This is a genomic window from Arthrobacter sp. UYEF20, from assembly GCF_040546335.1.
GTDB lineage: Bacteria > Actinomycetota > Actinomycetes > Actinomycetales > Micrococcaceae > Arthrobacter.
The window spans coordinates 282,891-340,561 of the sequence record NZ_JBEPNP010000001.1; the positions used below are offsets into that span (position 1 = coordinate 282,891).

A 57,671-nucleotide genomic window follows, 5' to 3' on the forward strand; every position below is an offset into this window, starting at 1 on the left:
TCCCTGCCGAACGCGAACACACCACCGGGCAGAAGTTCCGCCGTCGGACCTGGATCGCCACCCTGCTGGTCCTTACCGCGCTGGTGCTGGCCGGCGGTGGCCTGTGGCTCTATAACGTGATGAACGAGGCACCGCCGGCTGTCGTCAAGGTCGATGTTCCCCCGGTGGCGTCGCTGACGGAATCCGAGGCGCTCCAGAAGCTCTACGACGCGGGCTTCAAGCCCCGGATCAGCCGGGTCCAGCACGAAACAGTCGCCAAGGGCACTGCCATTGGTACCGTCCCGGCGCCGGGCACTTCCCTAGAGCCGAATTCGGAGATCACGCTCAATATCTCCGAGGGGCCCAGCGTCGTCATCATCCCCGCGGACCTGCCCGGCCGGACCGAGGCAGCCGCCCGGGACGTCCTGCGGCAGAAGGGCCTGACCGGCGCGCCGGCCACCATCATGGACAACAGCCCCACCGTGCCGGCCGGCCTCGTCATCACCACCAAACCCGCTCCCGGCCAGCCGGTGGCGGTCGGCAGCGTGGTCGAACTCGTCGTCTCCACCGGCAAGGTCGCGGTGCCCCAGCTCATCGGGATCCCGCGGGCCGAGGCTGAGGCGGCCCTCAAAGCCCTCGGGCTGAGCCTCAGCGTGACCGAGGTCGAGAACTCCCAGGTGGAACCGGGCAAGGTCACGGCGCAGAGTGATGCGGCGAACTCCTTGGTGGAGCCGGGCAAAGTCATCTCCGTCACCGTGGCGAAGGCTCCGACGCCCCCGCCGGAACCCACACCCACCCCCACGCCGACCTCCACGAAGGGTTCCAAGGAAAACGGGATCGCGGCTCTGGGCGGAATCTTCCCGTAGCCCGGCCGGGAGCCGCGTCCGCGGTGGTCAGTGCTTGATGAGCGGGCTCAGCGTGGCAGCCTTCTGGGCCGCGCCTGCCATGCCGAGTGACTCCAGCCAGTTTCCCAGCATCTGGTACCCGCCTTCCGTCAGCACGGACTCCGGATGGAACTGGACGCCGCACAGCGGGGCATCGCGGTGCTGCAGCCCCATGACGACGCCGGTTCCGGTCTCCGCGGTAATCTCCAGCACCTCCGGGATGCTCTCGCGGACCGCTGCCAGGGAATGGTAGCGGGTCGCGGTGAACGGGGACGGGATTCCGGCAAACACACTGGTCCCGTGATGCTCCACTAGGGAGGTCTTGCCGTGCATCAGTTCCGGCGCGTGCGTGACGGTCCCGCCGTAGGCCTCGGCCAGGGCCTGGTGTCCCAGGCACACCCCCAGCATCGGCTTGGTGTGGCTGCCGCACCACCTGATCAGCTCGATGCACACCCCCGCAGCCGCAGGGGTTCCCGGCCCCGGAGAGACGAGGACGCCGTCGCGCGCTTCAGCCATCTCGATCGCCTCTGCGAGGGTGACATCGTCATTGCGGACCACTGTGGTCTCCGCGCCGAGCTCCTGAAGGTAACCGACCAGGGTGTAGACAAAGCTGTCGTAGTTGTCGACGACGAGGATCTTGGTTGTGCTCATGGGTGCCTTGCCGAACCAATCGTTGAATCAGTGAACTGGGTGAATTGTGCCATCCAGGGAAATAGGAACTGAACCATCAATACCAGCCCGCCGGCGGCAAGCACCAACGCGGCGGCAATCCGGAGCCACAGGGGGCCCGGAAGATGACGGAAAATCCATGCGTACAACGGTCAGCCCTCCTGGCTGGCGCGCTGGACCTGGGCTGCGATTTCGGCCGGCGGCCCCGCCGAGGCCGGCTGCCACCGTTCCAGCAGGGCGTAGGCCACGAAGCGTTCCTGCGAACCGAAGCGGGGGTTGCAGCTGGTCATGGTGAGGTAGCTCTCCTTGGGTACTGCTCCAGGCTGCGTCGGGACGGGCAGCAGTACATCCGTGCGGGTGGGCAGGACGATCTCGCTGTTCCGGAACACGTAGATGTAATAGCCGTCCCGGGTCTGGACATAAATCCTGTCGCCGGGTACCAGGGCATCAATGTTGTCCAGCACCGCGCCATGGGTCTGCCGGTGGCCGGCAACCGCAAAATTCCCGGCCGCACCGGGCATCGATGTGCCCTCGTAGTGCCCGATCCCCAGGGTATCCAGCACCGCCGGTCCGGTCCCCTGGATGATGGGCCGGGTGTACCCTGCACTGAACCTGGGGACGTACAAAAGACCGATCGTCGCCCCGACGGCCGGCTCTGCGGAGCTTGCTGCCGGCCCGTAGTCCGCAGAAGGGGCGAACGACGGCGCCGCGCCGGTCGCCGCGCCGGTTCCCGGCGACACTGTGCTGTTCGACTCTCGGGCACCGTTGAACTGCCGGGCAAAGTCCTGGACCGCCTCCCGCTGGTTCGCGTCGGACTCCGCGTTGGTCCACCACAGCTGCCATGCGACGAACAGCAGGAGGATGACGCCGGCGGTGACGAGCAGTTCCCCAAGAACGCCGATGCTGCGGGAGGCAAGGCCAGCGGCGCGGGCAGCCCCGGCGGCGGCCCTGTCCCGAAGCTGCAGCACCGTGGTTTCCCCTCCTGGATGTTCGCGGCGGACACCAGGGTGGCCTGAACTACAGCTAGAATTGGCTGCTAGTAAGAATTCAAACTTGACCAAGAGCGCGTTGACCGCTGGCGTTTTCCTTCTTGCAGGATACCAAGCCGGCGTGCCGCTCCTGTTCCAGCCCGCCAAGGAGGACCCGTGCCCGAGTCGAAGCCGCGAAAAAGGACCGCCAGCGCGCCGCAGCAGTCTTCTGCCGCGCAGGCCAACAAGCCCAACCCGATCTGGTTCAAACCGGTGATGTTCGGCCTGATGATCATCGGCCTGCTGTGGATCATCACCTTCTACATCAGCGAAGCGACCCTGCCGGTCGGAGCGTGGGGCTCGTGGAACATCGTTGCAGGCTTTGGCATCGCCATTGTGGGATTCCTCATGACCACCCGCTGGCGTTCCTGATACTTATGACCCCGGCTGTCACCGGCACCATCATTGGCGACGACGGATTGGCGCGCCCCCCGTGGGCGGCCGTTGACCCGATGCTGCGCGAGTACTACGACACCGAGTGGGGGATCCCGGTGCGTGATGAGCAGGGGCTGTACGAGCGGATCAGCCTTGAGGCATTCCAGGCGGGTCTGTCCTGGGCCACGATCCTGCGGAAACGGCCGGCCTTCCGGGCGGCGTTCCATGACTTCCACCCCGAGACGGTCGCCACGTTCGGACAGGCTGACATTGACCGCCTGATGCTGGACGCCGGCATTGTCCGCAACCGGCTCAAGATCCAGGCCGCGATCACCAACGCCCGGGCCACCCTCGCCCTCCGGGACGAGGGGGGACTGGTCGACTTCGTCTGGCAGTTCCAGCCGGAATCGACGCCGGTGCCCACCGCGCATGAGCAGATCCCCACCACGTCCGCGGAGTCCATTGCGCTGTCCAAGGCGCTGCGGAAGAAGGGCTTCGCCTTCGTCGGTCCCACCACCATGTACGCCCTGATGGAGGCCATTGGCATGGTGGACACCCATCTGCTCGACAGCCACCGGCGCGGCAGCTCGGGCGTCTGGCCGCACTGAGGCAATGCGCACAACTCACGCCTGAGACGTAGTCTCCACGTTCCTGCGCCATGGAGGCGGTGCGCACTACGCTTCTCGGGAGATCTCACGGCGATGTCCCGCCTGAACCACAACGATGACCGGGCACCCGTCGTCGATGCGGTAAAGCACCCGGTAGTCCCCGGTGCATACGCGCCATTCAACTCGACCGCTAAGTTTTTTCGCCCCGGGCGGCCGGGGCGTCTCAGCCAAGAGTTCAACGGCTGCCTGGATCCGGCGGCGGGCCTCGGGCGGGAGTTTGCGTAGCTGCCGGGCCGCTGCCGGCAAGACCTCAAGGCCGTAGCTCACACCAGGCCCAGATCGCGTTTGACATCCTCCCACGGAATCGGAGTCTGCGCGGTTTGTTCTACTTCCTCCCAGGCCGCGTCGACGGCGCGGATGTCGTCCAATTCCTCGGCCGCCTCGCGGAGGCGCTCAAACTCCGCCGCATCGACCAGGGCTGCGACGCGGATGCCGCGTCGGGTCAGGAAATTGGGCTCGTGCGCGCGGTGCGCGTTGTCCACGATGGCCGCCAGGTGGTTTCGTGCCTCAGAAATCGCAATATCACCCATATATACGATTTGACCACTTTGTGAAAAATCGCTCAAGACGTACAAAAAATACAAACACGCCGACAACGACGATGACAGGGGAACCGCCGGGCATAGCACCCTCTGAACTACAGTCATTTGCGTTATTAACATTGTGGATTTGCTGTGGATAAGTCCGGGAAGTGCTGTCCGTCACAGGGTGTACGCTTGCCTCCCTGGCTCGGGCCCCAGGATCCTGCAAAACACAGCCCGCGGCAACGTTATCCACTTAACAACAGGCGAGTACCCACAAGTTATCCACAACTGGGGATAACTTCAACGGTCAGTGCACCGCAGGGGCGATCTCACGGCCCGACACGTGGCCACGAGATACGGACACTCAGAGCATCTAGTTATTAACAGTGTGCATAAAGCTGTTGAAATCCGACAGGACGCTGTGGGTTGCCAGCAAGCCATTCAGGCCAGTCACTGGCCGCCTCCACGAGCGATGCGATCCGGGCCTGTAACCGGAGCCCAAGACACGGAGTTGTCCACTTAACCACAGGGCAACCAACGGGACTTATCCACAATTGTGGAGATCGATGGACAGCCCGGCGGGTAATCGCCAGCTGGCGCGGACAGATCGGTCGCTCCGCGTTGAACTACAGCCATGTAAGTTACCAACAGTGTGGATAACCCCTGTGGACAACTTCCGTGGATAACTTCCGGCCGGCCCCAGGCGCAGGGCTGTTCCGGGCCAGGCGGACCCGAGCGCCCCGCAGAAAAAGGGCGCGGACAAGCCCGGGAGGGGGTGTGGATAAATCACCAGAGGCAAGCGCCCACGCAGGGAGCGCCTGGAGGCAGGGCAGGGAGCCGCACGCAGGGAGTGCGAGGAGGCCGGATGGAAGAGACGGCTAAAGACAGGCAAAAGAATGCGCGCCTAGTGGTCTTCGCGTCGGGAGGACATGCCCATCCGTCGCGCCCGGGACCGGGCACAACCGGAATATGCCCATCCGCCGACCCCGGCGCGGGGCATGTCCGGATCCCGGGGCGTGTGCGGGTGGCTCCGCTGAGGGGACCGGCTGCTCTCCGGGAGGGACATGCCCATTCCTCGCGCCCTGGACCGGGCACAACCGGAATATGCCCATCCGCCGACCCCGGCGCGGGGCATGTCCTTAAGCCCGGCCGGCCCCGAATTAGGCGCCGGCCACCCGGAGGGCGGAGACGGCGATCAACAGGGCGAGCACCAGCACGAGGCCGCCCGCCTGCAGGAGCCCCTGCCGCGGGCCACGGGGCGTGTACGCAATGACGGCAGCACACAGGGCGCCGGTGACCACGCCACCAAGGTGAGCCTGCCAGGCGATCTGGGGGACCAGGAATCCGATGACGCCGTTGATCGCGATCAATACCCAGAGTTGCCTGGTATCGCCGCCGCGGTGTCGCTGGACCACCAGCATGGCGCCGAAGAGGCCGAAAATGGCGCCGGAAGCACCCACGACGCCGCTCAGCGGCTGGCCTGGGACGTAACCGGGCGTCAGCAGGAGGTAGCCGACGGATCCGCCGAAGGCGGAGAGCAGATAGACCGCCAGAAAGCGGATGCGGCCCAGGAGTGGCTCGAGGGCTTGACCGAAAATCCACAGCATGTACATGTTGAGCACGATGTGGAGGATGAAGCCCTGCGAGTGGAGGAAGGCGGAAGTGACCATGCGCCAGGGTTCGAACACGCCGAACTCCGGGCTGGCGTAGACGGTGGCAAACGCCAGGTTCTGATAGACCCCGTCGTTGGGGACCAGCCACTGCAGAACATAGACCAGGGCGCACAGCCCGATGATGACGATCGTTACGAGCGGCCGGCCACCGGCCACGGCGCCGCCGTAGACCGTCTTGACGTCCGGCGTCGTACGTCGTGTTTCGTTGACACAGTCAACGCATTGGAATCCGACGGCGGCCGCCCGCTGGCAGTCGGGGCACGCAGGACGCCCGCACCGCTGGCAGCGCACATAGGCGGGACGGTCCGGGTGCCGGGGGCACACCGGGATCTGCGCGGACGGCTCGGCCGCCGGAATTCCGTAGCTCATGGCTTGGGCTTAGAGCTTTTCTACATCAATGCTGTTGATGGTGACGTCCTCGACGGGGCGGTCGCCCGTGCCGGTGCGCACGGCCTCGATGGCGTCAACAACCTTCTTGGATTCCTCATCGGCCACCTCACCGAAGATGCTGTGCTTGCCCTGCAGCCAGCCGGTGGGGATGGTGGTGATGAAGAACTGCGAACCGTTGGTGCCCTTGCCCATCTGGATCCCGGCGTTTGCCATGGCCAGCTTGTACGGCTCGTTGAAAGTCAGTTCCGGGTGGATCTCATCATCGAATTTGTAGCCCGGTCCGCCGACCCCGCGGCCCAGGGGGTCGCCGGCCTGGATCATGAAGTCTTTGATGATGCGGTGGAAGATGGTGCCGTCGTACAGCGGCGTGCCCGTCTTGTCCTCGCCCGATTCGGGGTGGGTCCAGGCCTTCTCACCGGTGGCCAGCCCGACGAAGTTTTCGACGGTCTTGGGGGCGTGGTTTCCGAAGAGGTGGACGACGATGTCGCCCAGGCTCGTGTGGATGGTTGCTTTTGCAGTTGCGATGGCAGTCATGGCCCTATTCTTCCATGACAGGCCAATCCGCATAGGGCCGGTCAGCCAGTTCCGCGCTGGGTGAAATCCTCCAGAAATCGGACTGAAGAATAGCCGGTGAGGTCTGGGACACGTAGGCTAACTCCAGATACGTCACATTAATCGGGAGGCAGTTGTGAAGAAATCGGACCGTATTGCCCGTGAGCTGGAACAGTCAGTCAGCACCGGAGTAGGGAACGCCAAGGACTGGGCGGCACCGCGGGTTGAAGCAGCAGTCAACTGGGCCGTTCCGCGACTGCAGCACGGCCTGGATACCGCTTCTCCCAAAATCCAGGAGGGGCTCAAGTCGGCCGCCCACAATCTGGCCGGCGGCGTTGCCACGGTAACCCCGCGTCTCCAGGACGGCCTGGCGCAGCTCGCACCCATGATCCACGACGCCGTTGAAGGCGCCACCCCGCGGCTCCACGAGGCGCTGGACCGGGCGACGCCGGTCATCGCGAACGCACGCGACAGGGTGGTCGTGGATTACCTGCCCAGGCTCTCGGACCAGATCGGCTACGCTTCCGAGGCCGTACACCGCACGCTGGAAAGCGCCCCGGCGCACGTCGATGCTGTGGCCCAGAAGCTTGGCGATGTGGGGATCATCCACGGCGTCCAGGAGCAGGCGAAATCGGCCGGCAGTCACCTCAAGGTGGCTGCGAACGGGGCCAGCAAGGCGGTCAGCGGCAAGCTTGCCAAGCCGCAGAAGCCCAAGCACCGCGGACTGCTCATCTTCGGCGTGATCGCCGCGGCCGCCGCCGCGGGGTTTGCCGCCTGGAAGGCCTCCCAGCCGGTCGAAGATCCTTGGAAGACCCCGGCGCCGGTTACCCCTGCGCCGGTCCCGGCCACCGCAGTCAGCGCCGCCGCCGGCACTGTTGGAGCCGCCGGCACGGCAGGCGCGGCAACAACCGCCGCGGCCGACAAGGCCGCGGAGGCCTCCGACGCCGCCGCCGACTCGTCGGCGGCTGCCTCCGCGGACGCCACGGACACTGCCAAGCACGTGGCGACGGATGCGGCCGAGGATAGCCAGGATGCTGCCGCCAAGGTCGCCACCGATGCGAAGACTGCTGTGCGGAACATTGCCGCCAGCCGCAACAACGGCGCGGACAAGACCACGGGCAAGTAGCCCGAAGCTGTAGCCCCCGAGGGCCGGCTCAGGGAGGGATTCCGCCACGGGCGGGATCCCTCCCGTTGTTTCCTCGCCGAAGGGTGCCCGGCGCCGGACGGAATAAGCGGGCATGGGTGCTAAATTTGAGGGGATGTCACCCGATAGATCCTCCCTGGATGCCTTAGACGATGCTGTGCCGCCACCGGCCGTCTCCATTGTCATCCCTGCCTACAACGAGGAAAGCGTCATCAGGCAGTGCCTGATCGCGGCGGTCTACCAGTCCGTCCCGGCCCACGAGATCATCGTGGTGGACAACATGTCCACGGACCGCACGGCCGGGATCGTGCGGCAGATGCAGCTGGAATACCCGGAGAGCCCCATCATCCTGCTGAGCCAGGACCGGGAGCAGGGCCTGATTCCCACGCGCAACTTCGGCCTGGACCATGCCACCGGCGATATCCTGGGCCGGATCGACGCTGATTCAGTCCTCGAACCGGACTGGGTGGAACAGGTCCAGAAGGCGTTCGCTGAGCAGTCGGTGCACGCGGCCACGGGTCCGGTGGTCTACTACGACATGCCGATGCGCCGCTTCGGCCTCAAGGCAGACGACAAGATGCGCCAGCTGATGCTCAAGCTCGCCAAGCACCAGTACCATTTCCTGTTCGGCTCAAACATGGCCCTGCGCCGTTCCGCCTGGGAAGTCGTCCGCGGCGAGACCTGCCGGGATGAGAAGGACGAGATGCATGAAGATATCGACCTCTCGCTGCATCTGGCCGACCACGAACTCCGGATCCAGTACTGGCCCGCCATGGTTTCCGGGATGTCCGCACGCAGGCTTGAAGATTCGCCCCGCGACTACCGGTACTACGTGACGCGCTTCGACCGCACGTACAAGGCGCACAACGTCAAGAAGATGGCCCTCAAGGCGCCCATGGTGGTGTTCTTCTCGGTCTATTTCCCGGCGAAACTGCTCCGTGCCATCCACACGGTCAACACCGCCCAGCCGGCCCGCCGCGGCGGCCAGTAGCCCCGTACACCCGGCAGATCAGTCCGTCCCCAGCTCCGCGAGCCGGGCGGCATTGCGGCGCACGGCCCGCGAACCCCGCTGCCCCAGGACAACGACGGCGAGCCCCACCAGGATCATGCCCAGGCCGGCATAGGTCCCCGCGGGCAGCGTCTCGGAAAGGAACGCCGCGGCGAGCAGGGCGGCCCCCGGGATCTCCAGCAGGATGATCATGGATACCAGCAGCGGAGTCATGGTGGCCAGCAGGTGGTTGAACACCGTGTGGCCGATCAGCTGGGCGCACACGGTGACGGCCAGGATGCCGAGCCAGCCGGCGGCGTCGAATCCGGCTAGCGGCTGCCCGGATACGAGCGCCAGCCCCGCGACGACGGCGGCGCACATCCCGTAGCAGAGCGTCGTATAGACCCCGGTCCCCATGCTCTGGCGGGCCTTGCCGCCCGCCAGGGTGTAGATACCGGCCAGGGCGCCTCCCGCGACGGCGAGGAGGTCGCCCAGGAGCGCGCCCGGGGAGGTGCCCATGTCGAACCCGGTGATCGCCACAACGCCGCCCACAGCGATGCCCAGGCCAACCAGGACCTGCCAGCGGTGCCGCACACCCCGGAACAGCTGGAAGATAGCGATCCATCCGGACTGGAGGCAGACCAGGGCGGTGGCTGCCGCCACCGACGTCAGCTGCAGGGAGGTGATGAAGCAGGCGAAGTGCAGCGCCAGGGCGACGGCCGCCGCGAGGGACCAGCGGAACTCTTTTCCGGTGATCCCGGCAAACTGGCGGGGTTGCCGGACCAGTACGGGCCCCGCCATCACGGCAGCACCGATCGCATTGCGCCAGAACGCGATGGCCAGGGCGCTGACGGTGGTGGCGCCCAGGGTGGCGGCGATAAGGGGCCCGGAGGAGGCCACTCCCAGCACTCCCACAGCGGCAAGGAAGAAGTTCACGGTCCAACAGTAGTGGGGCCGGGAGGAGGCCACCTGACACACGCGCATCGACTGGCAGGGCATGGGCGACTACGCCAAGCCCAAGTAATGAGACGGTCCCTCTTTCAGCTGCCCGGATTCAGGTCATGCAAAAGGCCCCGTACCGCGTTTCCGCGGTACGGGGCCTTCCCTATGGTGGAGGCACGGGGACTCGAACCCCGAACCCCCTGCTTGCAAAGCAGGTGCGCTACCAATTGCGCCATGCCCCCATAAGAAGCAACCCGACAATCATACCCCTAGTTCGGGAAGCTGCTTCCAGCTCCCGTTCCGGGATTCCGGGCTAGTCAACCGTGTCGGTTGATTCGCTCCAGACTGTTTTCCGGGCTTCGGACTCCTGCACTTTTCTGTAGAGCAGGACGCCTGCGATCGTAGCTGCAACAACCAGCAACGTCTTCACCTGCACCCCGTTCCGGCCCCGGACAAACCCGGACCATCACCAAATCCCTACCGAACCCTGTACAGGTTCCGTGGGCGTACCAGGACTTGAACCTGGGACCTCTTCGTTATCAGCGAAGCGCTCTAACCGCCTGAGCTATACGCCCCGATGCCTCATCGGGCCGAGATATGACTTTACAGCACATCCCGGCCCGATCTCAAATCGAGGCATTTCCCGGGAAAATATCCGGGAAAAGTGCGGGCCTTAGTCGTCTGTAAGCGTGACGCCGATGCCGCCCACCAGTGTGGCGGAGATGTTGTACAGCACGGCTGAGAGCATGGACAGGGCTGTCAGCAGTACCACATTGATCACGGCGAGGATGGTGGCGAAGGACGCAACCTGGCCCAGCGAGGCCACCTTCTTCAGTTCGAAGCCGCCGCCCTCAGAGCCGGCCAGGGTGCCCAGCAGGCTGTCGACCTGATCGAAGATGCCGGTCAGGTCAAGAACCGTCCAGAGCACGATCGCAGCCACCACGGTCACGATGCCCAGGGCAACGGAGAGCAGGAAAGCCATTTTCAGCACGGACCACGGGTCCACCTTGCTGACCAGCAGGCGGGCGCGGCGGACCTTTGCCTTGGGGGCCGGCTTGATCAGGCCGGCGTCGTTCTGGCCGGGACGCTGTCCGGGCGCCGTCGGGCGGCCCTGTGCGGGGCGCTCCCCGGGCGCCGTCGGGCGCTGTGCCGTACCGGCGGCTCCGCCCTGCGCGCCGGGGCGCTGCTGGGGACGTGACGGCGCGCTCACGCGCGGTGCGGATGCGGGTTGCCGCATTCCGCCGGGACTGCCGCTGTTCGGCGTGGGATATGAGTCGGGATTACTCACTCGTTACCTCCGGTATTGTCTTCGTCCAGCTCGGCATTGCCTGATGACTCATCTGACTCCGGGGCCGGTGCTGATTCTGCCTCTGCGGACCCGTCGTGCGGTCCGGTATCTTCAGCCAACGTTACGTCATCCGGACCGGATGCCTGACTTTCCTCGTCAGTTTCGAGGCCCCGCTCGCTGTTGCGCGCGACCTCGATGATGCGGTCATTTTTGTCCGGCTTGGCAAAGATCACGCCCATCGTGTCGCGGCCCTTCGCGGGAACACCCGCCACCGAAGAACGCACCACCTTGCCGCCTTCCATGACCACCAGGACCTCATCTTCTTCCTGCACGATCAACGCGCCGACGAGGTGTCCGCGTTCCTCCTGGTACTTGCCGACCTTGATGCCGAGGCCGCCGCGGCCCTGGAGCCGGTACTCCTCCACAGCGGTGCGCTTGGCGTAGCCGCCCTCGGTGACGACGAAGACGAAGGAGCCGTCCGTGACGACGTCGGCCGCGAGCAGCTCGTCATCCTCCCGGAATTTCATGCCGGTAACGCCGGACGTGGCCCGGCCCATCGGCCGCAGGGCTTCATCCGTCGCGGTGAAGCGGATGGACTGGCCCTTGCGGGACACCAGCATCAGGTCATCGGTTTCCGAGACCAGCTGGGCGGAGACGAGCTCGTCGCCCTCGCGGAGGTTGATCGCGATGACGCCGGCGGAACGGTTGGTGTCGTAGTCCTCCAGGCGGGTCTTCTTGACCAGGCCGCGCTTGGTGGCAAGCACCAGGTACGGCGAGTGCTGGTAGTCCCGCAGATCCAGCACCTGGGCGATGTGCTCATCGGGCTGGAAGGCGAGCAGGTTCGCCACGTGCTGGCCCTTGGCGTCACGTCCCGCTTCGACGAGTTCGTAGGCCTTGGCCCGGTAGACGCGTCCCAGGTTGGTGAAGAACAGCAGCCAGTGGTGCGTGGTGGTGACGAAGAAGTGCTCTACGACGTCGTCGCCGCGCAGCTGCGCTCCCTTGATGCCCTTGCCGCCGCGCTGCTGCGAGCGGTAGTTGTCACTGCGGGTGCGCTTGACGTAGCCGCCGCGGGTGATGGTGACGACCATTTCCTCTTCCGGAATCAGGTCTTCCATCGACATGTCGCCGTCGAAGCCCAGCAGGACCTTGGTGCGCCGGTCATCGCCGTGCTTGGCGACGATTTCGCCCAGTTCGGTCCTGATGATCTCGCGTTGCCGCTCCTCGGATGCCAGGATCGAGTTGTACTCGGCGATGAGGGCTTCGAGTTCGGCGTGGCGATCCTGGATTTTCTGGCGTTCCAGGGCTGCCAGCCGGCGGAGCTGCATGTCCAGGATGGCCCGGGCCTGCAGTTCATCGATAGCCAGGAGCTGCATCAGCCCGTCGCGGGCCGCCTCGGTGGTGTTGGACGCACGGATCAAGGCGATGACCTCGTCCAGCGCGTCCAGCGCCTTGAGCAGGGCACGCAGGATGTGCGCTTCTTCCTCGGCCTTGCGGAGGCGGTAGCGGGTCCGGCGCGCAATGACGTCCATCTGGTGGGTGACCCAGTGGCGGATGAAGGCATCGAGGCTCAGCGTGCGGGGCACGCCGTCGACGATTGCCAGCATATTGGCGGCAAAGTTGTCCTGCAGCTGGGTGTGCTTGTAGAGGTTGTTCAGCACCACCTTGGCGACGGCGTCGCGCTTGAGCACGATCACGAGGCGCTGGCCGGTGCGTCCGGAGGTCTCATCGCGGAGGTCCGCGATGCCCGAGATCTTGCCGTCCTTGACGAGCTCGGCAATCTTGATCGCCAGGTTGTCCGGGTTGGCCTGGTAGGGCAGTTCGGTGACCACGAGGCAGGTGCGGCCCTGGAGTTCCTCGACGTTGACGACGGCGCGCATGGTGATGGAGCCGCGGCCCGTCCGGTAGGCATCTTCGATGCCCTTGTGCCCCAGAATCGTGGCGCCGGTCGGGAAGTCGGGACCCTTGATGCGCAGGATCAGCTCCTCGAGCAGCTCTTCGCGGCTGGCGGTCGGGTTGGCCAGGTACCACTGCACGCCGTCGGCCACTTCGCGGAGGTTGTGCGGCGGGATGTTCGTGGCCATGCCGACGGCGATACCCGAGGAGCCGTTGATCAGCAGGTTGGGGAACCGCGCCGGGAGGATCGTCGGTTCCTGGTTCTTGCCGTCATAGTTGTCCTGGAAATCGACGGTTTCCTCATCGATGTCGCGGACCATTTCCATAGCCAGCGGCGCCATCTTGGTTTCCGTGTAACGCGGTGCCGCAGCCCCGTCATTGCCGGGCGAGCCGAAGTTTCCCTGACCGAGGGCCAGCGGGTAGCGCATGGTCCAGTCCTGGATCAGGCGGACCAGCGCATCGTAGATCGCCGTGTCGCCGTGCGGGTGGTACTGGCCCATGACTTCGCCCACCACGCGGGCGCACTTGTTGAAGGAACGTTCCGGGCGGTAGCCGCCGTCGAACATTGCGTAGAGCACGCGGCGGTGGACAGGCTTGAGGCCGTCGCGGACGTCGGGGAGGGCACGGCCCACAATCACGGCCATGGCGTAGTCGAGGTAGGAGCGCTGCATTTCCGTCTGCAGGTCCACCTGTTCCACTCGGTCAGTCAGCACGTCGCTGTCCACAACGGTGCCTTCAAGTGCGGGCTCGCCGGCGGCCGAGCCGGCCGGAACCTCGGGTGTTTCGTCACTCATAGTCTATATTTTCCGTTTCAGGTATATATCAGTCCGGGAATATTTAGGCGCGGGATCCGGCGCTAGATATCGAGGAACCGAACGTCCTTGGCGTTCTGCTGAATGAAGTTCCGGCGGGATTCGACGTCCTCGCCCATCAGGGTGGAGAAGGTCTGGTCCGCGGCCAAGGCATCGTCCATGGTGACCTGCAGCAGGGTGCGGTGGTCCGGATCCATGGTGGTGTCCCAGAGCTCGGTGTAGTCCATTTCGCCGAGGCCCTTGTAACGCTGGATGCCGTTGTCCTTCGGAATGCGGCGACCGGCGGCCTGGCCGGAGAGCAGCCTGGCGTCCCGTTCCCGGTCGCTGTAAACGTAATCGTGCGGGGCGTTGGACCACTTGATCCGGTACAGCGGCGGCTGGGCAAGGTAGACGTAGCCGTTTTCGATCAGCGGGCGCATGTAGCGGAACAGCAGCGTCATCAGCAGCGTGGTGATGTGCTGGCCGTCGACGTCGGCATCGGCCATCAGGACGATCTTGTGATAGCGCAGCTTGCTCAGGTCGAAGTCCTCGCCGATGCCCGTGCCGAACGCCGTGATCATTGACTGGACTTCGGCGTTGCCGAGGGCTTTGTCCAGCCGGGCGCGCTCCACGTTCAGGATCTTTCCGCGCAGCGGAAGGATGGCCTGGGTTTCCGGGTTGCGCCCGCGCTTGGCAGAGCCCCCGGCGGAGTCGCCCTCCACGATGTAGACCTCACACTTTGCCGGGTCCTTGGAGGAGCAGTCCGAGAGCTTTCCGGGCATGCCGAAGGACTCCAGCGGGCTCTTTCGCCGGGCGTTGTCGCGTGCCTTGCGGGCGGCCATCCGGGCCTGGGCGGCGGAAATGGCCTTGCGGATCACGTCGCGGGCCGGACCGGGGTTGCGTTCCAGCCAGTCGCCAAGACCGTCGGTAACAACGCGCTGGACGAAGCCCTTGACCTCCGAGTTGCCGAGCTTGGTTTTGGTCTGGCCCTCGAACTGCGGCTCGGCCAGCTTGACCGAAATGACTGCAGTGAGGCCTTCGCGGATGTCGTCACCGGTGAGGTTGTCGTCCTTTTCCTTGATGATGCTCTTCTCCCGCGCATAGCGGTTGATGAGCGAGGTCATCGCGGCACGGAAACCCTCTTCGTGGGTACCGCCTTCATGGGTGTTGATCGTGTTGGCGTAGGTGTGGACGCTCTCGGAGTATGCGTTGGTCCACTGCATCGCCATTTCCAGCGCGATGTGACGTTCCGTGTCCTCGGTTTCGAAGGCGATGACGTCCTCGTGCACCACGTCCACCTTCTTGCCCGAGTTCAGGTGCTTCACGTAGTCCAGCAGGCCGTCGTCGTACTGGTAGACGACGGTGTGGAATTCCGCGGGGATTTCGCCTTCGGTGGGGACGGTATCCAGATCGAGGTCGCCGTCCTCGGACGGATCCTCTTGGGCGCGACGCTCGTCGGTCAGCGTGATGCGCAGTCCCTTGTTCAGGAAGGCCATCTGCTGGAAGCGGGCCCGCAGCGTCTCGAAGTCGAATTCCGTGCTGTCAAAGATGCTGGCATCCGGGTAGAACGTCTGGGTGGTACCGGTCTCGTCGGTTTTCTCGCCCTGGACCAGGCCGCCCTGCGGTTTGCCGCCGTCGGCGAAGGCCATCCGCCAGACGTGGCCCTGGCGGCGGACCTCGGTGTCGACGCGGCTGGACAACGCGTTGACCACGGAGATGCCGACGCCGTGCAGGCCGCCGGACACGGCGTAGCCGCCGCCGCCGAACTTGCCGCCCGCGTGCAGGATGGTCATGACGACTTCCACCGTGGGCTTGTGCTCGGTGGGGTGCATGTCCACCGGGATCCCGCGGCCGTCGTCGACCACCTTCACGCCGCCGTCGCCCTGCAGAACGATTTCGATGTGGGTGCAGTAGCCTGCCAACGCCTCGTCGACGGAGTTGTCCACCACTTCGTAGACCAGGTGGTGCAGTCCGCGCGGTCCGGTGGACCCGATGTACATGCCGGGACGTTTCCGGACGGCTTCCAGGCCCTCGAGGACCGTAATGTCGCTCGCGCCGTAGCCATGGGGGACCACGGTCTCCGGCGCGACTGCCATCACAACTTCCGCTTGGGGTTCCGCGGCGGGGATATCTGCATTGTCGTTAGCCACAGGCGCTCTCGACTCCTCTGTATTCGTTGAAGGCCGGCCGTTGCCACTCTCCGGAGGAAAGGGCTGTTGCCAACAGGCACGTCACTGATGACACCGGCCGTTCTACTCAAGGATCCGTCCGCCGCACGCTGGTATTTGCGTCGGAAACGGACTCAGTCAACGTTTCACCGGCGCCCAGTTATCTGCCACAATTCTACCGTGCAGGAGAGACTAATCCCGCATCCCAGAGCCCCAAACGGCAAGGAAAGGGCCGCTGGGAGGCCGCTGGCTCCGCCTGCAAGGCTCCAGGGGTCCTGGCCTAGGGTTCCTATACGCCCCCGGGGCGTCGGAGCGCCCTACACGCCGTCCCCGCATTTTTCAAGACTTTTGCAAGGAATGCTTCATATCCAGCGCGCTGGAGGCGCCGCTGCAATTACCCGTAGGTGTCGCGGGGGCCGCGTCCGTTGACCGTCCGGGCGCCTTTCCGCCAGCTCGGAGCCGCCGGTCCCAGCACCTGGATCTTGGTCACGACGCCCTCCCCGAGCTCGGTGCGGAACTTGTCCAGCAGGCTGATGCTGAGCAACCGGAGCTGCGTGGCCCAGGCGGTTGAATCGCACCGCACGTGCAGGGTGGTGTTCTCGAAACTCTCAGGAGTGCAGTGGGCCGAGATTTCGGGTCCCACCAGGGTTCCCCACTGGGCCATCACCGACCCCACCGCCACCGGTGAACTCCAGCCGCGTTCCGCGACGAGACGGCCTACGACTTTCCCCAGGCCGAGGGGGTCGCGGCCCGTGCCGTGGAATTGCCCGAAACCACGGGTTCCACCGGCACTGCGGGCAGGTTTCTGCGGGGCGGTGCCGGGCCGCGGCGGGGCTTTGCGCCGGATTTCCCCCCGCGCCGCGGCAGCGTCACGCATTCTGTTCAGCGCGGACTGGGGTGCGTCGATGTCGTCGGGGTCGCGGCCTGGCTGCAGGCCGCCGTCGGTATCCTTATTCATCGATATTCCGGCGCATCGATTCCTCCCGGGACTACCTGCACCCGCCGTCCGGCCAGTTCCGCGGGAACGTCATCCTCGACGGCGGCCGTCACCAGCACCTGCTCGGCGCCGGATACTATTGCCGCCAGTTTACGCCGCCTCTGAACGTCCAGCTCGGCGAACACGTCGTCCAGGATCAGGATGGGAGCCGAGCCACCGGTGCGGGCATCGTCCAGCATCACGTAGTACGAGGCCAGTCTGAGGGACAGGCACATGGACCAGGTTTCACCGTGCGAGGCATAGCCCTTGGCCGGGGCCTGTCCCAGCACGAGTTCGAGCTCGTCGCGATGCGGCCCGACGAGGGAGATCCCCCGTTCCAGTTCCTTGCGGCGTGACGCTGCGAAGGCCTGGACGTAGCGGTCAGTGAGTTCATCGACGGACAACACGCGCAGATCCTCCACCGCTGCTGCGCCCTCGCCTGCCGTTGCCGGATCGGCAGCCGACGGCGCGGCGCCGTCGTCCTCCAGCACATCCTGCAGCGTCGAACGGTAGATGGCGCCGGCTTCCTTGGACCCGTCCGTGAGCTGGGCATAGGCGCTCTTGAGATGTGGCCGGAGCCGTTCCACGAGTTCAAGCCGTGCGTGCAGCAGCTCGGCCCCGGCCCGCGCCATGTGCTGGTCCCAGACATCCAGCGTTGCCTCATGGCCGGAGGTGAACTTGCCGGCCCGGGAGGATTTCAGCAGCGCATTGCGCTGCTTGAGGACCCGGTCGTAATCACTGCGGGTTGCGGCATGGCGGGGAATGAGGCTGACCAGCAGTTCGTCGAGGAACCGACGCCGGCTGGACGGATCGCCCTTCACCAGGGCCAGGTCCTCCGGTGCGAAGAGCACCGTCTGGCAGATACCGAGGATGTCCCGGGCGCGGACCGGATTGCTGCGGTTGATGCGGGCACGGTTGGCCCGGCTCGCGTTGATTTCGAGTTCGAGCACCGTCGACTGTTCGCCGCGGACCAGTCTGGCGCGGATCAGGGCCCGTTCGGTGCCGAAGCGGAGCAGGGGCGCATCCGAACTGACCCGGTGGGAGCTGAGGCTGGCGAGGTAGCCGACTGCTTCCATCAGGTTGGTCTTGCCAATGCCGTTGGATCCCACGAGAACCGTGACGCCGGGCGCCAGGCTGAGGTCCACCTGGGCGTAACTGCGGAAATCGGTGAGCGAAAGTTGTTCTAGGTACACGCCGGATTCAGGATTTCAGGGCAGGACTATTTTGCCGGACGGGTGGCATGCCCGCCGAACTGGTGGCGCAGCGCGGACACCATCTTCATGGCGGGTGAATTGTCCTCGCGGGAGGAGAACCGGGCAAACAGCGCTGCCGTAATGGCCGGCGCGGGCACGGCGTTGGCGATCGCTTCCTCCACGGTCCAGCGTCCCTCGCCGGAATCCTCGACGTAGTCGTCGATCGATTCCAGTCCTGGATCTTCGTCCAGGGCCTTGACCATGAGATCCAGCAGCCAGGACCGGACAACCGTGCCCTTCTGCCAGGCCCGGAAGGTTCCGGGCAGATCCGTGACGATGTCCTTGGCGGCGAGGAGTTCGTAGCCTTCGGCATAGGCCTGCATCAGGCCGTACTCGATGCCGTTGTGGACCATCTTGGCGTAGTGCCCGGCGCCGACGCCGCCCACGTGGACGAAGCTGTCGGCGCGGTCGCCTTCGGGGCGGAGCGCGTCGAAGACCGGCAGTGCCCGTTCGACGTCGGCGGGGTCGCCGCCGGCCATCAGCCCGTAGCCGTTCTGGAGACCCCAGACTCCGCCGGAGACACCGCAATCGGCAAAGTGGATGCCCTTAGCGGCCAGGGCTGCTCCGTGCTTCTGGTCTTCGGTGTAGCGGGAGTTGCCGCCGTCGATCACGAGGTCGCCGGCGTCGAGCTTGGTTCCGAGTTCGGTGATCACAGCGTCGGTGATATCTCCGGAGGGGACCATTACCCAGATCAGGCGGGGCGCCGGGACGGCGGCAAGGAGTTCGTCCACGCTCGCCACGTCCGCGACGTCCGGGTTCCGGTCAAAGCCGGTGACTTCGATTCCACCCTTGCGCAGCCGTTCGCGCATGTTGAAACCCATTTTTCCAAGGCCGATCAGTCCGATGTGCACGGTATGAACTCTTTTCTGCGTTGGGGTGGGCGGTATGCACCCAACTGACTCGCATTAGTTGTCGTTTTCGCGGTCCAAAGCGACAACAACTGCCAGCTAGTTGGGGAGACGGACGGGCATGACTAGGTAGCGGTAGTCGCCCAGGTCTTCGCCCTCGGCGTCGTGCTGGGCCGTGATCATGGCCGGCTTGGGTGCCGCCGTGAAGGAGAACCGCACGTACTTGGTTTCAATCACGCTCAGACCCTCGACCAGATAGTGCGGGTTGAAGGCGACCGTGATGTCTTCCCCGGTGAGCTGGGCCTCGAGCTCTTCGGAAGCCTGGGCATCCTCGCCGGTGCCGGCATCAAGGTGCAGCTGGCCCTGGGTGAAGGCCAGGCGGACCGGAGTGTTCCGTTCGGCCACGAGCGAGACGCGCCGTACCGCTTCGACGAGCTCCTGGGTCTGCACTGTCGCGTGGATCGGTGTGGAGTCCGGAAAGAGCGAGCGGATCTTGGGGTAGTCGCCGTCGACGAGAAGTGAGGTTGTGGTGCGGCCGCCGCTCTCGAACCCGATGAGCCGACTGTCATCCGCGGCGAGGGCAAGATGGATGTCGCCACTGCCGCCGAGGGTCTTCGCTACTTCATTGAGCGTCTTGGCCTTGACCAGGGCGCTCGTGGAAATCCCGGGCGTAACCGGCTTCCAGGGAACCTCACGCATCGCCAGCCGGTAGCGGTCCGTCGCCAGCAGGGTGATGAGATCGTCCTCGATCTCCATCCGCACGCCGGTGAGAATCGGCAGGGTGTCGTCCTTGCTGGCGGCGATGATCACCTGGGAAACCGCCTGGGCGAAGGAATCCCCTGGGACGGTGCCGCTGATCGGGGGCAATGCAGGCAGCGGCGGGTATTCGGCCTCCGGCATGGTGGCGAGGTGGAAGCTGCTTCGGCGGCACGTGAGCGTGACTTTGTTGCCGTCAGTCTCGACGTCGACGGGGGCTGAGGGGAGGCTGCGGCAGATGTCTGCCAGCAAGCGCCCCGACACCAGGATGGTGCCTTCCGTGGAGATGTCCGCGGGGATTTCGAGCCTGGCGGACGTTTCGTAATCGAAGCTCGAGAGGCTCACGGTACCGGCTTCAGCCTTGAGCAGCAGCCCGGAAAGTACGGGTACCGGCGGCCGCGGAGACAACGACCGGGCGGTCCATGTCACGGCTTCTGCCAGGACGTCCCGTTCGACTCTGAACTTCACGGAAGGGTGCCGCCTTTCATTGCTGCTGTCATCGCTAAATCGCCGGATTGCCGCGGAGTTCGGTCGGGCAACCGAACTCCGGCAGGAAGGGACGTGCCTGCTTCCCGGGGTTCATGGCCCAGCTGGGAACCACAAATTAAGTCCGGGACGGACGCACTGCAGACAGCTTAGCCCCAACCCGTCGGTTCTCCCATCCATGGGTTACATCCGTGTGGTTCGGTCCGGCGGCCCTGGGCCCCGTTTCCGGCACTGGGTTCCGCACTGGTTTCCGGCCGTGGCCGGAACGGGCCGTGGCGGTCTGAGGCGGCGAACAAGAAACTGTTATTTGAGGGAATTTCATTTTCTAGGGATTAGTAGTGTTAATAACTGCTGTGGATACTGTGGATAACCCCGTTTCGCGGTGCGATTCCGCGGTTAAGCCCTGTTCATGGACTGTGGGTGGAGCAGGTTTTAAACAGGGTGTGGATGGGGATAACATTTTTGGCCCTGGTGCCGATCCACAGGCGGCTTAAGGGTTTTAAGCCCATTAAGGGCGGTTGTCCCCTTAACTATCCACAGGGTTGTCCACAGGTGCCTGTTAATAAGGTAGGTGTGCGCGGCCGGACGGTTCAGGAATTGCGCTGCTGCTGCTTGATCCGGTTGGTCAGCTCGGTCACCTGGTTGTAGATCACGCGACGCTCGGCCATCAGTTCGCGGATCTTGCGGTCAGCGTGGATCACCGTGGTGTGGTCGCGGCCTCCCAGCTCCTGGCCGATCTTGGGCAGCGACATGTCCGTGAGCTCGCGGCACAGGTACATGGCGATCTGCCGGGCGGTCACGAGCGTCCTGGTGCGCGACTTGCTGCAAAGCTCCTCCATGCTGAGCTTGAAGTAGTCGGCTGTCTGCGTGAGGATCTGCGCCGAGGTAATTTCCTGGGCTCCGTCGTCGGTGATGAGGTCCTTGAGGACCATCTCGGCCAAGGCCACATCCACCGGCTGGCGGTTCAGGCTGGCGAACGCGGTGACACGGATCAGCGCACCCTCGAGTTCGCGGATGTTGCTGGAGATCTTGGACGCGATGTACTCCAGGGCATCGTCCGGGGCAGAAAGACCCTCGCTGAGGGCCTTCTTCCGGAGGATGGCAATACGGGTTTCGAGTTCCGGCGGCTGGATGTCGGTCAGCAGGCCCCACTCGAAACGTGACTTCATGCGGTCCTCGAAGCCCGCGAGCAGCTTGGGCGGCTGATCGGAGGTGATGACCACCTGTTTGTTGTTGTTGTGCAGCGCGTTGAACGTGTGGAAGAACTCCTCCAGCGTCCGGTCCTTGCCGGCCAGGAACTGGATGTCATCGATCAGCAGCACATCGACGTTGCGGTAGGTGGTCTTGAAGCTGGTGCCCTCATCGTCGCGGATGGAGTTGATGAAGTCGTTGGTGAATTCCTCGGAATTCACATACCGGACCCGGATGCCGCTGTAGAGCCTGCGGGCGTAGTGGCCGATCGCGTGCAACAGGTGGGTCTTGCCCAGTCCGGAGTCGCCGTAGATGAACAGCGGGTTGTAGGCCTTGGCCGGCGCTTCTGCCACGGCGACGGCGGCGGCGTGGGCGAAGCGGTTGGAAGAACCGATCACGAAGGTATCGAAGACGTACTTCGGATTGAGGCGGCCAAATTCGTGGGAAGTGCTCGGCAGCATCGGCTGCGGCTTCAGCTCCACGGCCGCGTCCGCTGCCAGGGCCAGTTCGACGACGGGCTCCGGCTCGGTGTGCAGCGGGACCAGATCGGTGTCGACGTCGATGGCGCAGCGGATTTCGTCGGAGAAGACGTTGCGGAGCGCATCGTCGAGAGCTTCCTTGACCTGGGTCTGCAGGACCTCACGGGTGAGCTCGTTGGGCACCGCCACCAGGAGGGTCGAACCGATCAGCCCTTGCGCCTGAGCGAGGATGACAAAGCCGCGCTGCCTTGGTGTTACACGGTGGTCGTTCTCGAGAAGGCTCACTACCCTCCGCCAGGAACTTCCGACAGTGTTGGCTTGGTTGGCTTCGTCTACTGTCATCAATCAGTTCCTCAAACTTGCTTGCCTGCATTAGCTGCAGCCACAAGACCCGAACCAGTGCGCTGGGCCCGGCTTAATCCACAGGGTTATGCACAGTCCGTGGATAATTGGCTACTGAGCCACTCTAGGGGATGAAAAACCTAGAAGATAGCTAGGGTCTGTCCTGTGGATAATCACACCGTTGTAGTTCGAAAACCGGGGCCGTGACCCACTTCATCCACAGGTGTGGACGTGAGTTAGCCACAGCTGGGGAAAGGTTGCGGGCCGTCCCCCGGTTTGACTCCGGGTGCCGTCAAGCCCTAACGTTGTGACGTCCCATGTGTACGCTTTTTGACCTCAGTTGAATCTCTCCCCGACGCTCCGCGTCTTGCGAGTCGAGGGAAGCGGCACATACAAAACTTAGCGTCGACCAGTTCTTCCCCTTGATCGGGTGGGCGCACCTTTGATCCACTGGAGTAACTAACGTGAGCAAGCGGACTTTTCAGCCGAATAACCGCCGTCGAGCCAAGAAGCACGGCTTCCGCCTTCGTATGCGTACCCGTGCCGGCCGTGCCATCCTGGCAGCCCGTCGTGGCAAGGGTCGCACCGAGCTGTCGGCCTAAATACCTGACTCGTCGGTCCACATCCCTGTGCGAGTTTAACGGTGCTAGCCACCCGGAACCGTCTGAGGACATCAACCGATTTTTCAACAACTGTACGTTCCGGTGTCCGCAATGGACGCCGGAACGTAGTGTTATATACGGCAGCTCTCGCTGCCGATGAACCAAGCCGGATCGGATTCATCGTTTCCAAGAGTGTCGGGAACGCTGTTGTCAGGAACCTCGTTAAGAGGAGACTGAGAGAAGCCGGCGCATTGTCGTTGCAGAAATACGGCAGCGGGTTTGCCATCGTGGTCCGGGCCCTGCCCGCCGCGGCGGCTGCCAGCTGGGACCAACTGCTCTCCGACTATGACGCCGCTTTGGAGACAACAATGAAACGGCTGGGCAACCGCCTTCCACAGGCTGCTTCATCAGTTTCTTACGAGACAACACAGGAAGGGACCCCGCGTGCGTAACTCAACTGCCGCCGTCGTCCCTGATCCGAAGCATGCTCCGAAATCCGCTCTGAGTCGTTTGGGCGCTGCGGTCTGGAACCTGCCCCGCAATATCCTCATCGTGCTGCTGATCGCCTACCGCAAAGTGTTCTCGCCGCTTTACGGCCAGGTCTGCCGCTTCTTCCCCAGCTGCTCGGCCTACGCTCTCGAGGCGATCACCGTCCACGGTGCCGTCAAGGGAAGCTGGCTTGCTGCCAGGCGCCTCGGGCGCTGCCATCCATGGAACGCCGGTGGTGTGGACCACGTCCCCGCCGGTCACCGGGAATGGCCTGAAAACCAGACCCCCACAATTGTTGTGCTGAACAATCCGGACAAGTACCTGGCTGCTCAGACTGATGGAGAAGGCCGCCTTGCGGCCTAACGAATAGGGATATCGTATGGACATCTTTGGAACAATCATGGCCCCGTTCAAGTGGCTGGTTTCAGTCATCATGGTCGGGTTCCATGACGGACTCAGCGTCATCGGCCTGCCGGCCGCGAACGGCTGGACCTGGACACTCTCCATCATCGGGCTGGTGCTGGTCATCCGCGCCGCCCTGATTCCCGTCTTCGTCAAGCAGATCAAGGCCCAGCGAGGCATGCAGCTCCTGCAGCCCGACCTGAAGAAGATGCAGGACAAGTACAAGGGCAAGTCCGACCAGCTGTCCCGCCAGGCCATGGCGCAGGAACAGATGGCCCTGTACAAGAAGCACGGCACCAACCCGTTCTCGGCGTGCCTGCCGATGCTGATCCAGATGCCGTTCTTCTTCGCCCTGTTCCAGGTCCTCTCCGGCATCAGCACTGCCAAGGCGGGCGGCCAGGGCATCGGTGCCATGAGCGTCGAGCAGGTCAGGCAGTTCGATGAATCGAGCATCTTCGGCGCCCCGCTTTCGGCGTCGCTGCTTCACGGCAGCACCGCAGGCGGCGAGGTTGCCGTGTGGATCCTGTCGATCGTGATGATCCTCGCCATGACGGCGTCGCAGTTCATCACGCAGAAGCAGATCATGGCCAAAAACATGTCGGAAGAGGCCATGGCCAGCCCGTTCATGAAGCAGCAGAAGATGATGCTCTACATCCTGCCGCTCGTGTTCGGTGTGGGTGGCATCAACTTCCCCATCGGTGTCCTGATCTACTGGACCACCACGAACCTCTGGACCATGGGACAGCAGTTCTTCGTGATCCGCCGCATGCCGACGCCGGGGTCCCCCGCAGCCAAGGCCCTGGCCGAACGCCGGGCCGCCCGGGGCCTGCCGGCCCTGCCCCTGATGGGCGCGAAGAAAGCCGACGCGGAGGCAGCGGAGGCCGCCGCCGCCGCGGTCATCGAGGCCAGGGCCCAGCGCGTCCAGCCGCAACGTAAAAACAGGAAGAGGAAGTAATGTCCGCCGAGAGCACCGAACACGCTATTTCCACCGAGGGTATCGAGGACCAGGACGAGTCCCAGCAGGAAATCCTGGACTCGGAGGGGAACCCGGAGAAAGGCGTTTCCGCCAGCCGCCTGGAAGAAGAAGGCGACGTGGCAGCGGACTACCTCGAGGAACTGCTGGACATTGCCGACATCGACGGCGACATTGACATTGAGATCCGCAACGGCCGTACCTATATCTCGATCGTCGCCGAGGAAGAATCGGCGGGTCTGGAGAACCTAGTAGGTCGGGAGGGTGAAGTCCTCGAAGCCCTTCAGGAACTGACGCGGCTGGCCGTCCTGTCGGCGACGGAGAACCGCTCCCGCCTGGTCCTGGACATCAACGGTTACCGCTCTGAGCGTGCCGGCGAACTGCAGAAGATCGCGGAGGACGCCGTCGTATCTGTCAAGGAGTCCGGAGAGGCCGTGGCCCTGGCACCGATGAGCGCCTACGAGCGCAAGATCGTGCACGACGCCGTCGCTGACCTTGGACTCGTCAGCGAGTCCGAAGGCGAAGGTGCCGACCGGCACATCGTCGTTTCCGCAGACTGAATCCGCCGGATAGCTTGATGGTTGAAATTACCGCGGACGAACTCAAGGCCGCACAGTCCATCTTCGGTGACCGGCTGGACCTGGCGAAGCGCTATGTGGAACACCTGGCCACTTCCGGCACTGAGCGCGGCCTGATCGGACCGCGCGAAGTGCCGCGGCTGTGGAGCCGGCACGTGCTGAACTGTGCTGTTATCGAGAGCCAGATTGCCCAGGGCGCCCACGTGGCCGACGTCGGAAGTGGGGCAGGACTGCCCGGCCTGTGCCTGGCGATTGCCCGGCCGGACCTCGAACTGACACTGATCGAGCCGCTTGAGCGGCGCGTCATCTGGCTTCAGGAAGTCGTCGATGACCTGGGCCTGGAAAATGTCACGATCATGCGCACCCGGGCAGAACTCGCCGTGGGTATGGTGGATGCCGACGTCGTCACTGCCCGCGCCGTTTCCGCGCTGAGCAATCTCGCAGGACTGACCATTCCGCTGCTGGCCGGCAAGGGCGAAGTGGTCGCCATCAAGGGACGCAGCGCCGGCGAGGAAATTGAGAAGGCCGCCAAGCTGATCCGTAAGCTGGGCGGTACCCAGACTTCAATAGTGGTGGTGGGTGAGGACTTCCTTGAGGAACCCACAACCGTCGTCCGAATCGTTGTGAATAAGCCTCAAAAGATTGCCTAGCATCAGCCCGGTGCCCTGAGAGTTCAAGGCGAAGAGGTTAGGCTAGTAACCGGCAGCAAAAGCCGAATGAGAGTGAGTGTGTCACAGTGACAAGTAGCGAAGCCTCCACGCAGCGGATCCCCCCGTTTGTGTCTCTGGGGTCCGCACGGTCCTTTGTTGCGCCCACCGCCGCTCGGGTCTTCTCCGGAAATCACCTGGCTACGGTTGCCATGAACACCGGGATGGCGAGCGTTTCACGTGAAACCACCGTTTCCGTCAGCGGCAACGTGCTGGACTCCATCGATGATTCCAGTCCGATCGCCCGCGAACTCGCGCACGAAAACAAGCGCCGTGAACGCCTGCTGGGCCGCGAACTGCCGAAACCGGAGAAGACCAGAATCTTCACCGTCTCGAACCAGAAGGGCGGCGTGGGCAAGACGACCACCACGGTCAACATTGCTGCCGCACTGGCCGCTGCAGGCCTGAATGTGCTCGTGATCGACATCGATCCGCAGGGAAATGCCTCGACAGCCCTTGGCGTAGAACACCACGCCGACGTCGACAGCATCTATGACGTGCTGATCAATGATCTCCCGATGCAGGATGTTGTGGCTCCGTGCCCGGATATCGCCAATTTGATCTGTGCCCCGGCCACAATCCACCTGGCCGGCGCCGAAATCGAACTGGTCAGCCTCGTGGCCCGTGAGCAGCGGCTTCGCCGCGCCATCGACGTATACGCCAAGGAACGCGCCAAGAACGGCGAGGAACGCCTCGACTACATCTTCATCGACTGCCCACCGAGCCTGGGCCTGCTGACGGTCAACGCGTTCTGTGCAGCCAACGAGGTGCTCATCCCGATTCAGTGTGAGTACTACGCGCTGGAAGGTCTCAGTCAGCTCCTGAAGAACATCGAAATGATCCAGAAGCACCTGAACGCGGATCTGGTTGTTTCCACCATCCTTCTGACCATGTACGACGGCCGCACAAACCTCGCCGCACAGGTGGCCGCCGAAGTGCGCGAGCACTTTCCGGAACAGGTGCTCGGAGCCGTTGTCCCCCGCTCCGTCCGCATCTCTGAAGCACCCAGCTACCAGCAGACAGTGATGACGTATGACCCGTCGTCGAGTGGCGCGCTATCCTATCTGGAAGCCGCGGCGGAAATCGCTGAACGCTAGAATCTGTTCAAGAATTGCACTAACCAGAGCCCGGCGACGCCCGGCTCTTCCAATGGAGGGATGTAGGCATGAGCGATAAGCGACGCGGCCTTGGCCGTGGACTTGGGGCACTCATTCCAAGTTCCGCCTCGGTTAACGGTTCCGGAAACGGTTCAGCGCCGTCCCGTCCTGTGGATCTGTTCTTCCCTGAAGCCCGGAAGCGGGATGCTGCTCCGGAGGCAGTTGCAGCCGAAGGGAATGATACCGGCATTGCGGCGGATGCCGCAGCAGCGTCACGAATCCTGCCCGCGACGTCGGCGGCTGGGGCCGAAGGCGAAGTAGCCGCCTCGACTGGTGACGCCCTGGCTGATGACGCGCTGGCTGGTGACGCCCTGGCCAAGAAGGCGCCGGCACGTTCCGCCGAAAAGACTGCGCCAAAGGTTGCCGCTGAAGGTTCTGCCGCTCAAGCTTCGAACGCTTTCGATGGATCCGACACTGGCTCGGACTCCGGCGTTGAGCTGGTCGAAGTACCTGGCGTCCGCTTCGCGGAAATTCCGGTCACCGATATCCACCCCAACCGCAAACAGCCTCGTTCTGTCTTCGATGAGGACGACATGGCGGAGCTTGTTCACTCTGTGCGGGAAATCGGCGTCCTGCAGCCAATTGTGGTCCGCACTTCAACCGAAAAGGGTGGTGAGCCCTACGAACTGGTCATGGGTGAACGCCGTTGGAGGGCAGTACAGGCCGCAGGGCTGGAAACCATCCCGGCAATTATCCGTGACACCACGGATGATGACCTGCTTCGTGACGCCCTGTTGGAGAACCTCCACCGCAGCCAGCTAAACCCCCTCGAAGAAGCGGCCGCATACCAGCAGCTCCTGGAAGACTTTGGCACTACCCATGAGCAGTTGGCGGACCGCATCGGTCGTTCACGTCCGCAGGTGTCTAACACGCTCCGGTTGTTGAAGCTTCCGCCGCTTGTCCAGCGTCGCGTGGCGGCAAGTGTTATCTCTGCAGGCCACGCCCGGGCCCTGCTGGCACTCCCCGACGCTGCTGCGATGGAGCGCCTGGCGCAGAAGATCGTGTCCGAGGGGATGTCGGTCCGAGCCACTGAAGAGGCCGTGACGCTGTACCAGAGCCCCGCAGCCAACGCGAAGAACAACATCCCCCGTCCGGGGGCCCGGCACGAGCGCCTGGACTACCTTGCCTCGTCCTTGTCGGACCGCCTCGACACCAATGTCAAGATCTCCCTGGGTGCACGAAAAGGCCGTGTCAGCATCGAATTCGCCAGTGTCGAGGACCTCAACCGGATCATGGACGTTCTGACTCCGGGGGCGTCCAGCTAGCCTGGAATATTCTTCACCTTTCCAAAGGGACCATGTTTCACGTGAAACATGATCCCTTTGTCGCAGCCGGTGCATGCAGCCGTAGGGTTTGATAGCTGCTGTTCCCACGCTCGGTTGAGGCTGCGTTCGTTGACCCGGCTAGGGCGGGTTAGCGGTAACTGGGGGAACTACATTCGAGGCCGGATACGCGGCAACGATAGCGGATCAGTTCTCTTTGAAGTTCTCGTTGACACTCCGACTCGGAGGTGTGCACTCAGACCGTGGCTGGGAAACAACGGATCCGATGAAGGCGGTCAACTGGCCCGACGGAGACGCAGGCGACATGCAGGACGGGGCACTGTTTCACGTGAAACAAAACCGCGCGCAGTGGTCTTTTGGCAGTACCCCATACCGGAGCAGGACTCGAGCGCACGGACAATGACGGCGGCCGGCTCGGAAATGTGATGCCCGGTTCTGTAGCCCCGCGTCTGCCCGGACACTCTGGGCGGTCAGAACGCGACGGTTGAAGTGGAGGGCCACGATCTGAATACCCAAATGTCGGCTTCCGCAGCCTGGACATGAGTCGCCCCTAGGGCGGTGCAATGTTCACTGTCATAGACCCTGGGGTGGCGGGGATCAGAATCGTTGCCTTGGCCGATTGGTTGGTTAGATCGCCAACGTGTGGCCGTTGAAACATGCTCCCATGTTTCACGTGAAACAGAGGTGGTGGCCGCCCGCTGCCGGGAGGAAACGTCGGCTTGCCCGCCCGCGGTTGAATCGCGTCGGCGGCCCCAGGTGGGGAACCCTGAGGGCCCAGGAGGCATTGATCGACCCGGGGTGTTGTCGGCGCCCCAGCGGAGCGACGCGGTCATTGGGCTACCTGAGGCGCGCGTCGCCGGGCATCGCGGCGATCTTTGTATGGCATGTGGCCAGCATCCGGGCGACTTCGTCGAACTGGGTGTCCACGTACCCGCATCGGGCAGGGCTGAGACGATGCGGAGGATCGAGGCGACCATCTCCCGGGATCCTTTCGCGCGATGGAGAGCGCCTTGCGCATGAAATCAACCCGGCAGAGCTGCCAGGCTGTGTCCGGGAACGCCGTCCAGATGGTCTTCTTCAGCCCCGCGGGGCATCGGGGATGAAAAAGCTTCACGCCGGCCGGCCCGCGGGCATTCAGCGACCGCAGGAATGCGGTCCAGAACGTTTCGTTTTCGCCGTCGCCGACGTCGAAGCCAAGCACTTCCCGCCGCCCGTCGGCGGCCACACCGAAGGCGACCATGATCGCCTGGGACACGACCCGGGGCCGACGCGGGCCTTGCGTCAGGTGGCGTCTAGGAACACATAGGGGTACTCCATGGCCGAGAGTCGCGGTCCTGGGCGGTCCTGGAACGCGCCGCTTCGTGGTCCAGGTCCTCGCAAATCCGGGAAGCTTCGGACTTGGAGATCCCGGTATCGGCCCCGTGGGCCTCGACCGGACCGTCGACTTTTGCGGGTGGAGACTCCACGCAGGTAGGCCTCCATCACGACCGCGTAGAGGGCCTGGTCCACTCGGCGGCGCCCCTTCAGCAGGGTCGGGGAGAACGATCCGTTCCGCGGCTTCGGGCTCTTCAGATTCAAATCGCCCGCGTTAGTCGCCAGTTTCATGGCTGGCTGCCGTTGCGGTCGGTGGTGCGTTCCCCCGTCCGCTCGAACGGGGCGGCGCCGGTGAACGCGGTCGCGTACGCCTCGATGAGCTGGGTGTACGGCGATTCGGTGGCGGCACGGATCCGTTCGGAGACCTCGGTGAATATCAGTTGGCCAAGCAGGACGAGCAGCACGTTGCCCAGGCAATGACCAACCGCGAAAAATACACCACCCCGCGGGACGAAACCCGTGAGCCCACGGTGCGTAGTTTTCGAGATCAATATGCGGACAGGACATGAGCGCCTTGGTGCGATGCCAACAATGAAGCAAGCGGATGTCATGGAGCGACGGAGCGAGTAGCAATTGTGGGCGAGCTGCGGGCCAGATCTGTGAGCCAGTGCCAGCTGGTGCCAGAGCTGGTGGGCGTAACCGCTCCCCAGATGGAGGCGTGCATCCAGTGGGGTGACTAGCCGAGACCAGCTATCGAAACTCACTTCTGTCCCGCATCGGATCGAGTCTGCCAGGCCGGCCGTAGCTGAGAGATGAGTAGCTGCTCAGGGGTCCGGCCTCCTTTCGGACAGGCCATTGGAAAGTGGCAGGTGAATACAATAGCTTCCTAGCGCGCTGCTCCGGCTTCCGAAACGGTCGCCGCCGCCGAGCTCGTAAGTTGACGTCGAGTCGGTGGTGCCTGGCGGACGCCTGAACGCTTGCGAGCCGGGTTCCCCCGGACTGCATTCTTGCCGCGTTACTGAGTGAATGTGTCCCCCATCGGGCGGACGCCCTGACACGCCAAGGAACATGCAGGCGACTTCCGAAGCTCCGGACCTAATATCAACAGGTCCGTAGCCGTGGATATCGCGGTGGATATTCCTGTGGATAACTTTGTGGATTAGTCGGGACGAAAGCGAAAGTTGAGTGGGTACCCGCTGACCCCGGGTCGCTGCCTGCCCTCGCCATTCTCAGGTCTGCCGTTCTGGCCCTTCGCTGTTTCACGTGAAACATTCTCAGCCTTGCCAGAGATGAGTGGATGCACACCCGGGCCCACCAACAAAATCCCTAGAAACCGGTTAATTTTGAACCGATCTAGCGCTCTCCGGTGGGTCAACTAGCGAGGGAAATCGTCAGTTCCAGACGCAGGTGCCGACCTCGTGCGGTCCGCCCAACTGCCGTCAACCACTCTGCTGCCAGCGACTCTCCCACGAGGAGTGTAGTCGGCCATGTTTTGAGCTGTGAGAAATCACTCATAGCCTGTGGACAACAGTGTGTATAACTTCTGTGGAAAACTTGTCAGTCCGCTGTATCTGTCACCGTGAACGCAAGGTTTCCGGCTCTGACGGGACTGAGGCGTGGCAACGGAAACCCTCGTTTCGGGCTTCCCAAGTGCAGGCGCTAGCAGTGTAGTTCCAGTTATGGCTTTCTTCATCGTCCACTATACGACCACCGTCTGTCGTCTCTCGGTGACTGATAGTGGAAAACCATGGTGCCCTGTAGTAGTCCGTGACCTGGCCTCTCCATCACCACGTCTGGAGGCTTGCCTCATGCTGGACTATCTGCTCATCGTGGAGCACGAATGTAGGACTGTAAGGCTCACCCTGCAGAGCCCGATAGAGCCTGCAGGAGAGCTAGCTGCTGAGATATTTTCTGCGAGCCGGCCATGGTCTGGGTCTCGGATCCCACTATTGGCTCAGCTGCTCCTCCCCGCAATGTGACGGGTCCGGTTCGACATAGTGCTAACTGTGAAGACGCGAGCGGCAGGAGTCGCCGTGCGCGCACGGGGCCCGGGTTGTACTGGCCGGCCGTGCCAAGCGGACAGCACCTTCCGCCAAAACAGGTCCCTGGCCCCTGTTGGAGCTCTGCACCGGCGACGTGTGTTCCGCAGGTTCCCAGGCGTCTTCTGTACCAAGGGTCATCGGATCCGTTCCGGTGCTCACGGATCCCGCCAGCCCAAGTCTGTGCACGCCGCAACGGCCTGCATGCTTCAGGCTCTCCCGAAATCGGGCGGGTGGTGGATCAACGGCGTTCCCCGGGACCCCTGTCGTCGCCTTCCGTAGGCGCAGGCGGAGGCTCGTGGTCCGTGAGCTTCCGCAATCAGGTGACGGAGGCAAATCAATAGTCCGAAAATCACATTCTCAGCCCGGAACGGGCGTCCGGCAAGGACGCATTGGCTAGTGGGCAATTTCGTTAGTTCGTCGGGGGTCAGGGGCAGGCGGTGGGGTCGTTGAGGTAGGGGCCGCAGGCCGTGTCGCGCCAGGACATCACCGGCGGCGGTTTCAAGTACCTCGACCGGCCGGCGGGGTCGACCGGAATACGCCACCGGACTCAACCACTGGCTGCCACGCCTGAGCAGTCACGAGTACGCACGGCAGCCTGACCCCGACGACTTAAGCGAAAATGAACACCGGACCGGGCATGCCCCGCGCCGGGGTCGGCGGATGGCCATATTCCGGTTATGCCCCGTCCCGGGCGCGAATACTGGGCATGTCCTCCTGGGCGCGAAGACTGGGCCTCAACCCCCTAAGAACTATCGAAAATGACCACTAGCTTTGTGTCCTTGCCGGACGCCGGTTCCGGGTTGAAAATGTTCTTTTCGGACTGGCAGCAGGATGTTGGCTCCGAGCCCGGGCTGCGGCAGAAAGGATTCGCCGAGGTATTGGCCCGGAATCAAATCCCGCATTACCGCTCCACTGCCGGCTCCAGACACCACAGCCGTCCGCTCCATGTTTCACGTGAAACCGCCTGGGGCAGTTTTTGGTTGTTCAGCTTGACTCCCGTGCGGACCGCAACACGGTGCCTCCCGGTTGCTTTGACTCCTCCGCCAGTGCGTGGCCTGCAGGCCGTGCCGAAGGCAGGCGGTTGGCGAATGCGGAAGGGATGAAGGGAGAGAGATTCCTCGCCCCCGGTACTGGGGATGAACCTCGATGGTGGAGTAGCTGCAGTCCCACGTGGAGCCACTAATGATCACCTGCGAGGTTGAGTTCCGGATCTACACATTGATGTCGGTGGCCCGTATGCCGTCATCCGCCCTTCGGATTATCCGAGAGTTCCATATTGGGTATTCCTCCTCTGGATCTCAGGGTGCATTGCTCGTCAACATCGCTGCCGAAGGAGCCCTTCCGCGGTCCTGTTCGCCAGACGTCCTGTCCCCCGGTGGCCGGGCGCGATGTTTCACGTGAAACAAGACAGGACGTCGCGCAGAGCCAAATATGGGAAATTGATGGAAACCGAACCCAAGATCTTCCGGCCTTCCATCATTGCTGCCGTGTCTTGCGTTCAAAGGTTCCTGTCCCAGCCCTGCTCCGTGTCAATGTTTCACGTGAAACGATTCCCGGTAATGGTTGGGCGTCGCTCGTTGTGGCCGCCTTCGTTTCGAAACGGTGCTGCCTCGGTCAAGATTTGATTCCTATCAGGCACCGGGTCACTGCGATTTAGAAGGCTATCTGTCACCGTCGGATCCGTCACCGTCCGACGCGGCTGAGTTGCCTTTCGAACCAGATCCTCCGACTGTGCGTCCGGGTGGTTTCCCGGATGAAACGAAAGGTCAGCAGATCTGTAATGCGTGTTTCACGTGAATCCCCCGCATGTACGGACCGCAAAGCTGAGATGAGGAGGGGTGAATCCATCGCGTCCGCGCCCGGCCGAAGTGCTGCTGCCCATGAGTCTCTCGTTAGACAACAAATTGGTCCCCGCCGCGGGTTCGACCCTAAGAACTTGTCCAAAAGAACACTTTCAGCCCGGAACGGTGGTCCTACAAGGGACACATTGGCTAGTGGGAATCTTCGTGAGTTCGTCTGGGGTCAGGTCCAGGCGCTGGGGTCGGTGGGGTAGAGGCCGCAGGCGGTGGCGCGCCAGGCCCTCCCCGGCGGCGGTTTCAAGGGCCTCGACCAGCCGGCCGGGTCGACCGGAATACGCCACCGGCCTCAACGATTAGCTGCCACGCCTGAGCAGGTTTGAGCATGCACCCGGCAGCCTGACCCCGACGGCCGAAGGAAAGTGACCACCGGTCAGAACATGCCCCGTGCCGGGGCCAGCCGATGGACATATTCGGGCCATGCCCTGTCCCGAGCACGTAGACTGGACATGTCCTCCCGGGCGAAGATTGGGCCTCAACCCCCGACGAACAAACGAAAATGACCTCTAGGCCCCGCACACTTAGTTTGGGGCTGCCGCTAGCCGTCGATGTTTCACGTGAAACAGAGGACTTCGCAAAGGGCAGGCGGTTTGAGTGAGCCCTCTCCCCTCCCCGGGTCAAGGGAAAAAGCTCAGTCAAGCACGGATCATCCACGGAATTCCCGGCAGTCTTTCAACCTAGATCAACTGCAGGAAATCTCGCCGGCGTGACCCGTGGTATCCCCGAGCCCGCGTCGCCGGGGACCCGGACCCGCGTGTCGCAGGCTATCCCCGAGACCCCTTACGCCTACGCGCTGGCTCGTAAACGGGAATCTGGGAGCACAAAACGGAGGCCCCACTTCCAGGAAGTGGGGCCTCCGAGGCTTGCCGTGATTGCTTACGGCGCCGACTGAAGGACTAGGACAGAACGTCCGCGAATTCCTTTTCGAAATACTGCTTGGGCCGGGCACCGATGACGGTGCTCTTGACCTCGCCGCCTTGGAACAGGTAAACCGCCGGGATGGATGTGATGCCGTACTCCGCAGCGATGCCCGGGTTGTCGTCCACATTGACCTTGACGACATTTACTTTCTCGCTGTACTCAACCGAGATCTCGTCGAGGATCGGTCCCAGCTTGCGGCAGGGTCCGCACCATTCGGCCCAGAAATCCACAATGACGGGCTTATCAGCGGCCAGCACATCAGTGCTGAAGCTGGCGTCTGTTACATCTTTTGCGTTGCTCATAACCTTGTCTCTCTCTTCAGTTGGTTGCTGCGCGCCGTTTAGGCGTGGAAATCGGCGAGATAGTGTTCGACGTCGAGGGCGGCCACACAGCCCGAACCTGACGCCGTGATGGCCTGGCGGTAGGTGGGATCAATGACATCGCCGGCTGCGAAGACACCCCTCAGGCTGGTCTTCGAGGTACGTCCCTCGACTGAAATGGTTCCCTCGGGAGTGAGATCCAGCTTGCCCTTGACGAGATCCGTCCGCGGATCGTTGCCGATTGCTACGAAAACGCCTGTAACGGCCAGTTCGGTTTCGGTGCCGTCGACGAGGTTCTTCAACCGCAGCGCGGTGACTTTGTCCTGGCCCAGGACGTCTTCCACTCCCGTGTTCCAGACGAACTTGATCTTGTCGTGGGCCAGTGCACGGTCGGCCATGATCTTGGAGGCACGGAGGGCATCGCGGCGGTGCACCACGGTGACGGACTTCGCGAATTTCGTGAGGAACAGCGCCTCCTCCATTGCGGAGTCACCGCCACCGATCACGGCAATGTCCTGATTCTTGAAGAAGAAACCGTCGCAGGTTGCACACCAGCTGACACCGTGGCCTGAAAGGCGCTTCTCATTCGGCAACCCCAGCTCGCGGTAGGCCGAACCGGTGGAAAGAATGATAGACCGTGCCTGGAAGGTCTCCCCCGTTCCGATGGTCACGGTCTTGATGTCGCCGTCGAGGTCCAGTTCGGTGACGTCTTCAAACTGGATTTCCGTGCCGAATCGGGCAGCCTGCTTCTCGAAGTTTTCCATCAGGTCCGGGCCCATGATGCCGTCGGGGAATCCCGGGTAGTTCTCGACGTCGGTGGTGTTCATGAGCTCGCCGCCGGCGGTCACCGAACCTGCGAGCATTAGCGGCTTGAGGTTGGCGCGCGCCGTGTACACCGCGGCGGTGTAGCCCGCGGGTCCCGAGCCGACGATGATGACATCACGTACTTCGGACGCGGTGTTTTCTGCGTTGCTCACTGAACGGTGAACCTCTTCCTTTGTCGATGCGCCCGCCTGGGTGGCCGGCCACATGGCACAACTACTACTTGGTGCTGAATATTCCGATGGAACCAGGTGGCGTGCGCGCCGGATTACGGGCTTGGGTTACTGGACCTTGATCTCGGCCAGGCGCAGACCAAAACCGTAGCGGGTCTTGGGTGCTGCAAGCTTGGGTAGCGTCTTGATGGACACGATCACATACTGTGCGGTGACCGGCTTCTGCAGGGAGATGGTGAGGTCCGGCGACGTGAAGCTGTTACTCCCGACCTGCTTGGCTCCGTCCAAGGAAGGGCGGTCGTTGGTGAACACGCTAATGTTTCCGCCGGAGGCGCCCAATTGGCTCAACGTTACCGAGGAAACCTCGGACGGCCCCTTGAGCTTGACAGCCAGCGGAACCTCGCTGGCAAGACCGCCCCAGTCGTCCGTGGCGAACTCCATGTCGGACCAGAAGCTGGCGCCGTTTCCGTCAAAGGTCTTGGACAGATCCGCATCATACGTTCCTGCGAAGTCGAAGTTGCCGATCCGGGTGACGCTTTCGATTGCCGGCGGCCCGGCCACGGGCGCAGAACTGGAGCTCTGCGAAGGCTTTCCGGAGCTTGCGCCCGGAGTGCTCGCCGAGGAGCTGCTACCCGCGGCGGGCGGCGGGCTGCTCTTAAAGAGGCTTCCAAGGTTCGTTACGGCAAAGATCAGTCCGACCACCAGGACGGCCGCCAGCACGCCACCTACGAGCCAGCGCATGGAACGGGGTTCGCGCTGCGGCCTTTCATCCTCTGCGTAGTAGTCCTCATCCGGCTCGGCGTCGGTATTCCGCGCCGCGGCGGGAAAAGTGCGCGGAGTGCGGTCCTTCTCCGGGGCAAGCTGCCCGGCCCCGGCAGCAATCCCGGCCCCGGCAGCAGTCGCAGCGGTGGCGGGGTAAACCGGTTGGGAGGCGTGATCTTGTTCAGCCGGACCCGCGTAGCCGTAATCGTCGTCGGACCACAAGGACACCTTGGGATTCCCGGCCGGAGACGCCGGCGTGGAGTCAGCTTGACCGGCCGGTACGCCCGGCTGCACGGTGGTCGGCTGGGCGGCGCCCGCCTCCTGAACGGGCTGGGGTGCCGTCGTGTGCGGGGTCGTCTCCTGCGGCGCCGTCTTCGGGCCCGCCGCCATCCCGGCAGCGGCGGCTGGACCGGCGGACGGGCTCGACGCCGGCAGCGACGGCCCGCGGGGGGCCCGAACCGGCGGCGGCACTTGTCCAGCGGCAGCCGGCGGCTGCTTTTGTCCGTAGTCGATGTACCCGGCGTCTACTTCCTCGTCGTCGTAGAGTCCGTCGTACGTTTCGGGTTCCTGGGAGCGGGCCTGTCCAAAGATCTCACTGCCCAGCGTGTCCGTGAAGAACGGTTCGACGTAGGGCGTGTTGGAGGAGACCACAAGATCCAGCAAATCGGCCGCAGAGGTGTGGCTGGTGATCAAGTACGTCGTGTGCGCGCTGACGCCCAAATCGAGGATCTGAACGTGGCCGGGCCGTTCACCTGTGGCCACTTCGCGGGCACTCCGGGCTACCTGGTCGGCGTTGTCCGGGCCGGCTACAAGGATGCTCACGGCACGATTCAGCACCTGGTCAACACCGTCCAGCACCAGATCCTGGTCATGCGAGGCCAGTACGGTGGCGGTGACCTTGTAGCGGCCACCGAGTACTGATCCGACATCGATCGGGTGGGACACGGGTTCCTCCTAGACTGTCCGGGAACTGCTGGCCTGACCACTTCATCAGTGACCGCAAGTCCCCCGGTAAAGCCGGTTGACCCCTGGTCTGCAACTCCCCTTGTTAGTCTTCGATCCTAGCCGATCGCGTGTCCGCGCCGCTGAAGCATGGCGCTGTGACACCGTCCCGACCTTATTTTTTCTTCTTGCGTCCGAATGGGAAATACGGATTGTGGCCGGCCGGGCCCTGGTACGTCCGTCGGCCGGGCAGCGGGACGTCGCCCCGGCCAAGGCCGCCCTCGGCTGAACTGGGCAGCTCTTCGGCAGGCAGGTAGCCGCCTTCCGGTCCGGCGGGCCAGCCGCGTCGTTCCTCGGGTTCCCGAATATCGGGCCCGGCACGGAAGGACGCGGCGTCGAATTCACCCGAAATCCTGGGAATCAGGCCCGTGTCCACCGACACGGTGGCGCGTTCCGGCCGGGTGCGCGCCGGTCCGGAACCCTCCGCAGTCCCGCCGCCCTCGCCGGCGTCGCCGCCCGCGGCGGCCGGACCGGGCCCGGGGGTCGGGGCCCGGCGGAGCCGGCCGAGCAGCGGCTGCAGCAGATCCCGCAGCTCGGTCACGCGGAAGAGCTTCAGCAGGAAGAGGTAGACGGCCAGCATGACGGGTCCGACGACGACGATCGTCACCAGAGCGGCGATCCGGTCGCTCCAGGCGTAGCCGTCCGGGTTGTAGCTGCCCAGCAGCCACAAGGCCACGGCCCCGGCCAGGGCGGAACCCAGGGCCGCGTAGCCCATGCGGATGTAGGAACTGGCGATGCGGGGCCCGTCCAGGTGGCCCAGGAGCCGGCGCAGGAAGATCGCGCTGACGATCACGGAGAGGATGTTGCCGCCGGTGTAGAGGATGGCGATGGCGAAGATGATCTGATCGAACGGAAGGAACTGGATCACGAACGCGGCCGCCAGGTTGACCAACGCCAGTACCAGCTGGATGAAGAACGGTGTCCGGGCGTCTTCATTGGCGTAGAACACCCGCGACATCATGAAGTTGGCGCTCATGAAGGGGGTGCTGAGGGCCAGGATGGTGAGGGTTTGGGCCAGCATGACGCCGTCCTGGCGCACCTCGCCGGAGAAGAACATGCCCAGTGGTCCGGCCAGCGCGAAGAGCGCCAGCGCGCCGAAGACAGTTGCCACGGCCATGGTCCGCAGCCCGTGGGAAAGTGCGCTGCGCAGCGCAGCCCGGTCTCCGTCCTGTGACGCCCGGGTCATTCGGTTGAACAGCACGGTGGCCAGGGACAGGGCAATGATGGAGTGTGGCAGCAGATACAGCTGGCTGGCCACCTCCAGCACTGCGTTGCCCGGAATGCTGTCCGCCGCGGGGTCCCCTGCTTGTTGAAGGCGGAGCCGTTCCGCGCCCGGGATCGTGGCGATGCGCATGACGTAAAGGAATGCCAACTGCCCCACGGCGGCTGTCGCCAGGGTCCAGACGCTCAGCTTCGCGGCATGGCCCAGTCCGACGCCGCGCCAGCCGAAGCGCGGGCGCAGCCCCAGCCGGAGTCTGAACACGGGTATGAGCAGGACGGCGGTCTGGGTGACGACGCCGATCGTGGAGAACCCGGCCACGAGGAAAGTCTGGAACGAGCCCCAGTTGTCGATGGTGTGCGGGTTGACGGCATTGGCGCCCATGATGCCGATGAACATGCCCAGCCCGGCGATCGCCACGATGTTGTTGACGATCGGCGCCCACATCGCGGGTCCGAAGGCCCCGTGGGCGTTGAGGACCTGGGTCAGCAGGGCGTAAAGGCCGTAGAAGAAAATCTGCGGAAGGCACCAGAACGCGAACGACACCGCGAGGGCCTTCTGTTGCGGCGAGTAGCCCTGGGTGGTCAGTTGAATGACCGAAGGCGCCAGCAGCGTGACCATTAGCGTGAGCACCAGCAGCACCAGCACCGCCAGTGTCAGCAGCCGGCTGATGTAATCCGCTCCCTTGTCCGGAGCCCTGCTGGCCTTAATGATCTGCGGCACCAGGACAGCATTGAACACCCCGCCTGCCACCAGCAGGAAGATCAGGTTAGGGAGGTTGTTGGCGTTGATGAAGGTGTCGTTGACCGTGGAGCCCAGGCCCAGGGCGGCGGCCAGCAGCCAGGTCTTGGCGAAGCCCAGGAAACGCGAAACGAGGGTTCCGGCGGCCATGATGGCGCTGGAACGGGCTTCTCCGGACTGGACAGCGTTGGAATCCGCGGGACCGGAGGGCGAGGGAGTGGGTTTGGCTGATGACATCATCTTCATCGTCTCACCCGGGCATGGGTTTGCGCGCTATCCGCGGCCGGTACCGGCAGCCTGCGTCCTCAGCGGTGTTCCGGGAGGACTTCCTTGGCGAGATCCGCGATGCGGCGCTCGTTCGGGAAGGAGAGCTTGCGTGCCAGTTCGTGGATGGGAACCCAGGCGACGTCCACGGCTTCCTTGTCCGGATCGTTTTCGATCGTGAGCTCCCCGCCCGTGGCCTGCAAGAGGTAGTGGTGGACGGTCTTGTGGACACGGTGCCCGCTGACGGTAAACCAGTAGTCGATGCTTCCCAGCGGTGCGAGGATCTTGCCCTCGATCCCGGTCTCCTCCGCGATCTCCCGCACGGCGGCTTCCTCATTGCTTTCCTGGCCTTCCGGGTGGCCCTTCGGCAGGCACCATTCCAGCCGGCCGCCCCGGTTAAGGCGCGCGATGATCGCAACCCGCAGTTCGCCGTCGGACGTGTCCACCACGACGCCACCGGCGGAGATTTCCTCCACGGTAGGCAGGGAGGCCTGTCCCGAGTGCTGGACAGGCGCGACATTGGCACCGATTGCCGATGGCAACGGTGCGTTTGTCCTCCTGCCGGGAGCGCTGGGTACGGGATGGGCCATGAAGTCCACTCTAACGACTCTTGTCCGCTGTTGATGACCTAAACATGACAGGAAAGTGGACGGCCGGGAAAGTGGATTGCCGCCCCGCCCATGGGATGGCACATGGGATCGCAGCCAAGCGCGGGACCCCGGGACAGTTTCGATGTGGTGCCGGTGCGGTTTTCCCGCGGGCTTGAGAAACTATGCTTAAGAAACTATGGCGCACGCACATCACAAGACTGACACGCACACTGTTGATTTCCAGGTGGACCCGGTGGTTCTGGAGCTTGGACAGCGGTTCGTCGACGCCGGCCACGAACTCTCCCTCGTGGGCGGGCCGGTGCGTGACCTGTTCCTGGGCCGCGACTCACCCGATCTGGACTTCACCACGGACGCCACCCCGGACCAGACCGTCGCATTGATCAAGAAGTGGGCAGATAACTTCTGGGAGATCGGACGGGCCTTCGGCACCATCGGGATGCGCAAGGCCGGTTTCCAGATTGAGATCACCACCTACCGCGCCGAAGCCTACGACCCCGATTCACGCAAGCCGATGGTGGCCTTCGGGCATTCACTGACCGATGACTTGCTGCGCCGGGACTTCACCATCAACGCCATGGCCCTGCGTTTGCCGGCGCTGGAGCTGGTGGACCCGTTCGGCGGCGTCCGTGATCTTCAGGCCTCGGTCCTCACCACGCCGGGAACCCCGGAAACCTCGTTCTCCGACGACCCGCTGCGCATGATGCGCGCCGCCCGGTTCGCAGCCCAGCTGGGCGTGGCGGTCCACGAGGACGTCCGCGCGGCCATGACCCGGATGGCCGAACGGATCACCATGATCTCCGCCGAACGCGTGCGGGAGGAACTGGTCAAGCTCATTTGCGCCGCCCATCCCCGGGCCGGGATTGATCTGCTGGTGGACACCGGGCTGGCCGAGTTCGTATTGCCGGAGGTCTCGGCCCTCCGCCTGGAGTCGGATGAGCACCACCGCCACAAGGACGTCTACCAGCATTCGCTCCAGGTCCTGGAGCAGGCCGCCGCGCTGGAGACAGGTGCCGACGGCCCCGTTCCCGGCCCCGATTTTGTGCTGCGGTTCGCGGCCCTGATGCACGACGTCGGCAAGCCGGCCACCCGCCGCTTCGAGCCTGGCGGCGCGGTGAGCTTCCGGCACCACGACATGGTCGGCTCGAAGCTGACGTCAAAACGCATGAAGGCGCTCCGCTTCGACAACGACACGATCAAGGCGGCGGCGCGCCTCGTCGAGCTGCACATGCGGTTCTATGGCTACGGCGACGCCGGCTGGAGCGACTCCGCCGTCCGCCGCTACGTCACCGACGCGGGGCCGCTCCTGGAGCGGCTGCACCGGCTCACCCGCTCGGACGTGACAACCCGCAACCAGCGCAAGGCGGAGCGGCTATCCTTCGCTTATGACGACCTGGAAGCCAGGATTGCTACCCTGCGGGAGCAGGAATCCCTTGAGGCGGTCCGTCCCGACCTGGACGGCGGACAGATCATGGCGGTGCTGGGGCTCAAGCCGGGGCCGGTCGTTGGCCGCGCCTACAAGTTCCTGCTCGAAGAACGGATGGAATACGGCCCGCTGGATGCCGAAGTCGCCGAGGCCAAACTGCGCGAGTGGTGGGCCGCGCAGCCGGAGTCTGCTCCAGAAGAGGCCGGAACCGGATCCGTCGTCGAACTGTCCACTACTGAGGAGTCCTAAGTGATTGCACCTTCCAACGGCCCCCGTCCGCAGTTGTGGATCCTGCGGCACGGTGAAACCGAGTGGTCCAAGAGCGGGCAGTACACAGGCCTCACGGACCTTCCCCTCACCGTGGAAGGCGAACAGCAGGCCGTCGAGGCGCGCAAGGTGCTCGACGCCGTCGACTTTGACCTGGTGCTGACCTCGCCGCTCCGGCGGGCGCGCCGGACGGCGGAACTGGCGGGCTACCCGAACGCCCAGCTGGAGCCGCTCGCCGTCGAGTGGGACTACGGCGACTACGAGGGCATCAGCTCTGACCTCATCCGCAAGGACAACCCGGCGTACCTGATCTGGACCGACGGCGTACCGAACGGTGAATCCCTCGACGACGTCGCAGCCCGCGCGGACAAGATTGTGGCCCGCGTGCTCGAATCCGGCCTGGACAACGTGCTGATCGTGGCCCACGGCCACTTCTCCCGGATCCTGACGGCCCGATGGCTTGGACTCGATCCCCGCGAAGGGCGGCACTTCGTGCTGGGCACAGCCAAAGTCTGCACACTGGGCTGGGATAAGAAGACACCCGCAGTGGTCCGCTGGGGCCTATAAACACGGTTTAGAAAAGAAGTTCAGAAAAGTTTATGAATTCAGTGGTCAACTACTGCATTCATGGTGTATTTTTATTTTTGACCCCAGGGCGATTTGCCGGGGTTACGGCGCGCGTCGCCCGGCCAGTCAGCCGGAGCCACGGCAGGACAGAAAAGGAGGTTGGGAAAATGATTACTTTGACTAGCGGATGGATGTCTTTCGGCACCGCCACCCGGCCTCTGTCGCTGAACCGCGCCCAAATTTCGGCCTGACTGTCTCCTGACCCCTCCGCCCCCGGCCTAGTGTCTTTGACTAGGACCCGGAGCCGAGACGATGCCGGACCTCCGTTCCCCGGAGGTCCTCTGACAGCCGGCTGAGCAGGCGGAACCACGCGGTTGCGCAGCCTCCCCATAGTTCGGAACCCAGCTTCTTGTTGGGGCTGCGGCGCTCTCGCGTCACGGGGCCATTCTTCGCTTTTGCGAATCCAATGAATTGCTTCGGGCATTTCCATGCCCAACGAGGCCTTTTCTTCCTCAATTTAAAGGGGCCTTAATTGGCGTGCCCAATTCCTTTCCTTTTCCACAAAAATTCCCATGAAAGGTCCACCGTGACCGTTGCAGGCGCCACCCCAGCCCGTCCCCACGGCACACAGCCCCAGACCACCAACCAGCGCAACACCAGACACCGAAGGGAGGTGACCACCATGTGGCAGAAGCTCCAAGCACTCCTGTTCTTCAGCCGGAAGCCGGCTCCGCGGCAGACGACGCTGTTCAACGGCTCACTCCTTGACCAGAAGCGTGAAGACGTATTCGTCGCTATGCACCGGATGGGCAACCTCCGCTGACGCCCCGGCACTTCCGGTCCGTCGCCCGCAAGGACACCGGACCGCGATCACGAAGGACCAGGCCAGCCGAAGGAGGAACTGATGTGTGACATCGGAACTGATCCCCTGGGAGCCCACGCGGCGACGCGTGGGCTCCCCCCTTTAAGCGCAGGGATGGACGAGATGGGACGCGCGGACTGCCGGTACACGGTGGCAAGGGGGCTCACCGTGATCAGAGTGCTGCCCCGGTAAGCTCGAGGGCATGCAGGAGACAAAGCCGCCGGAGCACCGCAAACGGGTCCGACTGGTCATCCCGAGCCGCAGCGACCCGTTACTGAGGAACTTCACGGAGCTGATCGGGGGCCCCATGGGCCACCGCGCAGCACCTGGAGTGGTCTCCCCCGGATTCTTTACCGTGGAACGCGTCCTCATTATGCTCACCGTGCTGGCAGCCCTGGCGGGGATTCTCCTCAAGTCCTACTGCCGCGGCAACGGCTGGGAAACGCCGGGGCAGTTCTATGCCACGTGCTACTCGGACTTCCCCGAGCTATTCAGGAACCGCGGCCTTGGCGGGGGTGCTTTCCCGTTCGTGACCAGGGAAACATTCTTCGAGTACCCTGTGCTGATGGGACTGATCGCCGGCGTCACCGCACTCCTGGTGCCTGGCGAGGGCGTCAGCAACGACCGCATTCTGGCCTACTTCGACGTCAATGCCGCACTGATCGCCGCCGTCTGGATCGTCACGGTGCTGGCCACGGCCTGGATGACCCGGCGCCGCCCCTGGGACGCCGCCATGGTGGCCGTCGCCCCCGGCATTGTCCTGGCCGGAACCATCAACTGGGACATGTGGGCGGTGGCGCTGCTGGCCTTGGGCATGTACTTCTTCGCGCGGAACCAGCCGGTGCTCGCGGGGATCTTCATTGGCCTCGGCACGGCAACCAAGCTCTACCCCCTACTGATCCTCGGCGCCATTCTGCTGCTTGCCCTCCGCACGGGCCGCTTCCGGGCGCTGCTGGTCACCGCCGGATCCGCCGCCGCGGCCTGGCTGGCCGTCAACCTGCCGGTGGCCGCCCTCAACCCGGACGGGTGGAAGTACTTCTACCAGTTCACCCAGGACCGGCCCGCCGGGTACAGCTCGCCATGGTTTGCCTATAACCTCGTGGCCGGACGCCTCGGCTGGATACCCCTGCAGGCCGACGCCATCAACACCCTGGCCCTGAACCTCTTCGTCCTGGCCTGCGTCCTGATCGCGGCACTGGCCCTGACCGCACCGCGGCGGCCCCGACTCGCGCAGCTCGCCTTCCTGATCGTGGCAGCCTTCATCCTGACCAACAAGGTCTACTCGCCCCAGTTCGTCCTGTGGCTCATTCCGCTGCTGGCCCTCGCCCGGCCCCGCTGGCGGGACTTCCTGATCTGGCAGACCATCGAGGGCCTGCACTGGGCCGCCATCTGGATGTACCTTGGGCAGGTGACGAGCGGCGGAGTGGCCCAACACAACATCGACATGCCCTACTACGTACTGGCCGTGGTGTTCCACATGCTTGCCACTGCGTACCTGATGGCACGGGTGGCCTGGGATATCTGGGACCCCAGCTATGACGTCATCCGGCGCCATGACATGGACGACCCGCACGGCGGACCCTTCGAACACGCCCCGGACTGGCTGCGGCTTGACCCGGCCCGGCCGTCGGCGTCCCTGCTACCCTGGCGCAAAGCCGCGGCAGATGCCTGACGTCGCCGTCGTCGGCTCCGGCCCCAACGGACTCGCCGCCGCAGTGACGCTGGCCCGGGCCGGGCTCAAGGTCCATGTCTACGAGGCGGCCCCCACCCCGGGCGGCGGCATGCGCACCGCCGAACTGATGGAACCGGGCCACTTCCACGACGTCTGTTCGGCGGTGCACCCGATGGTCATGGCTTCCCCCTTCTTCCGCCAGTTCGGGCTGTTCCGGCGGATCCGTCTTGAGGTGCCGGAGGTTTCGTACGGTTCACCGCTCGACGGCGGCCGGGCGGCCTTGGCGTACCGCTCGCTCGAACGGACCGCCGCCGGGCTGGGGCGGGACGGCGCAGCATTCCGCCGCCTGATGTCCCCGCTCGTGGACCGTGTGGAGGGCATAGCGGACCTGACCCTGAACCAGCTGTTGCGGGTGCCGCGGGACCCCGTCGCGGCCGGACTGTTCGGCCTCCGCACGCTGGAACAAGGCTCCCGGCTGTGGGGCGCCAGGTTCCGGGAAGAGCTGGCGCCCGCCCTCTTGACCGGGGTCGCGGCCCACACCGTCTCACCGCTGCCCGCACTCGCCGCGGCGGGCGCGGGACTCATGCTGGGGGCACTGGCGCATGCCGACGGCTGGCCGGTACCAATTGGTGGATCGGCGGCGATCGCCCAGGCCATGATGGCGGACCTCGAGGCCCACGGCGGAGTGGTGGAAACGGAGGCGCGGATCGGCTCCCTGGCGGATCTTCCTCCGGTGCTGGCCACCCTGCTGGACGTGGCGCCTCCCGGGTTGATCCGGCTGGCGGACGGCAGGCTCCCCGACAGGTACCGGCGCGCCCTCGAATCGTTCCGGTTCGGGAACGGTGCGTGCAAGGTCGACTTCATCCTCTCCGGCCCGGTGCCCTGGGCCGCCCCGGCGCTCGCCGACGCCGGTACCGTGCATGTGGGCGGCACTCGGGCCCAGATGACCGAGGCGGAGAACCTCGTCGCGGCGGGACGGCATCCCGAGCGGCCCTACGTACTGGTCTCCCAGCCGTCACGCTTCGACGCGGGACGCGCCCCAGAGGGCCGGCACGTCCTGTGGAGCTACTGCCACGTTCCCGCCGGCTCCACCGTGGACATGGGCGAGGCCGTGATTGCCCAACTGGAGCGCTTCGCCCCGGGATTCAGGGACGTGGTGGTGCAATACCGGGTGACGACTGCGGCCGGGCTGGCGGCGTACAACGAGAACTACGTCGGCGGCGACATCAGCGCCGGCCTGATGGACCTCCGGGGCCTGGTCCGGCGTCCCGTGCTGGGCCCCGTGCCGTGGCGGACCCCGCTCCGCGGGGTGTACCTCTGTTCCTCCTCGACCCCTCCGGGCCCCGGAGTGACCGGCATGCCGGGGTTCCACGCCGCAAAATATGCTCTGAAAGACATATTCGGCCTGCCCGTCCCCGGGCTCCGCCCCTAGCCGCCACGCGTCAGGACGGTCGGGGGATCAGCGACTGCACTTCGATCAACCAAAAGGTTGATCCTGGCTGCCCGGCCCCGGTTCCAGCCGGAATCGGTACGGCTCGGCACTACGCTGAATCTATGGACGGCAAACTTACGGGCGCGGATGCGGAGTCCACCGGGGCCGCCGTGATTCTGCGGATCCTGCGGGTTAGCCTCCACGTCGGCTTCGCCGTGCTGCTCCTCGTGGCGCTGGTCCGGCTGCTGGCCGCGGGTCTGCAGGGGCCGGGCCGGCTCACACTGGGCCTCGCTCTGGTCCTCGCCGCCGTCTACCTGCTCGGGACGGTGCTGGAGAAACGCCACTCCACCGAGCCGTCCCGCTTCGATCCGAAGCCGTATGCCGTGTGGTGGCTGGGTGCCGTGTCCCTCCTGTGGCTGCTTCTGATCTGGGCCAGCGCCGACTTTGTCTGGCTGGCGTTCCCCCTGTTTTTCCTGCAGCTGCACATTCTGCCGCGGCGGCTCGCGCTGCCGGCCATCGCCCTCAGCACGGGCCTGCTGGTCGCTGCGCTGTGGTTCCACAACCGGGGACCGGACGGGAACGCACTCCAGCTGCCGATGGTGCTGGGACCGGGGTTCGGAGCGGCGTTTGCCGTGGTCACCGGACTCGCCTACCGGGCGCTGTACCTGGAGGCCGAAAACCAGCGGCTCGCCGCCGAAGAGCTGCGCCGTACCCGCGCCGAACTCGCCCGGAGCCAGCACGACGCCGGAACCCTCGCCGAGCGTTCCCGGCTGGCCCGCGAAATCCACGACACGCTCGCCCAGGGATTCTCCAGCATCCTGCTGATGGGCCGCTCGGCCGAGAAAGCCATCGGGAACGGCGACCCAGCCACCGCCCGGGACCGGCTCCGCATCATCCAGGAGACCGCCTCGGCCAACCTGGCCGAGGCCCGCAACTTCGTCCGGGGGCTGCAGTCCCCCGCCCTGGCGGAAAACTCGCTCGTGAACAGCCTGCGCCGGCTCTGCGAAAAAACCGAAACCGAGGCCGCCGCCCGCGGAACCGGGATCCGCTGCCGCTTCGACCTGGAAGGGACTCCCGTGCAACTCCCCAACCCGTACCAGACCACCCTGCTCCGCGCTGCGCAGGCCAGTCTCGCGAACGTGTGGGTCCATGCGAAGGCGAGCACCGCCGTCGTGACCCTGTCCTTCCTGGGCAGCGAAGTCGCGATGGACATCTACGACGACGGCGTCGGCTTCGATCCCGCCGCTCCGGGCGACCCGGCCGGGCGCCCTGACGGCTCCGGCTACGGGCTGAGATCCCTGCGCGAACGGGTGGCCGCGCTGTCCGGCGGCCTGGACATCGAGTCCACACCGGGCGAAGGGACCGTGGTGGCCATCAGGCTCCCCCTCGCAGCCGCCGCCAACGCAACCGGCGCGAACGCGGCCCGGGAGCAACCTGACAAGGAACAACCCGGCAAGGACCAACCGTGAACGACATCCGGGTGCTGCTCGTTGACGACCACCCGGTGGTCCGGGCCGGGCTGAGAGCCATGCTGGGCGATTTCGACGGCATCACGGTCGCCGCCGAAGCTTCCGACGGCGGTGCCGCGCTGGCCGCGCTGGCCCGGCTCAACGCCCTGGGTGAGCCAGTCGACGTCGTGCTCATGGACCTGCAGATGGGCGCGGGGATGGACGGCGTCACGGCGACCGGCAGGATCAAGGCGGGCGAGGCGGGGCAGCCGGCGCCGCCGGTGCTCATCCTCACCACCTATGACTCCGACGCCGACATCCTCGCGGCAGTCGAGGCCGGCGCCAGCGGGTACATGCTCAAGGACGCGCCGCCGGAGCAGATCCGCCAGTCCGTGCTCTCGGCGGCAGCCGGGCAGACGGCGCTGGCCCCCGAGGTCGCAGCCCGGCTGATGGGCCGGATCCGGAACCCGGCACCGGCCCTGTCCGGCCGCGAAATCCAGCTCCTCGAACTGCTCGCCACCGGCCTAGGCAACCGGGGCATCGCCAAGCAGCTGTTCATTTCTGAGGCGACGGTCAAGACGCACCTGGTGCACATCTACGGCAAGCTCGGCGTGGACAACCGCACCGCCGCGATCGCGGTGGCCACCCAGCGCAGGATCATCAGGCGCTTCTGACCCTGTTCAGTGGGACAGCGGGACCCTGGACAGCGCAATAACCCCGGCAAACGCCGTGTGACAGGGGAATTGTCCGGGGCTCGGGGCATAATGGCGCGGTGGGGAACTTACCTAAACTTTCACTTGTCCTTATCGGTCTCATCCTTGGCGCCTCCCTGGTGGGCTGCGACGACGGCCGGGCCGGCGCGCAGGATGCCGCGAAACAGCTGGCGTCCGCCGTTGCCGCGCTCGACGTCGGCTCCGTCCCGTTCGAAGGCAAGGAATCCGGCGCAGCCAATGAGCAACTAAACGCGGTGTTCAAGGCGCTGGAGCCGGCCAAACCGGCTGTGCAGTCAGGCGAGCTGACCCTCGACTCCGGCACGGCCACTGTCCCGCTCAACTACAGCTGGAAAATCGGCGCCGAAGAGTGGAAGTACACCACCTTCGCCCAGTTCAAGAAGTCCGGCGACAAGTGGCTCACGGTGTGGAATCCGGCAACCCTGCTGCCTGAACTGGCTGAGGGAGAAATCCTCAGCATGTCGGCGGAATCGCCGCAGCGTGCTGCCATCCTCGGCGCCGGGGACGTCCCCCTGGTGAGCTACCGGCCGGTGGTGAACGTCGGCATCGACAAGCCGCTGCTCGGCGCGGCCGACGCCGCGGATGCGGCCACCAGGATGGCCCAGCTCGTGGGGGTGGACCCGGCCGCTTATGCGCAGCAGGTGGAGGCGTCCGGACCCCAGGCGTTCGTTGCCGCCATCACCCTGCGCTCGGACGGCCGCACCATCACCGATGAGCAGATTGCCGCGATTCCCGGCGGCCGGGCCATCCCGGACTCGCTGCCGCTGGCACCCACCCGCACGTTTGCGCGTGCCCTGCTGGGCACCGCCGCCGCTGCCAGCGCGGAGCAGATCGAAAAATCCGATGGAGCGCTGAAACCCGGAGACACCATCGGTTCGGGCGGCCTCCAGCAGCAGTACGATGCCCAGTTGCGGGGCACGGATTCGACCGTGATCCGGGCCCAGAAAGCAGGGCTCACCGCCGAAGAACTCAAAGCGGCGTCCCCCGATCCGCGCCGGATCCTGTTCCAGGTCCAGGGAAAACCGGGAACGCCGTTGCAGACCACCCTGGATGTGAACCTTCAGCAGCTTGCCGAGGACGTCCTGGCCAAGGTGGGGCCGGCATCGGCGATCGTGGCACTGCGCCCGTCCACCGGAGCCGTCCTCGCGGCCGCCTCCGGTCCCGGCAGCAACGGCTACGACACCGCCATGCTGGGCCAGTACGCCCCCGGCTCGATCTTCAAAATCGTGGACTCGCTGGCCATGATCCGCAACGGCATGACGCCGGACTCGAAGGTCGAATGCCCGGCGACCCTCACCGTGGACGGACGGACCTTCAAGAACGCCGAGGGCTACCCCGCTGCCTCGCTGGGCTCGATATCCCTCCGGGACGCCTTCGCCCACTCCTGCAACACCGCCTTCATCAACGCGCGGGAGGGCGTGAGCCAGGCCCAGCTGGAAGGCGCCGCCACATCACTGGGTGTCGCCGTCGAAGCCCCTGCGCTGGGGGCCGCGGCGTTCCTGGGCTCCGTCCCCGGCGAGGCGGAAGGCACCGAGCATGCCGCCTCGATGATCGGCCAGGGCAAGGTGCTGCTGTCCCCGCTCTCCGCCGCCGTAATGGCCGGCTCGGTCGCCAAGGGCGCCCCCGTCTCACCGGAGCTCGTCTTGAATCCGAATGCCGGCACCGCCGACCCGGCAGCTGCGGCGTCGGCGTCCCCGACGGCGGAAACTGCCACGCCGACGCTGCCGGCCCCGCCGCCGGCGGCGACCTCCGGCACGCCGGTGACGGCAGCAGAGGCGGCCCCGCTCGCGGACATGATGCGCGCCGTCGTGACGTCCGGCCATGCCGGCTTCCTGGCCTCCGTGCCCGGCGCGCCGGTCGGCGCCAAGACCGGGACGGCCGAATTCGGCAAGGACGACCCGCCCAAGACGCACGCCTGGATCGTGGCAGTGCACGGCGACCTCGCTGTTGCCGTGTTCGTCGAGGACGGCGGCCTCGGCGCCACCACCTCGGGTCCGCTGCTGAAGGAGTTCCTCACCGCCGCGGGCTGATCACGGACCCTCCCTCACCTTCGGGGCAGAACCGCCGGATCCTCCCTCACGTTCGGGGCAGAAACGGCGGATCCTCCCTCACGTTCGGGGCAGAAACGGCGGATCCTCCCTCACGTTCGGGGCAGAAACGGCGGATCCTCCCTCACCTTCGGGGCAGAACCGCCGGATCCTCCCTCACGTGATGTGAGGGAGGATCCGTTTGATTGGTGCGGAAGGTGAGGGAGGGTCTCAGGCGGCGAAGCCGTCCGCGATTTCCAGGACTTCGTCGAGAATGGCGAGGCCGGACTTGGTGTCCTGCACGCTGGTGTTGCAGGGCGGGACCACATGGATGCGGTTGAAGTTGGCGAACGGCAGCAGGCCGCGGGACTTGCAGGCCGCCACGAGCTGGTTCATTTCCGGACTCGAGCTGCCGTAGGGAGCCAACGGCTCGCGCGTCGCGCGGTCCTTGACCAGCTCGATGGCCCAGAAGACACCGGTGCCGCGCACTTCGCCGACCGAGCGGTGGTTTTCGGCAAAGCCGGCGAGGGCCGGGCCGATCACGCTCTCGCCGAGGAACGCTGCGTGTTCCACGATCTGCTCGTCCGCCATGGCGTTGATGGTGGCGACCGCGGCTGCCGTCGCGAGCGGATGGCCGGAGTACGTCAGGCCGCCCGGGTAGACCCGCTTTCCGAAGGTTGCCGCGATCTCGGGGCTGATGGCAACGCCTCCCAGCGGCACGTACCCGGAATTCACGCCCTTGGCGAAGGTCAGCAGGTCCGGGACGATGCCGAAGTGCTCGACGGCAAACCACTTTCCGGTCCGGCCGAAGCCCGCCATCACCTCGTCGGCGATGAGGACGATGCCGTGCCGGGTGCACAGTTCACGGACGCCCTGCAGGTAGCCCGGCGGGGGCATGTAGATCCCGGCCGTCCCGGGAATCGATTCCAGGATCAGTGCCGCGATGGTGGACGGGCCCTCGAAACTGATCAGCTGCTCCAGGTGCTCGAGCGCCCGCTGGCTTTCCTCCTCCTGCGTCGTGGAGTGGAAGGCCGTGCGGTACAGGTACGGCGGGAAGAAGCGGACGGCTCCGGCGCTGCCGTTGTCGCTGGCCCAGCGGCGCGGGTCGCCCGTGAGGTTGACGGCGAGCTGCGTCCCGCCATGGTAGGAGCGGTAGGCCGAGAGGACCTTGTGCCGGCCGGTGTGCAGCCGCGCCATCCGTACGGCATGCTCATTGGCGTCGGCGCCCCCGTTGGTGAAGAAGATCTTGTCCAGTTCACCCGGTGTCCGTTCGGCAATCAGGCGCGCGGCCTCCGAACGGGCGTCGTTGACGTAGCTCGGCGCGATGGTGCAGAGCCTGGTGGCCTGGGCTGCGATGGCGGAAACGACGGAGGGGTGCTGGTGGCCGATGTTCGTGTTGACCAGCTGGGAGGAGAAGTCGAGGTACTTGTTGCCGTCTCCGTCCCAGACGTGCGATCCCTCGGCCGCGGTGATGACCATGGGGTCCAGGAGGTCCTGGGCGGACCAGGAGTGGAAGACGTGCTTGCGGTCCAGTTCGTAGGCGCGGCGGGCGCCGTCGGAGGCCTCCTGCTGCGGCAGTGCCTCGTTGTCAAGGGTGGAAGTCATGTCGGGTGCCTTTCGGGTGCGTGTGGCTCAGGCGTTCTGCGGGAAGCCAAGGTTGATGCCGCCGTGGCTGGGATCCAGCCAGCGGGAGGTGACCGCCTTGCCGCGGGTGAAGAAACCGACGCCCTCGGTGCCGTGGGCGTGGGTATCCCCGAACAGCGAGTTCTTCCAGCCGCCGAACGAGTAGTAGGCCATGGGGACCGGCACCGGGACGTTGATGCCCACCATGCCCACCTCCACTTCGTTCTCGAAGCGGCGGGCCGCACCGCCGTCGTTCGTGAAAATGGCGGTGCCGTTGCCGTAGGGGTTGGCGTTGATCATCTCGAGCGCCTCGTCATAGCTGTCCACGCGGAGCACGGCCAGGACCGGGCCGAAGATCTCATCCTGGTAGATGGACATGTCCGGAGTGACGTGGTCGAACAGGGTGGGGCCCACGAAGAAGCCGTCACCGTCGGCGTCGGGCGCGATGTTGCGGCCGTCGACGACGAGCGTGGCACCCGCCGCTTCACCGGCGTCGACGTAGCCGGCAACCTTGTCACGGTGCTGGGAGGTGACCAGCGGACCCATGTCGCAGCCGCGCAGGCCGTCGCCGGTCCGGAGCCCCCGGGCCCGCTCGGCGATCTTGGCCACGAGCTCGTCGGCGATGTCGCCCACGGCCAGCAGCGCGGAGATGGCCATGCAGCGCTCACCGGCGGAACCGAAGCCGGCGTTGATGGCGGCGTCGGCGGCAAGGTCCAGATCGGCGTCGGGCAGCACGATCATGTGGTTCTTGGCGCCGCCGAGGGCCTGGACGCGCTTGCCGTTGGCGGTGGCGGTCTCGTAGACGTACTTGGCGATCGGCGTGGAGCCCACGAACGAGACGGCCTTGATATCCGGGTGGGTCAGCAGGGTGTCAACGGCAACCTTGTCGCCCTGGAGGACGTTAAAGACGCCGTCGGGCAGGCCGGCTTCCTTCCACAGCTCGGCCATCCAGTTGGCGGCCGTGGGGACCTTCTCGCTCGGCTTGATGATCACGGTGTTGCCGGCGGCGATGGCCAGCGGGAAGAACCACATCGGCACCATGGCGGGGAAGTTGAACGGGCTGATGATGGCAACCGGGCCGAGGGCCTGGCGGATGGAGTGGACGTCCACCTTGGTGGAGGCGTTTTCCGTGTAGCTGCCCTTGATGAGGTGCGGGATGCCGCAGGCGAATTCCACGACTTCCTGGCCGCGGGTGACTTCGCCCAGGGCGTCATCCAGAACCTTGCCGTGCTCCGAGGTGATGATGGCGGCGAGCTCGTCCTTGCGGGAGTTCAGCAGCTCGCGGAAGGAGAACAGGATCTGGGTGCGGCGGGCGAGGGAGGTGTCGCGCCAGGCCGGGAACGCGGCCTTGGCTGCGGCGACGGCGGCGTTGCTGTCCTCGACGCTGGCCAGGGCGACCTGTGCGGTGACCTTGCCCGTGGCGGGGTTGGTCACGGGGGCGGTGCGCTCCCCTGCCGGGACGTAGCTGCCGTTGATCCAGTGCTCGATGGTGTTCAAAGTTTCTCCTGATTTTTTCCGAAACGGGTTGGTTGCTGATGCGTTGGACCCAGTCTGTCCGCCCGGTTCCCGCGCCATAAGGGGCGGTATGTAAAAGAATCAGCATCAGCATTTACACTGTGTAAATGCTGCCAACTCTTCGCGCCATCCTTGATCTCGCGCTGCTCCGCGACGCCGCGCCGCAGATCCTGGGCGGCGCCGACGCCCTGGACACGCCCGTGCGCTGGGTGCACGTGAGCGAAATCCTGGACCTGACAGGCCTGCTCTCGGGTGGCGAACTCGTGTTGACCACTGGCATGGAGCTGGAAAAGGAACCCGGCCTCACGGCGTCGTTCATCCGCTCGCTGGAGCAGGCAGGCGCGGCGGGCCTCGTCGTGGAACTCGTCGGCCGGCGGGAACGCAGCCTGGACGCCTTGCGGGCAGCGGCCCGGACTTCCGCGCTGCCGGTCATCGTGCTGGAACACCGGGTCCGGTTCGTCCAAATCACGGAGATCGTGCACCGGATGATTGTGGCCGAACAGCTGGAACGGGTGGAGCGCGCCCGCGACGTCCACGAGGCCTTCACCGTGCTGAGCCTGGAAAGCGCCGGAACCCAGCAGGTGGTGGAGCAGGCGGCCACGATGATCGGCGCGCCCGTGGTCCTGGAGGACCTGCAGCACCTCGTGCTCGCCTACTCGGCGCGGCACCTGGCCACCACCGAACTGCTGGACGACTGGGAGCGGCGATCGCGGACCACGCCTGCGCCGTCCGAGACGGGCCGCACGGGGCCCGAGGCCTGGCTGCAGACGCCGGTCGGCGTCCAGCGGAACCTCTGGGGCCGGCTGGTGGTTCCGGTGCCGCTTGACGACGACGATGCGGCGGCCATGGTGCTGGAACGCGCCGCGCAGACACTGGCTATCAACCGGCTGGCGGAACGGGACCGGCGCGAGCTGAGCCACCAGGCGCAAGCCGGGCTCCTCAATGCCCTGCGTCAGCCCCGGGGTCTGGGAGAGGACGAGGCGCAGGCCAGGGCCGCTGCCTTGGGACTCAGGCGGGCGCCGTACTACCTGCCGATCGTGTTCCGGAGCCGCGCAACAGCCGCGGATCCCTCGCGGCAGGCGGCGTCCGGCGCTGATCCACTGGCCGGGCAACAGGAGGAGCGTGCACTGCTGGAGCAGCTCGCCCGGGTCCTCAAATCCGTGTCAGGCAGTGCCCTGACAGCGAGCATCCGGTCCGGGTCGGTCGGCATGATCCTGGCCATTCCTGCGAAGCAACTGGAGGATCCGACCCTGCAGCGCCTCGCCGATGCCCTCGCGGGCAGCGACATCCCACCCGGCCCACCCTCCGGCGGAGGTGTGTCCGGCGGAGGCCTGCACGGCGGGTCGCCGGGGGCGTCCTGGAGCATCGGCGTCGGGCACCTGAGGGGTTCCCTGCTCGAGGCGGCGGCGGGCATTGACGAAGCCTCCCACGTCGCCGAAACCGCGGCGACGCTGCGGGGCGACCGGAAGCCGTACTACCGGGCCACCGACGTCCGGCTTCGGGGGTTGCTGGCCCTGCTCCGCAAGGATCCGCGCGTGCAGCAGTTCGCGGAGTCAGAACTGGAGGGTGTCCTGCAAGCCGACGCCCGGGACGGCGGCGGGCACCTGGAGCTGCTGGGCCAGTACCTCGAGTCCGGCGGCAACAAAGCGGCCCTGGCCCGCACCGGCTACCTCAGCCGGCCGACGCTGTACGCACGGCTGGCCCGCCTTGAAGAGCTCCTCGGCGTGGACCTCGAGGACGCGGAATCCCGGACCTCGCTGCACGTCGCCCTTCTCCTGCACCGGCTCCGGGGCCTCTGACCGCGCGGATCCGCGCAGAATGCGAGCATTGACGAATGGCGAAGCCCTTTACCCTGACCCAGCTGCGGTATTTCGCGGTGGTGGCCGAGCTCGAAAACATGACGGCGGCGGCCGAGCGGTTGCTGGTGACCCAATCCACCCTGTCCACCGCGATGGCCCAGCTTGAAGCAAGTCTGTCCACCCAGCTGTTTGTCCGGCTCAGGACGCGCGGCCTGCGGCTGACACCCTCCGGCCGGCAGCTTGCCCAGGACATCAAGGTGCTGCTGGAGCACGCGGATTCGCTGTATGAGTCGGCGCGGGGGCTGGCGACCAGCCTGGTCGGCGAGCTCAAGGTGGGCGTCTTTTCCCCTTTGGCGCCGTTCCGGCTGCCGGCGATCCTGCAGACCTTCGAAGTCCAGCATCCGGGTGTTGCGGTCTCCTTCCTCGAAGCTGATCTTGCGAGCCTACAAGCGGCCCTTCTCGAGGGGCAGTGTGATGTGGCGCTGATGTATGACCTCGGCCTCGGCCGGGGCTTCACCCACACCGTGCTTGAACGGGTTCCGCCGCATGTGCTGGTCCATGCTGAACACCCTGCGGCGTCACGGCCCGGGCGGAGCATCGCGCTGAAGGATCTCGACGGCGAACCCTCGGTGGTGCTGGATCTCCCGCACAGCCGGGAATACTACGAGCAGCTGTACGCAATCGCCGGAGTGGTGCCCAACGTCCGGCACCGCTTTTCCGGGTATGAAACGGTCCGCTCGTTTGTCGCGAAGGGTCACGGCTACGCCGTGCTGAACCAGCGGCTGCACAGCGACCTGACGTATTCCGGCGGCAGGGTGGTGGCCCTGACCCTGACGGATGACTTCCCGCCGATCGAGGTGATGCTGGTCCGGCCGGAGGGCGTGCAACCCACCCGCAGGGCCCTCGCTTTTGAGGAGACGTGCATCCGCCTTTACGGCGCCGAACGGCACTAGCTGCGGGGACTCCGCTGGGCCGGCGGCACGTGTGGGCCCGCAAATCCGGAGCATTTGGCATCGATGAAATCTATCGGTTCGTCCAAAACAATCAATTGGACAGATGTGAACCGGATCACACACAGTTGGTGCAGTGCGGTGGTGCCGGCGAGAGCCCAGCGGCAAATCCCGCGCAATGACGGCCCTTGGCCGAATACCGAAGCGCGACAACCATGTTGATCAAAGGAGATTCAATGGTTCCGAATCACGGCCAAAGTGTCCGGAGCATGTCCGGTCAGTGGCATGCCGGCAACACTGCGGCAACAGCAGCAGATTTGATTTCCCAAGCCCGTAACGAACCAGGGGACACCGGAAACACGGCGCCCCTAGCGTGGTTGTCATGACGATCAACGGCACCAAGGATCAACCGGAGTCCGCTTCCCCGACCACCCAGGCCCAGACCACCCTGGCCCAGGATGCTTCCCGGTCCGGAACCCCCCGCATCACCAAAATGCAGAAGCGGGTCCTGGCCGGCGGCAGCATCGGGCAGTTCATCGAGTTCTACGACTTCACCCTCTACGGCCTCACCGCCGTCATCTTCTCGCAGATGTTCTTCCCGGGCAGCAACCCCGTCACCGCGATGCTGGCCACCTTCGCCACCTTCGGCGTCGCCTTCGTCGTGCGTCCCATCGGCGGCCTGTTCTTCGGTGCACTCGGCGACCGGATCGGCCGGCGCAAGGTCCTCACCATCACGCTCATCGCCATCGGCGGTGCGACCGCGCTGATGGGGCTGCTCCCGACCTACGGCCAGATCGGTGCCTGGGCACCCGTGCTGCTGGTCCTTTGCC

At 65.0% G+C, this 57,671-nt stretch carries 50 protein-coding genes and 2 tRNA genes (2 of these 52 cut by a window edge); 24 read left to right on the top strand and 28 right to left on the bottom strand.

Annotated features, from left to right (window positions below):
* A protein-coding gene (gene pknB, locus ABIB26_RS01375) for a Stk1 family PASTA domain-containing Ser/Thr kinase (RefSeq protein ID WP_354238871.1) crosses the window boundary here: on the top strand, positions 1–845 show its final stretch. 1,135 nt of this gene lie to the left of the window's left edge; only the last 845 of its 1,980 coding nucleotides appear in the window; its start codon lies off the left edge, out of view; the stop codon is at positions 843–845.
* A 27-nt stretch (positions 846–872) separates the two neighbouring features.
* Here the strand turns inward: pknB and ABIB26_RS01380 are convergent, their stop codons facing one another.
* Together ABIB26_RS01380 and ABIB26_RS01385 are read right to left on the bottom strand one after the other, a co-directional pair.
* Entirely contained in the window at positions 873–1,514 is a 642-nt protein-coding gene (locus tag ABIB26_RS01380; RefSeq protein ID WP_354238873.1) for an aminodeoxychorismate/anthranilate synthase component II, read from the bottom strand.
* 170 nt (positions 1,515–1,684) lie between these two features.
* Positions 1,685–2,500, bottom strand: coding sequence for a class E sortase (locus tag ABIB26_RS01385; protein ID WP_502913598.1), 816 nt, complete (start codon positions 2,498–2,500; stop codon positions 1,685–1,687).
* 177 nt (positions 2,501–2,677) lie between these two features.
* Here ABIB26_RS01385 and ABIB26_RS01390 point away from each other — a divergent pair, with 177 nt between their 5' ends.
* Together ABIB26_RS01390 and ABIB26_RS01395 are read left to right on the top strand one after the other, a co-directional pair.
* Positions 2,678–2,932: a cell division protein CrgA gene (locus ABIB26_RS01390; protein ID WP_354238875.1), complete on the top strand. Its 255-nt coding sequence runs from the start codon at positions 2,678–2,680 to the stop codon at positions 2,930–2,932.
* A gap of 5 nt (positions 2,933–2,937) precedes the next feature.
* Positions 2,938–3,543: a DNA-3-methyladenine glycosylase I gene (locus ABIB26_RS01395; protein ID WP_354238876.1), complete on the top strand. Its 606-nt coding sequence runs from the start codon at positions 2,938–2,940 to the stop codon at positions 3,541–3,543.
* Positions 3,544–3,609: 66 nt separating this feature from the next.
* Here the strand turns inward: ABIB26_RS01395 and ABIB26_RS01400 are convergent, their stop codons facing one another.
* The 4 genes from ABIB26_RS01400 to ABIB26_RS01415 form a co-directional block, all read right to left on the bottom strand.
* Complete coding sequence (locus ABIB26_RS01400; protein WP_354238878.1) at positions 3,610–3,903, bottom strand: type II toxin-antitoxin system RelE family toxin; 294 nt, start codon at positions 3,901–3,903, stop codon at positions 3,610–3,612.
* Entirely contained in the window at positions 3,867–4,133 is a 267-nt protein-coding gene (locus tag ABIB26_RS01405; RefSeq protein WP_354238880.1) for a type II toxin-antitoxin system Phd/YefM family antitoxin, read from the bottom strand. Before ABIB26_RS01405 ends, ABIB26_RS01400 begins: the two co-directional genes overlap by 37 nt.
* Before the next feature lie 1,154 nt (positions 4,134–5,287).
* Complete coding sequence (locus ABIB26_RS01410) at positions 5,288–6,169, bottom strand: rhomboid family intramembrane serine protease (RefSeq protein WP_354238882.1); 882 nt, start codon at positions 6,167–6,169, stop codon at positions 5,288–5,290.
* Positions 6,170–6,178: 9 nt separating this feature from the next.
* Positions 6,179–6,724, bottom strand: coding sequence for a peptidylprolyl isomerase (locus ABIB26_RS01415; RefSeq protein ID WP_354238883.1), 546 nt, complete (start codon positions 6,722–6,724; stop codon positions 6,179–6,181).
* Positions 6,725–6,878: 154 nt separating this feature from the next.
* Between ABIB26_RS01415 and ABIB26_RS01420 the strand changes: the two genes are divergently transcribed.
* The gene (locus ABIB26_RS01420; RefSeq protein ID WP_354238885.1) at positions 6,879–7,868 is read left to right on the top strand and encodes a hypothetical protein; all 990 of its coding nucleotides are present in this window, start codon (positions 6,879–6,881) and stop codon (positions 7,866–7,868) included.
* A 133-nt stretch (positions 7,869–8,001) separates the two neighbouring features.
* Entirely contained in the window at positions 8,002–8,877 is an 876-nt protein-coding gene (locus tag ABIB26_RS01425; protein WP_354238887.1) for a glycosyltransferase family 2 protein, read from the top strand.
* An 18-nt stretch (positions 8,878–8,895) separates the two neighbouring features.
* Here the strand turns inward: ABIB26_RS01425 and ABIB26_RS01430 are convergent, their stop codons facing one another.
* From ABIB26_RS01430 to dnaA, 12 genes are all read right to left on the bottom strand, one after another.
* Positions 8,896–9,810, bottom strand: coding sequence for a DMT family transporter (locus ABIB26_RS01430; RefSeq protein ID WP_354238889.1), 915 nt, complete (start codon positions 9,808–9,810; stop codon positions 8,896–8,898).
* A gap of 172 nt (positions 9,811–9,982) precedes the next feature.
* Positions 9,983–10,058 (bottom strand) — tRNA-Ala (locus ABIB26_RS01435).
* Between the two features lie 71 nt (positions 10,059–10,129).
* The gene (locus ABIB26_RS01440) at positions 10,130–10,252 is read right to left on the bottom strand and encodes a DLW-39 family protein (protein WP_354238890.1); all 123 of its coding nucleotides are present in this window, start codon (positions 10,250–10,252) and stop codon (positions 10,130–10,132) included.
* Positions 10,253–10,317: 65 nt separating this feature from the next.
* Positions 10,318–10,391: transfer RNA gene (locus ABIB26_RS01445), tRNA-Ile, on the bottom strand.
* Positions 10,392–10,489: 98 nt separating this feature from the next.
* Positions 10,490–11,104 (bottom strand): DUF3566 domain-containing protein, encoded by a 615-nt coding sequence (locus ABIB26_RS01450; protein ID WP_354238892.1) that lies wholly within the window; start codon positions 11,102–11,104, stop codon positions 10,490–10,492.
* Positions 11,101–13,791 carry a DNA gyrase subunit A gene (gene gyrA, locus ABIB26_RS01455; RefSeq protein ID WP_354238894.1) on the bottom strand — a complete coding sequence of 897 codons (2,691 nt, stop codon included), beginning with the start codon at positions 13,789–13,791 and terminating at the stop codon, positions 11,101–11,103. Before gyrA ends, ABIB26_RS01450 begins: the two co-directional genes overlap by 4 nt.
* 62 nt (positions 13,792–13,853) lie before the next feature.
* Complete coding sequence (gene gyrB, locus ABIB26_RS01460; protein WP_354238895.1) at positions 13,854–15,938, bottom strand: DNA topoisomerase (ATP-hydrolyzing) subunit B; 2,085 nt, start codon at positions 15,936–15,938, stop codon at positions 13,854–13,856.
* Between the two features lie 412 nt (positions 15,939–16,350).
* Positions 16,351–16,914 (bottom strand): DciA family protein, encoded by a 564-nt coding sequence (locus tag ABIB26_RS01465; RefSeq protein ID WP_354238897.1) that lies wholly within the window; start codon positions 16,912–16,914, stop codon positions 16,351–16,353.
* The gene (gene recF, locus ABIB26_RS01470) at positions 16,911–18,125 is read right to left on the bottom strand and encodes a DNA replication/repair protein RecF (RefSeq protein WP_354238899.1); all 1,215 of its coding nucleotides are present in this window, start codon (positions 18,123–18,125) and stop codon (positions 16,911–16,913) included. The genes ABIB26_RS01465 and recF overlap by 4 nt, the downstream gene beginning before the upstream one ends.
* Positions 18,126–18,151: 26 nt before the next feature.
* On the bottom strand, positions 18,152–19,036 hold the full coding sequence (gene gnd / locus ABIB26_RS01475) for a phosphogluconate dehydrogenase (NAD(+)-dependent, decarboxylating) (protein WP_354238901.1): 885 nt from the start codon (positions 19,034–19,036) through the stop codon (positions 18,152–18,154).
* Positions 19,037–19,132: 96 nt separating this feature from the next.
* Positions 19,133–20,257, bottom strand: coding sequence for a DNA polymerase III subunit beta (dnaN, locus tag ABIB26_RS01480; protein WP_354238903.1), 1,125 nt, complete (start codon positions 20,255–20,257; stop codon positions 19,133–19,135).
* A 608-nt stretch (positions 20,258–20,865) separates the two neighbouring features.
* Positions 20,866–22,287: a chromosomal replication initiator protein DnaA gene (gene dnaA / locus ABIB26_RS01485; RefSeq protein WP_354238905.1), complete on the bottom strand. Its 1,422-nt coding sequence runs from the start codon at positions 22,285–22,287 to the stop codon at positions 20,866–20,868.
* Positions 22,288–22,751: 464 nt separating this feature from the next.
* On the opposite strand from dnaA, the gene rpmH reads away from it, so the two are divergent.
* The 8 genes from rpmH (at position 22,752) to ABIB26_RS01525 (ending at position 28,460) form a co-directional block, all read left to right on the top strand.
* The gene (gene rpmH / locus ABIB26_RS01490; protein WP_003800212.1) at positions 22,752–22,889 is read left to right on the top strand and encodes a 50S ribosomal protein L34; all 138 of its coding nucleotides are present in this window, start codon (positions 22,752–22,754) and stop codon (positions 22,887–22,889) included.
* A gap of 41 nt (positions 22,890–22,930) precedes the next feature.
* The gene (gene rnpA, locus ABIB26_RS01495; RefSeq protein WP_354238907.1) at positions 22,931–23,341 is read left to right on the top strand and encodes a ribonuclease P protein component; all 411 of its coding nucleotides are present in this window, start codon (positions 22,931–22,933) and stop codon (positions 23,339–23,341) included.
* Complete coding sequence (yidD, locus tag ABIB26_RS01500; protein ID WP_354238909.1) at positions 23,334–23,741, top strand: membrane protein insertion efficiency factor YidD; 408 nt, start codon at positions 23,334–23,336, stop codon at positions 23,739–23,741. Before rnpA ends, yidD begins: the two co-directional genes overlap by 8 nt.
* Before the next feature lie 16 nt (positions 23,742–23,757).
* The gene (gene yidC / locus ABIB26_RS01505; RefSeq protein WP_354238911.1) at positions 23,758–24,735 is read left to right on the top strand and encodes a membrane protein insertase YidC; all 978 of its coding nucleotides are present in this window, start codon (positions 23,758–23,760) and stop codon (positions 24,733–24,735) included.
* A complete protein-coding gene (locus ABIB26_RS01510) occupies positions 24,735–25,313 on the top strand; it encodes a Jag family protein (protein WP_354238913.1) in 579 nt (192 codons plus the stop codon). Before yidC ends, ABIB26_RS01510 begins: the two co-directional genes overlap by 1 nt.
* A 17-nt stretch (positions 25,314–25,330) precedes the next feature.
* Positions 25,331–25,981: a 16S rRNA (guanine(527)-N(7))-methyltransferase RsmG gene (gene rsmG, locus ABIB26_RS01515; protein WP_354238914.1), complete on the top strand. Its 651-nt coding sequence runs from the start codon at positions 25,331–25,333 to the stop codon at positions 25,979–25,981.
* 86 nt (positions 25,982–26,067) lie between these two features.
* Complete coding sequence (locus ABIB26_RS01520; RefSeq protein ID WP_354238915.1) at positions 26,068–27,135, top strand: ParA family protein; 1,068 nt, start codon at positions 26,068–26,070, stop codon at positions 27,133–27,135.
* A 68-nt stretch (positions 27,136–27,203) separates the two neighbouring features.
* Positions 27,204–28,460 (top strand): ParB/RepB/Spo0J family partition protein, encoded by a 1,257-nt coding sequence (locus ABIB26_RS01525; RefSeq protein WP_354238917.1) that lies wholly within the window; start codon positions 27,204–27,206, stop codon positions 28,458–28,460.
* An 847-nt stretch (positions 28,461–29,307) separates the two neighbouring features.
* Here the strand turns inward: ABIB26_RS01525 and ABIB26_RS01530 are convergent.
* The 8 genes from ABIB26_RS01530 to ABIB26_RS01565 all read right to left on the bottom strand — a co-directional run bounded on the left by ABIB26_RS01530 (position 29,308) and on the right by ABIB26_RS01565 (position 40,504).
* The gene (locus ABIB26_RS01530; protein ID WP_354239277.1) at positions 29,308–29,718 is read right to left on the bottom strand and encodes a transposase; all 411 of its coding nucleotides are present in this window, start codon (positions 29,716–29,718) and stop codon (positions 29,308–29,310) included.
* A 41-nt stretch (positions 29,719–29,759) separates the two neighbouring features.
* Positions 29,760–30,083: a transposase gene (locus ABIB26_RS01535; RefSeq protein ID WP_354238919.1), complete on the bottom strand. Its 324-nt coding sequence runs from the start codon at positions 30,081–30,083 to the stop codon at positions 29,760–29,762.
* Positions 30,080–30,256 carry a transposase gene (locus ABIB26_RS01540; protein ID WP_354238921.1) on the bottom strand — a complete coding sequence of 59 codons (177 nt, stop codon included), beginning with the start codon at positions 30,254–30,256 and terminating at the stop codon, positions 30,080–30,082. Before ABIB26_RS01540 ends, ABIB26_RS01535 begins: the two co-directional genes overlap by 4 nt.
* 4,330 nt (positions 30,257–34,586) lie before the next feature.
* Positions 34,587–34,913 (bottom strand): thioredoxin, encoded by a 327-nt coding sequence (gene trxA / locus ABIB26_RS01545; protein WP_354238922.1) that lies wholly within the window; start codon positions 34,911–34,913, stop codon positions 34,587–34,589.
* Between the two features lie 38 nt (positions 34,914–34,951).
* Entirely contained in the window at positions 34,952–35,908 is a 957-nt protein-coding gene (gene trxB, locus ABIB26_RS01550) for a thioredoxin-disulfide reductase (RefSeq protein WP_354238924.1), read from the bottom strand.
* A gap of 126 nt (positions 35,909–36,034) precedes the next feature.
* Entirely contained in the window at positions 36,035–37,633 is a 1,599-nt protein-coding gene (locus ABIB26_RS01555; RefSeq protein WP_354238926.1) for an ABC transporter substrate-binding protein, read from the bottom strand.
* A gap of 172 nt (positions 37,634–37,805) precedes the next feature.
* Entirely contained in the window at positions 37,806–39,887 is a 2,082-nt protein-coding gene (murJ, locus tag ABIB26_RS01560) for a murein biosynthesis integral membrane protein MurJ (RefSeq protein ID WP_502913604.1), read from the bottom strand.
* A 68-nt stretch (positions 39,888–39,955) separates the two neighbouring features.
* Positions 39,956–40,504: an NUDIX hydrolase gene (locus tag ABIB26_RS01565; protein ID WP_502913599.1), complete on the bottom strand. Its 549-nt coding sequence runs from the start codon at positions 40,502–40,504 to the stop codon at positions 39,956–39,958.
* Between the two features lie 196 nt (positions 40,505–40,700).
* Here ABIB26_RS01565 and ABIB26_RS01570 point away from each other — a divergent pair, with 196 nt between their 5' ends.
* From ABIB26_RS01570 to ABIB26_RS01605, 8 genes are all read left to right on the top strand, one after another.
* Positions 40,701–42,197: a CCA tRNA nucleotidyltransferase gene (locus tag ABIB26_RS01570; RefSeq protein ID WP_354238930.1), complete on the top strand. Its 1,497-nt coding sequence runs from the start codon at positions 40,701–40,703 to the stop codon at positions 42,195–42,197.
* A complete protein-coding gene (locus ABIB26_RS01575; protein ID WP_354238932.1) occupies positions 42,198–42,782 on the top strand; it encodes a histidine phosphatase family protein in 585 nt (194 codons plus the stop codon).
* A 586-nt stretch (positions 42,783–43,368) separates the two neighbouring features.
* Positions 43,369–43,605, top strand: a complete 237-nt coding sequence (locus ABIB26_RS01580) for a hypothetical protein (protein ID WP_354238934.1) — start codon at positions 43,369–43,371, stop codon at positions 43,603–43,605.
* A 241-nt stretch (positions 43,606–43,846) separates the two neighbouring features.
* Positions 43,847–45,316 carry a glycosyltransferase family 87 protein gene (locus ABIB26_RS01585; RefSeq protein ID WP_354238936.1) on the top strand — a complete coding sequence of 490 codons (1,470 nt, stop codon included), beginning with the start codon at positions 43,847–43,849 and terminating at the stop codon, positions 45,314–45,316.
* On the top strand, positions 45,309–46,748 hold the full coding sequence (locus tag ABIB26_RS01590) for a phytoene desaturase family protein (RefSeq protein WP_354238938.1): 1,440 nt from the start codon (positions 45,309–45,311) through the stop codon (positions 46,746–46,748). The genes ABIB26_RS01585 and ABIB26_RS01590 overlap by 8 nt, the downstream gene beginning before the upstream one ends.
* 122 nt (positions 46,749–46,870) lie before the next feature.
* Positions 46,871–48,217: a sensor histidine kinase gene (locus ABIB26_RS01595; RefSeq protein ID WP_354238940.1), complete on the top strand. Its 1,347-nt coding sequence runs from the start codon at positions 46,871–46,873 to the stop codon at positions 48,215–48,217.
* On the top strand, positions 48,214–48,870 hold the full coding sequence (locus ABIB26_RS01600; RefSeq protein WP_354238942.1) for a response regulator: 657 nt from the start codon (positions 48,214–48,216) through the stop codon (positions 48,868–48,870). The genes ABIB26_RS01595 and ABIB26_RS01600 overlap by 4 nt, the downstream gene beginning before the upstream one ends.
* Before the next feature lie 98 nt (positions 48,871–48,968).
* Entirely contained in the window at positions 48,969–50,957 is a 1,989-nt protein-coding gene (locus ABIB26_RS01605; RefSeq protein WP_354238944.1) for a penicillin-binding transpeptidase domain-containing protein, read from the top strand.
* 228 nt (positions 50,958–51,185) lie between these two features.
* Here the strand turns inward: ABIB26_RS01605 and ABIB26_RS01610 are convergent, their stop codons facing one another.
* Together ABIB26_RS01610 and ABIB26_RS01615 are read right to left on the bottom strand one after the other, a co-directional pair.
* Positions 51,186–52,559: an aspartate aminotransferase family protein gene (locus ABIB26_RS01610; protein ID WP_354238946.1), complete on the bottom strand. Its 1,374-nt coding sequence runs from the start codon at positions 52,557–52,559 to the stop codon at positions 51,186–51,188.
* A gap of 27 nt (positions 52,560–52,586) precedes the next feature.
* Positions 52,587–54,074: a CoA-acylating methylmalonate-semialdehyde dehydrogenase gene (locus ABIB26_RS01615; protein WP_354238948.1), complete on the bottom strand. Its 1,488-nt coding sequence runs from the start codon at positions 54,072–54,074 to the stop codon at positions 52,587–52,589.
* 125 nt (positions 54,075–54,199) lie between these two features.
* Here ABIB26_RS01615 and ABIB26_RS01620 point away from each other — a divergent pair, with 125 nt between their 5' ends.
* The 3 genes from ABIB26_RS01620 to ABIB26_RS01630 form a co-directional block, all read left to right on the top strand.
* Positions 54,200–55,891, top strand: coding sequence for a PucR family transcriptional regulator (locus ABIB26_RS01620; protein WP_354238950.1), 1,692 nt, complete (start codon positions 54,200–54,202; stop codon positions 55,889–55,891).
* A 35-nt stretch (positions 55,892–55,926) separates the two neighbouring features.
* Positions 55,927–56,844, top strand: a complete 918-nt coding sequence (locus ABIB26_RS01625) for a LysR family transcriptional regulator (protein ID WP_354238952.1) — start codon at positions 55,927–55,929, stop codon at positions 56,842–56,844.
* Positions 56,845–57,223: 379 nt separating this feature from the next.
* Positions 57,224–57,671, top strand: partial view of an MFS transporter gene (locus ABIB26_RS01630; RefSeq protein ID WP_354238953.1) — the start only. The gene runs 923 nt beyond the window's last position; 448 of the gene's 1,371 nt are visible here — the first part of the coding sequence; it begins with the start codon at positions 57,224–57,226; its stop codon lies off the right edge, out of view.

Excerpts from the sequence above, each read along its gene's own strand:
- trxA (WP_354238922.1), bottom strand. The coding sequence starts at position 34,913 with ATGAGCAACGCAAAAGATGTAACAGACGCCAGCTTCAGCACTGATGTG.
- ABIB26_RS01625 (WP_354238952.1), top strand. The coding sequence starts at position 55,927 with ATGGCGAAGCCCTTTACCCTGACCCAGCTGCGGTATTTCGCGGTGGTG.
- ABIB26_RS01590 (WP_354238938.1), top strand. The coding sequence starts at position 45,309 with ATGCCTGACGTCGCCGTCGTCGGCTCCGGCCCCAACGGACTCGCCGCC.
- ABIB26_RS01610 (WP_354238946.1), bottom strand. The coding sequence starts at position 52,559 with ATGACTTCCACCCTTGACAACGAGGCACTGCCGCAGCAGGAGGCCTCC.
- rsmG (WP_354238914.1), top strand. The coding sequence starts at position 25,331 with ATGGTTGAAATTACCGCGGACGAACTCAAGGCCGCACAGTCCATCTTC.
- ABIB26_RS01565 (WP_502913599.1), bottom strand. The coding sequence starts at position 40,504 with ATGGCCCATCCCGTACCCAGCGCTCCCGGCAGGAGGACAAACGCACCG.
- ABIB26_RS01595 (WP_354238940.1), top strand. The coding sequence starts at position 46,871 with ATGGACGGCAAACTTACGGGCGCGGATGCGGAGTCCACCGGGGCCGCC.
- ABIB26_RS01380 (WP_354238873.1), bottom strand. The coding sequence starts at position 1,514 with ATGAGCACAACCAAGATCCTCGTCGTCGACAACTACGACAGCTTTGTC.
- ABIB26_RS01465 (WP_354238897.1), bottom strand. The coding sequence starts at position 16,914 with ATGAATAAGGATACCGACGGCGGCCTGCAGCCAGGCCGCGACCCCGAC.
- ABIB26_RS01510 (WP_354238913.1), top strand. The coding sequence starts at position 24,735 with ATGTCCGCCGAGAGCACCGAACACGCTATTTCCACCGAGGGTATCGAG.
- ABIB26_RS01395 (WP_354238876.1), top strand. The coding sequence starts at position 2,938 with ATGACCCCGGCTGTCACCGGCACCATCATTGGCGACGACGGATTGGCG.
- ABIB26_RS01425 (WP_354238887.1), top strand. The coding sequence starts at position 8,002 with ATGTCACCCGATAGATCCTCCCTGGATGCCTTAGACGATGCTGTGCCG.
- gyrA (WP_354238894.1), bottom strand. The coding sequence starts at position 13,791 with ATGAGTGACGAAACACCCGAGGTTCCGGCCGGCTCGGCCGCCGGCGAG.
- yidC (WP_354238911.1), top strand. The coding sequence starts at position 23,758 with ATGGACATCTTTGGAACAATCATGGCCCCGTTCAAGTGGCTGGTTTCA.
- murJ (WP_502913604.1), bottom strand. The coding sequence starts at position 39,887 with ATGTCATCAGCCAAACCCACTCCCTCGCCCTCCGGTCCCGCGGATTCC.
- ABIB26_RS01585 (WP_354238936.1), top strand. The coding sequence starts at position 43,847 with ATGCAGGAGACAAAGCCGCCGGAGCACCGCAAACGGGTCCGACTGGTC.
- ABIB26_RS01530 (WP_354239277.1), bottom strand. The coding sequence starts at position 29,718 with ATGGTCGCCTTCGGTGTGGCCGCCGACGGGCGGCGGGAAGTGCTTGGC.
- ABIB26_RS01410 (WP_354238882.1), bottom strand. The coding sequence starts at position 6,169 with ATGAGCTACGGAATTCCGGCGGCCGAGCCGTCCGCGCAGATCCCGGTG.
- ABIB26_RS01620 (WP_354238950.1), top strand. The coding sequence starts at position 54,200 with ATGCTGCCAACTCTTCGCGCCATCCTTGATCTCGCGCTGCTCCGCGAC.
- dnaA (WP_354238905.1), bottom strand. The coding sequence starts at position 22,287 with ATGACAGTAGACGAAGCCAACCAAGCCAACACTGTCGGAAGTTCCTGG.
- ABIB26_RS01570 (WP_354238930.1), top strand. The coding sequence starts at position 40,701 with ATGGCGCACGCACATCACAAGACTGACACGCACACTGTTGATTTCCAG.
- ABIB26_RS01415 (WP_354238883.1), bottom strand. The coding sequence starts at position 6,724 with ATGACTGCCATCGCAACTGCAAAAGCAACCATCCACACGAGCCTGGGC.
- ABIB26_RS01525 (WP_354238917.1), top strand. The coding sequence starts at position 27,204 with ATGAGCGATAAGCGACGCGGCCTTGGCCGTGGACTTGGGGCACTCATT.
- ABIB26_RS01535 (WP_354238919.1), bottom strand. The coding sequence starts at position 30,083 with ATGAAACTGGCGACTAACGCGGGCGATTTGAATCTGAAGAGCCCGAAG.
- ABIB26_RS01405 (WP_354238880.1), bottom strand. The coding sequence starts at position 4,133 with ATGGGTGATATTGCGATTTCTGAGGCACGAAACCACCTGGCGGCCATC.